Here is a 57,671-nt window from a genome sequence, read left to right as displayed (position 1 = left end):
GGCCAGCCCGGCGGCCGACGGCACCTTGAGCACCGCCAGGTCGCTGCCGGGTTCGCGACCCACCACGTCGGCGGCGTACCGGCGACCGTCCGGCATCTCCACGGTCACCGCGCCCCCACCCCCCTTGGCCAGGATGTGGTCGTTGGTGACGATGTGCTGCTCGTTGTCGATGGCGAAGCCGGAGCCGGTCGCCGACCGCCCGGCGGCACCCCCGCCGACCAGCACGGACACCACCCCCGGCACGGTCTTCTGGGCGGCGGTGACCAGCTCAGCCGGCACCGGGGCGGCGGAGGCCGCCGTCGACCCGGCCCCGTCCTGACCGGCCACCCAGCCACCGGCCGCCGCGCCGGAGACGGTGGAGAGGGCGACCACCGCGGCGGCGGTCCACAACCGGCCCCGCCACCGTCGTCGGGACGGGTCCTCCCCCGGCCCCGGCACGTCCCACCGGTGCCGGCCGTCCGGTCCCAGGTCGGGTGAGAGGAACCAGGGGCCCCGGGGCTCCCCCAGACCGGTCTGTACTGCCATACGTCCGCTCCTCACTGTGCGCTGCGACGGACAGGGGCCACGCCGTCCCCACCTCAGGGGAGGCGGGAGAACCAGCGCATCGATCCGGCCGCCGCCCCCATGGCGAAGACCAGCCCGAGCCCGATGAACCGGGCGGAGATGTCCTGACGTTCCTTGCGGTAGCCGACCGAGGAGCCGATGTCCTCGTAGACGTCGCGCAGTTCGGCGCTGCTGCCCGCCTCGTGGAAGCCGCCCCCGGTCTCGTCAGCGACCGCCCGGAGGGTCTGCCCGTCGACCGGCACCTGGATCGGCCGGCCACCCCGGTCGACGAACCCGCCCGGGGTGCCGAACGAGATGGTGTGCACCGGCACCTTCGCCGCGACGGCCGCCGAGGCCGCCTCCATCGGGTCCGCGCCGGAGGTGTTCGCCCCGTCGGAGAGCAGGATGACCCGGGCCGGCGGCGGTTGCTTGGCCGCCTTCTCGTCGAGGCTCTTGACCGCGCCGAGGGAGGCGCTGATCGCCTCGCCGATGGCGGTGCCCTGGACCCCGGTGATCCCCTCGGCGAGCCGGTCGATCCCGTCGTGCAGGGCACCCCGGTCGGTGCTCGGCGGCACCAGCACCGCCGCGCTGCCGGCGAACGCGACCAGCCCCACGTTGAACTCGTCCGGCAGCCCGTCGACGAACGTCCGGGCGGCCTCCTTGGCGGCGGTCAGCCGGTCCGGTTCCACGTCGGTGGCGAGCATCGAGGTGGAGACGTCCACGGCGACCATCACGGTGGCCCGTTCCCGGGGCACCCGCACCTCGGCGGTGGGCCGGGCGAAGCCCACCACCAGCAGCGCCAGCATGGCCAGGAACAGGCCGGCGGGCACGTGCCGCCGCCACGCCGGTCGCTGCGGGGCGACCCGGTCGAGCAGCCGCAGGTTGGTGAAGCGGACCGCGTACCGGCTGCGTCGGCGCTGGGCCAGCAGGTAGCCGGCGGCCAGCGCGGCCACCCCGAGCAGCAGCAGCAGCCGCAGCGGTGACTGCCAGTTCACGCGACACCGCCCCGGGTGGCGGCGGCCGCCGTGGCCAGCCGGCGCTGGGCGTACACGTGCCGCACGATGTCGGCGGTCCAGTCCCGGTCGGTCCGCAACGCCAGGTGCCCGGCCCCGCTGCGGCGCAGCACCCGGGCCACCTGGGCGCGTTGCGCGGCGGCGGCGCTGGCGTACCGGCGGCGCAGCGCCGGATCCCCGGTCCACACCTCACGGCACCGGCCGCTCTCCGGGTCGACCAGGGTGACCAGGCCGACGTCGGGCAGTTCCAGCTCACGCGGGTCGGTGATCTCGACCGCGAGCACCTGGTGCCGGGCGGCGAGCCGGCGCAGCGCCGGCTCCCAGGGGGGCGGGGCGTCGTGCCCGTCGGGAAGCCCGTCGAGGAAGTCGGAGACCACCACCACCAGCCCCCGCCGCACGGCGACCCGGGGCACCGCCGTAAAGGCCCCCGCCAGGTCGGGGCCGGTCGGTGCGGCACCGGCGTCCGCCCGGGGGGCGTGCAGCAGCGCGCGGAGCAGCCGCAGCAGATGGGTACGCCCGGAGCGGGCCGGGAACCGGCGCAGCCCGTCGGTGCCGAGCACCAGTGCGCCGAGCCGGTTGCCGGTCCCGGCGGTGAGGAAGCCGACCGCGGCGACGGCGGCCACCGAGAGTTCCCGTTTGTCCAGCTCGGCGGTGCCGTACTCCATGCTGGGGCTGGCGTCGACCAGCAGCCAGGTGGTCAGCTCGCGGTCGGCGTCGACCTCGCGGACGTGCGGGACGGTGGTCCGGGCGGTCACCGCCCAGTCCATCCGGCGTACCTCGTCCTCGCCGGGGCGGTACTCGCGGCTGCCGGCGAGTTCGCTGCCGGGGCCGGGCAGCAGGCCGCGCAGCTGGCCCTGGAGCAGCCCGTCGAGCCGGCGGGTGACGGTGAGTTCGAGCCGGCGCAGCCGCTGTGCGGGGGCGAGGTCGGCCAGTGTCGGGTCGGCCGGCACGGAAGTCTGCACGGAGGTGCTCGGCGGTCTCACGCCGCCCCCAGGACGGGCGCGTACTCGGGGTGGCCGGTGGCGAGCACCGGCGGCGGCACCGCCTGGACCAGCCGGTGCACCACCGCCTCGGCGGACACCCCGTCGGCCACCGCGTCGAAGGAGAGCACCAGCCGGTGGGCGAGCACGTCGACCGCGAGTTCGCGGACGTCCTCGGGGAGCACGTACTCGCGGCCCCGCAGCAGCGCCTGGGCACGGGCGGCGGCGACCAGGCCGAGGGTGGCCCGGGGGCTGGCCCCGTACGCCAGCAGCGGGGCGACCTCCGGCAGCCCGAAGCGGGCGGGGTCGCGGGTGGCCAGGATCAGCCGGACCACGTACTCGGCGAGCGCGTGGTGCACGAAGACGTGGGCGGCCCGGCGCTGGTAGTCGCGCAGCCGGACCGGGTCGAGAACCCGGCGCGGGCGGGGCCGGTCGCTGCTCATCCGGTAGAGGATGGCCAGCTCGTCGGCGTCGCCCGGGTAGTCGACGACGACCTTCATGAGGAAGCGATCGCGTTGTGCCTCGGGGAGCTGGTACACCCCCTCGGACTCGATCGGGTTCTGGGTGGCCAGCACCAGGAAGGGCTCCGGCACCGGCCAGCTCCGCCCGCCGATGGTGACCTGCCGCTCGGCCATCGCCTCCAGCAGCGCCGACTGGACCTTGGCCGGGGCCCGGTTGATCTCGTCGGCGAGCACCAGGTTGGCCATGATCGGGCCGAGTTCGACGTCGAAGCTCTCGGTCGAGGCGCGGTAGATCCGGGTGCCGACGATGTCGGAGGGCACCAGGTCGGGGGTGAACTGGATCCGGGTGAAGGTGCCGCCGACGACGGTGGCCAGGGTCTGCGCGGCCAGTGTCTTGGCGACGCCGGGCACCCCTTCCAGGAGGCAGTGCCCGTCGGCGATCAGTGCGGTGAGCAGTCGTTCGACCAGCCGGTCCTGCCCGACGATCACGCGTCTGACCTCGAAGAGGGTCTGTTCCAACTCCGCGCCCGCCGCATCGGCTTCGACCGCGCTGGGCAGGCTGGCCAGGGTGTCCGAGATGTCCGTCACGGTGCTTGCTTCCCGGGGCGGTGGGCAGGCAAACGTCGGAAATTCCGCCCCTGGCAGGTCCTTTACCCACCGGACCGGGACGACCCGCCCGTTCGGGCGGCAACCTCGTTCCGGCCGGTCACCCCTCCCGGTCCATCGACCCCGGTCGGGGTGCGGAGCGGCGGCCCGGGGCCACTGCCATCGACCGCGGCCCGGGGCCACCGCCGCCGGGGAGCGGCTCGGGGCCACCGCCGCCGACGACGGGCCGGCCGCCGGGGGAGGTCACCGGCGGCGCCGGAGGCTCCACGACGGACGGTGCCGACCCCCGGGCTGGGGGCCGGCACCGTCGACGCGGCCGGGCGTCAGTTGGCGACGAACAGGTGGAACGGCTTGCTCGATACCGAGCCGCCGGAGCTGTACGTCTGGATGAAGACGCCGTTCGGGGTCTGGTTGCGCGGGGCGACCGAGATCTCGCCGGCCGGCGGCACGTTGAACTGGTCGTTCGTGCCGATGGTGGCCTGGAACGCCTTCCCGACCACGCTGTAGTCGAGCAGCACCTGGTACTGCCCGGTGCCGTACCTGGTCGACGACACGACGTTCGCCGAGTGCTGGAGCAGGGTGCCGTCGCTGGCGACGACCGCCCAGGCGACCGAGCCCGAGGCCGGCGGGGCGAGCGCGGCCTTCAGCGCCGCACGGGCCTGCTTGGCTTCGGCTGCCGTCACCGGCGGCTGACCGGTGGCACCGGCCAGCCGGGCACCCGGCTGAGCCACCTCGGCCGGGGCCTTGGTCGCCGGTTGTGCGGCGGCGATCCCGCCGCCGGCCAGGGTGAGCGCCAGGACGCCGAGCGTCACCGCCGCCGCCTTACGCCTGAAGAATGTGGCCATGACAGGTCTCCCTTTTGTGACCGTGGCGATACGGCCGACCCGCCGTTCGGTGGGCCGGATGGTTACTGCGGGCAAGCCGGAAAAGGCGGGAGCAGATAGCCCCGCCGGGGCCGAATGGTCTGTCAACCAACCCCACATACCCGGCCTGAGCAGGGATTACTACGCTCCGTTGTGGCGCCTCAACCACGAGGAACGTAACACCGCCAAAAGGGGACCGTCAATAGTTGATCATTGCGTTTCGCTATCCGGAAAACGATTCTGGAAATTGCGAAAGGTGAAGGCCCAACCATTCATGAATGGCCGTTGGAGACGGCCGCCTGGTCGAGACCGTAGGTGAGGGCGTCGACCAACGCGTGCCAGGACGCCTCGACCACGTTGGGGTGCACCCCCACGGTGGTCCAGTCCCGGCCGGTGCCGTCGGCGGTCTCCACCAGCACCCGGGTCACCGCGCCGGTGCCGTGGGTGCCCTCCAGGATGCGTACCTTGTAGTCGGCCAGCTCGAAGTGCCGCAGCTCCGGATAGTGCTTGGACATCCCGACCCGCAGTGCCTCGTCGAGGGCGTTGACCGGGCCGTTGCCCTCGGCGGTGGCGATCACCCGCTCACCGCGTACCCGGATCTTCACGGTGGCCTCGGAGACCACCGCGCCGTCCTCCCGGTGCTCGACCAGCACCCGGTACGACTCCAGCGCGAACGGCCGCGCCGGGGCGGCGTCCGGCAGCTCGGAGCGGACCAGCAGCTCGAACGAGGCGTCGGCGGCCTCGAACGACCAGCCGCCCGCCTCCAGCTCCTTGACCCGGGCGGTCACCTTCGACACGGCGTCCGGATGGCCGGCCAGGTCAAGACCCAGCTCGCGGCTCTTCAGCTCGATGCTGGCCCGGCCGGCCATCTCGGTCACCAGGATCCGCATGTCGTTGCCCACCACCGACGGGTCCACGTGGTTGTAGAGCAACGGGTCGACCTTGATCGCACTCGCGTGCAGCCCCGCCTTGTGGGCGAAGGCGGCGGCCCCGGCGTACGCCTGGTGGGTGTCGGGGGCAATGTTGGCGATCTCGGCGATGGCGTGCGAGACCCGCACCATCTGTTCCAGGCAGCCGTCGGGTAGGACGGGCAGCCCGAGCTTGAGCTGGAGGTTGGCCACGACGGCGAAGAGGTCGGCGTTGCCGGGGCGCTCGCCGTACCCGTTGGCGGTGCCCTGCACGTGCCGGACCCCGGCCTCGACGGCCGCGATCGTGTTGGCCACCGCGCAGGCGGTGTCGTTCTGGGCGTGCATGCCGAACGACTCCGGGGCGATCCCGGTCCGCGCGGTCAGGTCGGTGATCGCGGCGGTCACCCGGGACGGCAACATGCCGCCGTTGGTGTCGCAGAGCACGAACCGCTCGGCCCCCGCCGCGAGCGCGGTCTCGACCACCGAGGCGGTGTACGCCGGGTCGTGCCGGTACCCGTCGAAGAAGTGCTCGCCGTCGACGAAGACCCGTCGTCCCTCGGCGACCAGGTGGGCGACGGTGTCCCGGACCATCGCCAGGTTCTCCGCGCCGGTGGTGCGCAGCGCGCGTTCGACGTGCCGGATGTCGGCCTTGGCGACCAGGGCGACGGCCGGGGTCTGCGCGTCGAGCAGCGCGCGGACCTGCGGGTCGTCGGCGACGGCCACCCCGGCCTTGCGGGTCGCGCCGAAGGCGACCAGCAGGGCGTGCCGTAGGGGCAGCTCGGTGCGGGCCCGGCGGAAGAACTCGGTGTCCTTCGGTACGGCACCCGGCCACCCGCCCTCGATGAAGCCGACACCGAACTCGTCGAGCAGCCGGGCCACCGCGAGCTTGTCGACCACCGAGTAGCTGAGCCCCTCGCGCTGGGCGCCGTCGCGCAGCGTGGTGTCGTAGACCTGGAACGTCATCGAGAGTCCCTTCATCGGATCTTGGGGGAGCAACAAAAAGACCCCCCGCGGATGCGGGAGGTCTGCGCGCTCGGCGGAGGGGTTGGCCGGCGCGCTAGCTGCCAATAATGCGGGCGGAGCTGGTCACGGTCGCCACTCTGCCACCCCGTCCCGGTTTTGGGAGGCATAATCCACATGTCGGGACGGGTGTGCACGGCGGCACAGCCGGGTACCCGGGTGCGGACAGCAGGCACTTTCCCCGCCAGCGACAGCGACGACGACAGCCGAGGCAGGAGCTCCCATGGACCGGCTCGACCCGCACTCCGCCCACGGCAGCACCGACCCGATCGTCGACGACGGGCAGGGAGCGATCGCCGGCGGCGCCCCCGGCGGGGCGTTCAACCCGTGGAGCTACCGCGACGAGGCCGGGGTCGCCGACGTCGACCTGGTCGGCTACCGGGTCGAGGCGACCGACGGCGGCATCGGCAGGATCGACGGGGCGAGCCACGAGGTGGGCGGCAGCTACCTGGTCGTGGACACCGGCCCCTGGATCTTCGGCAGGAAGGTGATGCTCCCCGCCGGCACCGTCGCCCAGGTCGACCACGACGACCGCAGGGTCCACGTCGACCGCACCAGGGACCAGATCAGGGCCGCTCCCGAGTACGACGAGACCAGCCACGGCGACCCGGACTACCGGGACAGACTGGGCGGCTACTACGACGACACCTACGGCAACCTGCCCCCCGGCACCGCCCGGTAGCCGCGCGCGGAGGGTACCGGATCGGGCGCGGAGGCCACCCGGATCGGGCGCGGAGGCCACCCGGATCGGGTTAACGGACGGTACCCGGGTCGGGCCGCGGAGAGCACCGTCGGTGGGGGCGCGGACACGCCCCGCCGACCGTTACCGTGTCCGGATGAACCCCATCGAGGACAGCCGCCGCATCCCGTTCTCCGCGATGTTCAACTTCCGCGACGTCGGCGGCTACCCCGGCCGGGACGGTCGTGTCGTCCGTTGGGGCCGGCTCTACCGGTCGGACTCTCCGCACCGGATCGACGGCACCGACCGGGAGGCCTTCGCCGCCCTCGGCATCCGCACCGTGATCGACCTGCGTCGCCCGTCCGAGGTGGACCGGGACGGCCGGGTGCCCGACCTGGACGGGCTGGCCTACCGGCACATCCACCCCGAGCACGCCGAGTGGGGGCTACGGGCGCACGAGCCGGACACCAGCCTGGCCCGCTACCTCGCCGACCGGTACGCCGACCTCGCCGAGACCGGCACCGCCGGGTTGGCCGAGGCGGTCGGCCTGATCGCCGACAGCGCCAACGCGCCGGTCCTGGTGCACTGCGTCGCGGGCAAGGACCGCACCGGCATCGTCTGCGCGCTGACCCTGGCGGTGCTCGGCGTCGACGACGACCGGATCGCCGAGGACTACGCGCTGAGCACCGAGGCGTCCGAACGGTTCAGCGCCTGGTTGGCGGAGGCGATGCCGGACGCTCAGAAGCCGCCCGCGCCGTTCCTGGGCTCTCCCGCCGAGGCGATGGCGCTCTTCCTCGACGAACTCCGCCAGCGGCACGGGTCGATCGAGGACTACCTGCGGCACGCCGGGGTCACCGACGCCCAGCTCGCCGCCCTCCGCGACCACCTGCTGGAGCAGGACGCCCCAGCGGAGTAGCCACCGACCGCGCCCCGGGACGTCGACGGTTCCGGGGCGGCGGCGTGCATGGACAGTGACGGTGCATGGACAGTGACGGCCCCGGCATGCCGGCGGTGCAGGTCAGAGGATGCGGCGCACCCAGCCCTGCGGGTCGGGGGCCTCGCCGCGCTGGATCGCCACCAGCCGCTCCCGCAGCGCGGTGGTGGAGCGTCCCGCCTCGCCACCGCCGATCACGAACTCGCCCCCGGGGAAGCGCACCCGGCCGATCGGGGTGATCACCGCGGCGGTGCCGCAGGCGAAGACCTCGCGCAGCCGGCCGCTCTCCGCGTCGGCCTGCCACTCGGCGAAGCTGATCGGGCGCTCCACCACCTGGTGCCCGGCGGCGGTGGCGAGGGAGAGCAGTGCGTCCCGGGTGATGCCGGGCAGGATCGTGCCGTTCAGCGGCGGCGTGACCACGGTGCCGTCGTCGTAGACGAAGAACACGTTCATGCCGCCCAGTTCCTCGACGTAGCGACGCTCCACCGCGTCCAGGAAGACCACCTGGTCGCAGTCGGCCTCGATCGCCTCCGCCTGCGCGGAGAGCGACGCGGCGTAGTTGCCGCCGCACTTGGCCGCGCCGGTCCCGCCGGGGGCGGCCCGGGTGTAGTCCGGGGAGACCCAGACCGTGACCGGCTTGACGCCGCCGGCGAAGTACGCGCCGGCCGGCGAGGCGATGACGCAGTAGAGGTACTCCTTGGCGGGGCGGACCCCGAGGAAGACCTCGCTGGCGAACATGAAGGGCCGCAGGTAGAGGCTGGCGTCGGCGGCCTCGGGGATCCACTCCCGGTCGATCTCGACCAGCCGGTGCAGCGACTCGACGAACAGCTCCGCCGGCAGCTCCGGCATGGCCATCCGCCGGGCGGACTCGACGAACCGGGCCGCGTTCGCCTCCGGGCGGAACATGGTGACCGACCCGTCGGCCGTCCGGTACGCCTTCAGCCCCTCGAAGATCTCCTGCGCGTAGTGCAGGACGGCACTGGCCGGGTCCATCGGGATCGGCGCCCGGGCCTCGACCCGGGGGTCGTACCAGCCCTTGCCGTCGGCGTACCGGATCGTCACCATGTGGTCGGTGAAGACCTGGCCGAACCCGGGGTTGGCCAGCAGGGCGGCCCGCTCGACGGCGGATACCGGCGCGCTATTCGGACGGATCTCGAAATCGAGCATGTCACCACCGCTCATCGCGCTGACCTCCCTGCGATTGGACGGCGCGCGGGGACCGCGCACCGAGCTGATGCCAGAAACCTACCCGAACGGTCGTTCAGCGGGTAGCTCCGCCCGGGTGGGATCAGGCCACCGCCTGGGCGGCGAGCCGGTCCCCCACCTCGTCGGTGCGCAACGGCACACCCGGCGTCCGGGCGGCCAGCTCCGCGGCGACCGCGCCGGTCACCCGGGCGGCGGCGTCCGCGTGGCCGAGCTGGTCGAGCAGGAGCGCGGCGGAGAGCACGGCGGCCACCGGGTCGGCGACCCCCTTGCCGGCGATGTCCGGCGCCGAGCCGTGCACCGGCTCGAACATCGACGGGTACGCCCCGGTGGGGTTGATGCAGCCGCTGGCCGCGAGGCCGATCCCGCCGGTCACCGCGGCGGCGATGTCGGTGAGGATGTCACCGAAGAGGTTGTCGGTCACCACCACGTCGTACCGCTGGGGCTGGGTGACCAGGAACATGGCCGCGGCGTCGACGTGCTGGTACTCGGTGTCGACGTCGGGGTGCTCGGCGGCGACGGCGGCGAACGTCCGCGCCCACAGCGACCCGGCGTGGGTCAGCACGTTGGTCTTGTGGACCAGGGTGACCTTGCGGCGTTCCCGCCGACCGGCGCGGGCGAACGCGTCCCGGACGACCCGCTCCACCCCGTGCCGGGTGTTCAGGCTCTCCTCGGTGGCCACCTCGGCCGGGGTGTCCCGGTGCAGGCTGCCCCCGGCCCCGGCGTAGAGGCCCTCGGTGCCCTCCCGGACGACGACCAGGTCGACCTCGCCCGGCTTCACGGTGGCCAGCGGCCCGGCCACCCCGGGCCAGAGCCGGGACGGACGCAGGTTGACGTACTGGTCGAAGGCGAAGCGGAGCTTCAGCAGCAGGCCGCGCTCCAGCACGCCGGGCGGCACGGTCGGGTCGCCGACCGCGCCGAGCAGGATGGCGTCGTGACCGGCCAGCTCGGTCAGTACGGAGTCGGGCAGCACCTCGCCGGTACGGTGGTACCGCGCCGCGCCCAGGTCGTACTCCGTCGCCTCGACGCCGGGCAGCACGGCGTCGAGGACCTTGAGGGCCTGCGCGACCACCTCGGGTCCGATCCCGTCCCCGGCCACCACCGCGATCCTCGCCACCCGCACTCCTCACCTCGTCCGTTGCCGAGAACGGTACGTCGCCGTCCCGGCTCCCGGTACGGGCCTTCCATGATCTGGGAAGCACAAACGCTCAGCAGGCTCCCAGGCAGCATTCATGGTGCGGTCATCTCCACTGCCTAGGGTCCTCCTCATCGACGGGCCGCAGGGCCCGCGACGGACCGGCCGCGATGCCGCGGCACCGTCGTGAAGGAGCAGGATGATGCGGACCGAGCAGCAGCAGGGGCCAGGCCGACTGGACGCGCAACCGCGCACCCGCTGGGTGGACCAGGCGACGTTCTCCCGGCGTCGACCCGACCTGCGCCTGGGCGCCCGCAGCCACCGCGTCGACCGGCCCGGTGACGCGCCCGGCGGCCGGATCGCCGTGCAGCACCGCGTCCGGACCGGCACCGCCGAGTACTCCCTCCTGCTCAACGCCCCGGAGGAGCTGGGCCGCCGGGCGGTCGGCGACGCGCTGCGCGACGCCGTCGCCGAGCTGCGGGCCATCGACCTCACCTACGGACCGAACCGGCCGGAGAGCCTGGTGTCCCGGCTGCGGCGCGGGGAGATCAGCCCCGAGTCGTACCCGCCGCTGACCGACCTGGTCGACCGGTGCGCGGCCATGCGGGCCGCCACCGACGGCTGGTTCGACGCCTGGGCCGTCCCCGGCGGATTCGACCCCGGCGGCCTGCTCAACGGCTGGGCGGTGGAGCGGGCCGCGACCCGGTTGCGCGCCGCCGGCATCACCGACTACGCGGTGCTCTCCGGCGCCGACCTGACGGTACGGGGACACGCCGCGCACGGCGGCCCCTGGCGGGTGGCCGTGCACCACCCGACCGACGGTCGACGCGCCCCGCTGGTGCTGGAGATGACGGCCGGCGCGGTGGGCACCTCCGGGGTGAGCGGCCGGCAGGGGCACGTGGTCGACCCGCACAGCGGGGAACCGGCCGGGCAGCTGGTCGCCGCGACCGTCGTCGGCCCGGACCTGGCCGTGGCCGACGCCTACGCGACCGCGTTGTACGCGGCCGGGCCGGTGGGGCTGTCGTGGTTCCGCGCCGACTCGGCATATCAGGCTCTCTTCGCCCACCGGCGCCGCTGAGCGGTGCCGCGGCGCGTCGGCCGACCTGTGGAGGGGGTCCACGGGGTGGCGCGGTCGACGGGCCGGCGATCGGCCCCCACGGTCTCGGCAACGACCGTGGGGGCCGGTCAACGACGAGTGCGCGTGGCTCGCGCATTCGAGGGGTGCGGACCGGCCGATCGGACGGTCGACCTCGTCACCCGAAGACGGGCCGCTGCCTCGATGTTTCCGGTGACCGCACCGGTACGGTAGCGAATCGACGCAACTCGACGCAAGAGGCTCCACAGCGGACGGTATCCACCGGACACTCCCGACCACCCGCGGTCAGCACGGCGGGGCAGTGTCGCCCGGGTGAACGCGTGATGGCACGCTGTCCGCCGTGAGTTTCGATCTGAGCGTGTGGGCCCTCCACGACGGGGCCACGCCGGACGACGTCCGGTCGGCGGTGCAACGGTGCCGCGAGGGGCAGCACGGCGACCGGTATCCGGATCCCCGGGTGGTCGGCTTCTACCGCGCCCTCACCGCCTCCTATCCCGACCGGCCCGCCCACCAGGGCACACCCTGGGAGGTCTCGCCGCTGCACGCCGCCGCCGACCACGTGGCCCTGAACCTCGTCCCGACCTGCCCGGACCAGGTGCTGCTGGACATCGAGCGGCTGGCCGGCGAGTACGACCTCATGCTCTTCGACCCGCAGGACGGCTCGGTCTACCCGCCGCCGTCCCGGGCCACCCGCTGACCCCGACCCGTACGGGTCGCCCGATGTCCCCTGCCGCCCGCTGGCCCCGGCGCGTCCGGGTCGTCGGCTGACCCCGACGTCCCCCGGCCGCCGTGGACGACGGAAGGACCCGACCGGGCCGGTCGGGTCCTTCCGTAAGCGGTGCGGTGGGGCTACTCGTCGCGCAGGTCCGCCGCGCTGGCGGCGGTCGCCCCGATCGAGTCGGCCGCCGAGGTGAGCAGGTCCGCGCCGAGCGCCTGGTCGACGGTGAGGGTCATCAGCGTCTCGCCGCCGGCCTCCCGACGGGCCACCTGCATGGCGGCGATGTTGATGCCGGCCTCGCCGAGCAGCGTGCCGACGGTGCCGACCACACCAGGCCGGTCGGCGTAGCGCAGGAAGAGCAGGATGCCCTCCGCGCCGATCTCCACGTCGAACCCGTCCACCTCGGTGAGCTTGAGGACGTCCCGGGCGCCGGTGTGGGCGACCGTGCCGGAGACGCTGACCGTGCGGCCGTCGGGCAGCGCGCCCCGCACCGTGACCAGGTTCGGGTGGTCGGCCGTCTCGGCCTGGGTGACCAGGGCCACCTCGACGCCCCGCTCCGCGGCCAGGTGCGGCGCGTTGACATAGGTCACCTGCTCCTCGACCACCGAGCTGAACAGCCCCTTGGTGGCGGCGAGCTTGAGCACCGACACGTCGTGGTTGACGATCTCGCCGCGTACCTCGACGGTGACGCTGGCGGCCACCCCGCCGGCCACCGCGGTGAACGCCCGGCCCAGCTTCTCGGCCAGCGGCAGCAGCGGCCGGACGTCCTCGGCGACGACGCCGCCGGCCTGCACGTTCACCGCGTCCGGCACGAACTCGCCCTGCAACGCCAGCTTGACGCTCTTGGCCACGGCCAGGCCGGCCTTGTCCTGCGCCTCGTGGGTGGAGGCGCCCAGGTGCGGGGTGGCCACCACGTTGTCGAAGGCGAACAGCGGCGAGGAGGTGCACGGCTCCTTGGCGTACACGTCGACACCGGCGCCGGCGACCCGGCCCTCGGCGATCGCGTCGGCCAGCGCCTGCTCGTCGACCAGGCCACCGCGGGCGGCGTTGACGATCCGGACGCCCGGCTTGACGATCGCCAGCTCCTTCTCGCCGATCAGGCCGACCGTCTCCGGGGTCTTCGGCAGGTGGATGGAGATGAAGTCGGCCTCCCGCAGCAGCTCCTCCAGCCCCACCAGGCGGACGCCGAGCTGGGCGGCGCGGGCCGGCTGGATGTAGGGGTCGTACGCGATCAGCCGGGTGCCGAAGGCGGCGATGCGCTGCGCGAACAGCACGCCGATCCGGCCGAGGCCGACCACCCCGACGGTCTTGCCCTGCAACTCGACGCCGGTGTACTTGGACCGCTTCCACTCGCCGGCCTTGAGCGCGGCGCTGGCGCTGGCGGTGTTCCGCGCGACGGCGAGCAGCAGCGCGACGGCCTGCTCGGCGGCGGAGACGATGTTGGAGGTGGGGGCGTTGACGACCATGACGCCCCGTGCGGTCGCGGCCGGGACCTCGACGTTGTCCAGCCCGACGCCGGCCCGGGCGACCACCTTCAGGCGCGGCGCGGCGGAGATCGCCTCGGCGTCGATCTGCGTGGCACTGCGCACGATGACCGCGTCGGCCTCCGCCAGCGCGGAGAGCAGGGCGGGACGGTCGGTGCCGTCGACGTGGCGCACGTCGAAGTCGTGCGCGAGCACCTCGATGGCGGCGGGAGCGAGTTCTTCGGCGATCAGTACGACAGGATTCATCGGTCCTCGTAGACGTCGTCTTAGGTCGGCCGGGGCGACCGGGCGCCGCGATGCGCCCTGCGCCGATCCGTGCCATGGCCGTCAGGTGCCGGTCACGCACCCCACCAAGGATGGTAGGGGCCGCCCCGGTCGGCACGCCCCGGAGTACGGGGTGAGCGCCCTCACACAGCGTTGTCGCACGCCGGTCATCCGCCGTTCATCCGGCCCGTCGACGCGCGGCGCGGGCCGACCGGGGCCGGTGAGGCATCGATCACCCCGTCCCGCCAGGTGAACCAGGCCCTGCGCACGGCGCACCCACGCAGCACGTGCGCCCATCGCGGACCCGGCCGGCATGGGGTACATGCGGCCGCGCAGTATGTGCTGCCATACGGAGCCTTACGGCCCTACAGCACGTGCGACATGCGTTATGCGGCCACGCGGAACCTTGCGGCCACGGACACGTGCGGTGTGCTGCGACGACCGCTCACCCCTGGTTACGCAGAGAGCGGTATGCCTGACAGGCATATTTATGCCTGTCAGGCATACCGCTCTCTCCCGGGATAATGGTCAGCCGCGACACGCGCCCGACGAAGGCGACGACCAGAGCAGCCCGCCGACCGCCCAGCGAGCGGCAGGCTCAACGCACCGCGCACCCCAACCGCGCAGCCTCAACGCGCCAAGGGCTCAGCAGGCGGATGCCCAGCGGGGCGCGAGCACCGCGGGGTGGCCAGCGAGCGAGCACCGGACGGATGCCCAGCGGGCCGAGCGCCCAGCCAGGGGCTCGGCCCGCCGGGTGCCTACCGGGTGCCTACCGGGAGTCGGCGCGGCGGGTGGATCAGGCCGTCTCGGTGAGCGGGCGGTCCACCCAGCTCATCATGGAGCGCAGCTTCTGGCCGGTCTCCTCGATCGGGTGCGCGGCGCCCTCGGCCCGCCACTTGGCGAAGTTCGGCCGACCGGCGTCGTCCTCGGCCACCCACTCGCGGGCGAACTCGCCGGACTGGATCTCACCGAGGATCTTGCGCATCTCCTCCTTGACCCGGGAGTCGACCACGCGCGGGCCCCGGGACAGGTCGCCGTACTCGGCGGTGTCGGAGATGCTGTACCGCATCCGGGCGATGCCGCCCTCGTACATCAGGTCGACGATGAGCTTCAGCTCGTGCAGGCACTCGAAGTAGGCCACCTCGGGGGCGTAGCCCGCCTCGGTGAGCACCTCGAAACCGGTCTGCACCAGGGCCGCCGCGCCGCCGCAGAGGACCGCCTGCTCGCCGAAGAGGTCGGTCTCGGTCTCCTCGGTGAAGGTGGTCCTGATCGCGCCGGCGCGGGTGCCGCCGATGCCCTTGGCGTACGCCAGGGCGAGCGGGAAGGCGTTGCCGCTGGCGTCCTGCTCGACGGCGACCAGGCAGGGCACGCCCTTGCCGTCAACGTACTGGCGGCGGACCAGGTGACCGGGGCCCTTCGGGGCGACCATCGCCACGTCCACGTCGGCCGGCGGGGTGATCAGGCCGTACCGGATGTTGAAGCCGTGACCGAAGAAGATCGCCTTGCCCGGGGCGAGGTTGGGCGCGATCGACTCGGCGTAGATGGTCCGCTGGGCGGTGTCCGGCGCCAGGATCATGATCACGTCCGCCTCGGCCGACGCCTCGGCCGGGGTGAGCACCCGCAGGCCCTGCTCCTCGGCCTTCGGGCGGCTCTTGGAGCCCGCCGGCAGGCCGATCACCACGTCGACACCGGAGTCGCGCAGCGACAACGCGTGGGCGTGGCCCTGGCTGCCGTACCCGATCACGGCGACCTTGCGGCCCTGGATCAGGCCCAGGTCGGCGTCGTCGTCGTAGTACACCTCAACGCTCATTGACTTCCCTTTCGTACGGCGGTCTCGTCGGACCGTCGTGGACTGTGTGCGGTGGCGGGGGGCGGCGCGGTCAGGCGGCGCGCAGCGCGGGGCCGGCGGTGATCGAGCGCGAACCCCGACCGATCGCCACCGTGCCCGACTGGACCATCTCCTTGATCCCGAACGGCTCCAGGTCGCGCAGCAGCGCGTCGAGCTTGTCGGGGGTGCCGGTGGCCTCGATGGTGAGGGTGTCCGGCGCGACGTCGACCACCCGGGCCCGGAACAGGGCGACCGTCTCCAGCACCTGCGCCCGGGCGGTACGGTCCGCCCGGACCTTGACCAGCAGCAGCTCCCGGGCCACCGAGACCTGCGGATCCAACTCAACGATCTTGAGTACGTTGACCAGCTTGTTGAGCTGCTTGGTGACCTGCTCCAGCGGGGACGAGTCGGCGTTGACCACGATGGTGATCCGCGAGACGTCGGGGTTCTCGGTCTCGCCGACGGCCAGGCTGTCGATGTTGAACCCGCGCCGGGAGAACAGGCCGGAGACCCGGGCCAGGACACCCGGCTTGTTCTCCACCAGCACGGACAGGGTGTGCAGGGTCATGCCACCGTCTCGCTTCGCTCGGTCGGTCCGTGCCACCGCACGGTCCCGGGGAATCGGGCACTCATGTCAGATGTCGTCCTCGTCGAACGTCGGGCGGACGCCCCGGGCGAACATGATCTCGTCGTTGCTGGTGCCGGCGGCGACCATCGGCCAGACCATCGCGTCCTTGCCGACCACGAAGTCGATCACCACGGGAGCGTCGGTGATCGCCATCGCCGCCTCGATCGTCTTGTCGACGTCGGCGGCGTTCTCGCAGCGTAGGCCGATGCAGCCGAGCGCCTCGGCCAGCTTGACGAAATCCGGGATGCGGTGCTTGTGGGTGCCCAGCTCGGTGTTGGAGTAGCGCCCCTCGTAGAACAGGGTCTGCCACTGCCGGACCATGCCCAGGTTGCCGTTGTTGATCAGGGCGATCTTGACCGGGATGCCCTCCAACGCGCAGGTGGCCAGCTCCTGGTTGGTCATCTGGAAACAACCGTCGCCGTCCACCGCCCAGACCACCGCGTCCGGCCGGCCGACCTTCGCGCCCATCGCCGCCGGGACGGCGTACCCCATGGTGCCGAGGCCGCCGGAGTTGAGCCAGGTGCCCGGCTTCTCGTACGAGATGAACTGGCTCGCCCACATCTGGTGCTGGCCGACCCCCGCCACGTAGATCGCCTCCGGGCCGGCGATCTCGCCCAGCCGCTTGATCACGTACTGCGGGGAGAGGGTGCCGTCGGCGGGCTCGTCGTAGCCCAGCGGGTACCGCTCGCGCAGGTCGTCGAGCTGGGTCCACCAGTCGGTCAGGTCGGCCCGGCGGCCGGCCTTCTGCTCGGTCGTCACCGCCGCGATCAGCTCGTCGATGACGTGCCGGGCGTCACCCACGATCGGGACGTCGACGTGCCGGTTCTTGCCGATCTCGGCCGGGTCGATGTCGGCGTGCACCACCGTCGCGTCCGGGGCGAACGAGTCCAGCTTGCCGGTCACCCGGTCGTCGAACCGGGCACCCAGCGCCACGATCAGGTCGGCCTTCTGCAGCCCGTAGACGGCGGCCACGGTGCCGTGCATGCCGGGCATGCCCAGGTGCTGGCGGTGCGAGTCGGGGAACGCCCCCAGCGCCATCAGGGTGGTCACCACCGGGATGCCGGTCAGCTCGGCCAGCCGGAGCAGCGGCTCGGACGCACCGGCCTTGAGCACCCCGCCACCGACGTAGAGCACCGGCCGACGGGCGCCGCCCATCAGCCGGGCCGCCTCCCGGATCTGCTTGCCGTGCGGGTGCAGGGTCGGCCGGTAGCCGGGCAGGTCCAGGGTGGGCGGCCAGGAGAAGGTGGTCGCCGCCTGGAGGACGTCCTTGGGGATGTCCACCAGCACCGGCCCGGGACGCCCGGTCGCGGCCAGGTGGAAGGCCTCGGCGAGCACCTGCGGGATCTCCTCGGCCGTCTGCACCAGGAAGTTGTGCTTGGTGATCGGCAGGGTGATGCCCTGGATGTCCGCCTCCTGGAAGGCGTCCGTGCCGATCATCGGGCGGGACACCTGACCGGTGATCGCGACGATCGGCACCGAGTCCATGTACGCGTCGGCGATCGGGGTGACCAGGTTCGTCGCGCCCGGCCCGGAGGTGGCGATGCAGACGCCGACCCGGCCGGTGGCCTGCGCGTACCCGGTGGCGGCGTGACCCGCGCCCTGCTCGTGCCGGACCAGGATGTGCCGCACCGAGGAGTCGTAGAGCGGGTCGTACGCGGGCAGGATCGCCCCGCCGGGAATCCCGAAGACGACGTCGACGCCGAGCGCCTCGAGGGACCGCACCAACGAACCGGCACCGGAGACCGGGACCGGCCCGGACGGCCGTACGGCCGGGGTGGCCGCGGCGGCGGTGCCGCGCGGCGGGGTGGTGGGGTCGGCGTCGCCGGTCGGCTCGGTGACCGTGCGGGCCCGCCGGGCGGAGTGGGCGAGGGTCTCTGGCGTGGGTCTCGTCATGGCGGTTCAGGCCTTCGGCTGGAGTTGGGTGGAGCTGCTACGACAGGTGCGACAGGGGCGCGTGCCGCGCCCCGGGGTTCCGACGGCAACAAAAACGGCCCTCGTGCAGATGCACGGGGCCAGCGCACTCTCGACAGCGGGAGAGTGCGCTCAGGTAAGTACTCGCAGCGACCGGTTCGACGACATGGGCCAAGCCTGACGCATCTCACGCGATGAGTCAACTGATCCCACATGTTGGTTCACGAACGGGGGACGCCATCCCCGGCGGGTGCCTCGTCAACCGGTCCGGCCTGCGCGGACTCACCCTGCGGGGGGCGTGGGGCGGGCACCGGCGGCGACGCGGGCGGATGGGACCGCAGCCGGGGCAGCAACGGCGACGGGGCCGGTCGGGGCGGCACGGGCGGCGGGGCCGGCGGGGCCGACGCCGGACGGGCACCCGGCGAGGTGGCCGCCTCCAGCATCGCCTCCAGGTGCTCGGCCGGCACCCCCCAGCCGAAGAGCGCGCCCTGCCCGAACCGGCACCCGGCGGCCACCACCGCGGCCAGCTCCGTCGGGGTGGTGACCCCCTCGGCGATCACCTCCAGGCCGAGCTGGTGGCCCAGCCGCATGACGATGTCGACCATCGGGGCGAAGGCCGGGCCGTCCCGGCCCACCGGACGGACCGGCTCGTGCTCGGCGACCAGGCTGTGGTCGATCTTGAGGATGTCGATCGGCAGCCGGCGGAGCTGCCCCAGCGACGAGTACCCCGCGCCGAAGTCGTCCAGCGCGATCCGGACACCGGTCAGCCGTAGCGCGGTCAACCGGCGGATCAGCTCGTCCAGGTCGGTGGCGACGGCGTGCTCGGTCACCTCCAGCACCAGCCGCTGCGGCGGCACGTGGTGGGCGCGCAGCGCCTCGGCCACCTGCACCACGTACTCCGGGGCGTGCAGCTCGTGCGGCGAGACGTTGACCGACACCCAGACGTCGTGGCCGTCGGCGAGCCAGCGGGACAGCTGCCAGCACGCCTGGTGCAGCACCCAGGCCCCCAACTTGGCGATCATCCCGCACTCCTCGGCCAGCGGGATGAACTCGTCCGGGCGGACGTTGCCCAGCTCGGGGTGGTGCCAACGGAGCAGCGCCTCGGCGCCCACCGGCCGCACCGAGGGCAGCGAGGCCACCGGCTGGAACGCCAGCCGCAGCTCGTCGCGTTCGATCGCGCCGCGCAGCTCGTGCTCCAGCCGGGTACGCCGGGTCAGCAACCGGTCGTAGCTGCCGTCGTAGCGCTCGACCCGGTTCTTGCCGCGCTGCTTGGCGTAGCGCAGCGCCAGGTCGGCGTGGCGCAGCAGGCCGACCACGTCCGGGTCGCCGCCCTGCCCGGCCACCCCGATGCTGACCGACAGGAAGACCGCGCCACCGGCCTGGTCGTACGGCCGGCCGAGCACCCCCAGCAGCCGCTCCGCCACCGCGTCCGCCTCCGCCGGCCGCCCCCGCATCAGCACCGCGAACTCGTCGCCACCCAGCCGGGCAGCCAGGTCGCCGGGGCGCAGGTTGCCCCGCAGCCGCCGGCCCACCTCGGCCAGCACCATGTCGCCGACGTCGTGGCCACGCATGTCGTTGACGTTCTTGAAGCCGTCCAGGTCGAGCCCGAGCAGCACGCAGTCGGCCCCCTCGCTGGCACAGCGCTGCATCTCGCGCAGCAGGCCGCGCCGGTTGGCCAGGGCGGTCAGCGGATCGGTGTGCGCCAACTCCCGGAAGTGCGCCTCCCGTTCGGCCAGCCGGCCGGCGTACCGGCGGACGTCGTTGAGGGTGAGGTACTGCCGGGTGACCAGCGCGAACCCCTCCAGGCTGCCGGCGACGATGCCCAGCGCGTCGAACCGGCCGCCCTGCACGAGGTGGTACATCGCCGAGGCGGCCATCGCGAACATCGGGATGAAGGCGTACTCCCCGTCCCGGCGGATCAGGTCGATGTCGACCTGGCCGGGGGCGTCCACCCGGTGCACCGCGAGCGCCCCGGCGAGCAGGCCCACGGCGAGCAGCGCCATCCCGGTCACCGCCATCCCCGAGCCGCCCTGGCAGACCCCGGCGGCCACCACGAGACCACCGGTGGCGGTCGCGGTGATGCCGGTGCCGAGCACGGCCAGCCGGATCCGGGGGCCGTCGGCGCGGGCCACCACCATCCCGGTGAGCCCGGCGGTGAGCGCCGCGGTCACCGAGGCGAGCAGGATCGCCGGGCAGGCGCTCGGCGTGCCCGGCCCGAGCAGCCGGGTCGGCTCCGAGAGGAGCACCCAGCCGACGAACCAGATCGAGGTGGCCACGATCAGCCCGTCGAGCAGCAGCCGGGCGGCGGCGGCCCGGGCCGCCATCGCGCCGGGCAGCCGGAGCAGCCCGGCGCAGAACGCCAGCCCGGTCAGCGCGGTGCCGACGGCGATCACCGACGCCCAGCCCATGTGCCGCCCGCGCTGGTGCGCCCCGTGCTCGGTCGCCCCGAGCAGCGCGACGGCACCGGCGCCCAGGGTGACCAGGGCGATCGCGGCGGCCAGCGCGAACAGCAGGTGCGCCTGGCGGTGCGGCCCGCCCCGCCGCCGGGCCGAGTCGGCCAGCAGCGCGGTGGCGGCGGCGGCGAGCAGGCCGCTCAACACCGCCACGGCGACCATGCCCGGGGGTAAACGCACGACCCCAACTGTGCCGGATCGGCACCCGCCACGGGGTACCGGGTGTGCAACTGTTGGGACACGGGCGCGCGCGGTGGTTGCCGCCGGACGGACGGTGCAAGACTGGTACCCATGCCTGAGCTGCGGTCGAGGACCTCCACCCACGGTCGGACGATGGCCGGCGCCCGGGCCCTCTGGCGGGCCACCGGGATGACCGACGACGACTTCGGCAAGCCGATCGTCGCCATCGCGAACAGTTTCACCCAGTTCGTCCCCGGTCACGTCCACCTCAAGGACATGGGTGGCCTGGTCGCGGACGCGGTGGCCGAGGCCGGCGGGGTGGGGCGCGAGTTCAACACCATCGCCGTGGACGACGGCATCGCCATGGGCCACGGCGGGATGCTCTACTCGCTGCCCAGCCGGGAGCTGATCGCCGACGCGGTGGAGTACATGGTCAACGCGCACTGCGCGGACGCCCTGGTCTGCATCTCCAACTGCGACAAGATCACCCCCGGGATGCTGCTGGCCGCGTTGCGGCTCAACATCCCGACCGTCTTCGTCTCCGGCGGCCCGATGGAGGCCGGCAAGACGGTGGCCGTCGAGGGCGTGGTGCACTCCAAGATCGACCTGATCGACGCGATGATCGCCTCCTCCAACGAGGCGGTCACCGACGACCAGCTCGGCGAGATCGAGCGCTCCGCCTGCCCGACCTGCGGCTCCTGCTCCGGCATGTTCACCGCCAACTCGATGAACTGCCTCACCGAGGCGATCGGCCTGGCCCTGCCCGGCAACGGCTCGACGCTGGCCACCCACGCCGCGCGCCGGTCGCTCTTCGTCGAGGCCGGCCGCACCGTCGTGGACATCGCCAAGCGCTGGTACGACGCCGACGACGCCTCCGTGCTGCCCCGTGCCGTCGCCAACCGCAAGGCGTTCGACAACGCGGTCGCCCTCGACGTGGCGATGGGCGGATCGACCAACACGATCCTGCACCTGCTCGCCGCCGCCCGCGAGGCCGAACTCGACTTCACCGTCGCCGACATCGACGCCGTCTCCCGCCGGGTGCCCTGCCTGGCCAAGGTCGCCCCGAACTCGCCGAACTACCACATGGAGGACGTGCACCGGGCCGGCGGCATCCCCGCCATCCTCGGCGAGCTGGACCGCGCCGGCCTGCTGCACCGCGACGTGCACGCGGTGCACTCCCCCTCGCTGGCCCAGTGGCTCACCGACTGGGACGTCCGGGGCGGCTCACCCACCCCGGCGGCGGTCGAGCTGTTCCACGCCGCGCCGGGCGGGGTGCGTACCGTCGAGCCCTTCTCCACCACCAACCGCTGGTCGACCCTGGACACCGACGCCGCGCAGGGCTGCGTGCGGGACCGGGAGCACGCCTACAGCGCGGACGGCGGGCTGGCCATCCTGCACGGCAACATCGCGCCGGACGGCTGCGTGGTCAAGACCGCCGGGGTGCCCGAGGAGTGCCTGACCTTCCGCGGCCCGGCCAAGGTCTACGAGTCCCAGGACGACGCGGTCTCAGCGATCCTCGCCAAGGAGATCGTCGCCGGGGACGTGGTGGTGATCCGCTACGAGGGCCCCAGGGGCGGCCCCGGCATGCAGGAGATGCTCTACCCCACCTCGTTCCTCAAGGGGCGCGGGCTGGGCCGGTCCTGCGCGCTGCTCACCGACGGCCGGTTCTCCGGCGGCACCTCCGGGCTGTCCATCGGGCACGCCTCCCCCGAGGCGGCCTCCGGTGGCCTGATCGCGCTGGTCGAGCCCGGCGACGAGATCGTCATCGACATCCCGGCCCGGTCCATCGAGCTGAACGTGCCCGAGGACGTGCTGACGGCCCGCCGGGTGGCGCAGGAGAAGCGGGAGCGGCCCTACACCCCGCTCGACCGGCAGCGCCCGGTGTCCGCGGCCCTGCGCGCGTACGCCTCGATGGCCACCTCGGCCAGCGACGGCGCGTACCGTCGCGTCCCGGAGTAGGAGGAGGCCCCGGCGGGCCGGTGGCACGCTCAGCGCTCGACAGCACACACCGTCAGGTCGAACACCGGCTCCTCGATCAGTTTGAGCAGGGGCCGGGACGCCGCGTGTTCCGGGTTGACGTGCCGACCGAGCACCACGACACCTACCGTCGAGGCGCCGGCGGTCTTGAGCGTGTGTGCGAGCGACTGCGCCCGAGAGCCGGTCGTCCAGGTGTCGTCGAGGACCAGGGGTCGAGCGGAACCTGCGGGGCCAGGAAGCCGGACAGTGAACCAGTCGCGCTGGAACCGTCGGGCATCGGGGCCGTAGCGGGGATTCGGTACGGCGGCGAGCCAGGGCAACCCCAGCCGGTCGCCGACCATCTGTTGCAGGGGGTGCGGACCGGGCCGCCCCCGGGTGCTGGGCACGGCGACGACGTGGGTCGGTGCACCGCCCATACCACCGGCCACGCAGTCGAGGTGGTTCCTCAGGAACAGCAGTAGCAGCGCCAGCAGATTCCACCTCGCCTGCGCTGACGCCGGAGTGGACTTGTACGACCGCAGATGGTGATGATGCTGGCCGTTGCGCGGAGAGTACGAGATCGGCACCACCACGTCGGCGAGCAACCCGCCGGACTCCGTGTGCTGCTCCTGACACGGATAGCAGTACGCATAGCCGGCGCTGCGAACTCCTCGGCAGATCGGGCAGACCAGTTCCCCGGCGGCCAGCGGGTTGCGCAGGAAGTTCCGCTGGGTCTCGACATAGCCCCGGACCCTGGCCCAGGGGTCAGAGGTTGGCGAACTCAGGAAAACCCTCCAACTCAGGGGCGGTCGGCACCTGGTCGAGGATGGCATCCACCGCCTCTATCAACTCCATCGTGCCGCGTGCGACGTGGACCCCGGGGCGGTCGGCGAACGAGCGCGCCCAGTCGTGCCGCATGACCTGCTCGGTGAGCACCACCGGACGGCCGTGCTGGAGCGCCAGCCGCGCCTGGATGCGGGCTCCGCTGCGTTCGCCGGCTTCCACGACGACGGTCGCGGCGGCGTAACCGCTCATCACGGCGTTACGCATCGGGAAGCTCTGCTTCGTCGGGGCGGCGTCCGGCCAGAACTGGCTGATCACCAGTCCCACCCCGGCGATGTGCTCCTGGAGCGCCTGGTTGCCGGCGGGATAGTGGCGACGGATGCCGGTGCCGATGACCGCGACCGTGCGCCCACCGGCCGCGAGCGCCGCCTCGTGCGCCGCGGTGTCGATCCCCTTCGCCAGGCCGCTGACCACGGTGACGTCCCGCCTGACCAACGAGGTCGCCACCGACCCGGCTACCTCCAGGCCACGGTTACTGGCTTCCCGGCTGCCGACCACCGCGATCGCACGGGGATCGGGCCGCAGGGATCCCCGCGCGAACAGCACCGGCGGCATCTCCCGGATGTCGCGGAGCTGGGACGGGTAGTCCTCGTCGAAGAAGGCACGGACGGTGATGCCCTCGGTCTGCCAGGCCAGCAGGTCTCCAGCCGCCGCCTCGATGAGCGAGTCGACCGAGCGGGTGTCGGGAAACAGGGTGTCCGCCCCGCCGACCACCCGCGCGAGCACGCCGAGCGCGGTACCGGTTTCCTGGACCTCGTGGGTGACATCAGACCAGCTCAGGTCGGACTGGCGTAGCAGCGCCACCAGCGCCGCCCGTTCCACCGTCGCCCGGTCCATGGGCCTGATCCTAGGTGTCGGCGCGGGTCCGGTGGCCTGCTGGCCACCCGGCGGCGCGGCGGCGACCTCGTCGGCTCCGGATCTTTCCCCCACACGTCGAACATATGTTCCCCGACACGTCACGTCAATCAGGGCTCACGCAGGTCGTCGCCTTCACGACCAGACCGGAGCGGGCTGCGCCGTGGCGATGGGCGGAGCTGCCGGCTCGGGCGAGGCCGATCCACCGGCCGCAGTCCACTACCGGACAGAAGTGTCCTCTTGGCCCAAAGCGGTGATGTCGACCTCTCCGTCTGACGACCGCAGCCGGCCGGGAGGATCGACTGCCCTCCGACCAGGCAGCTTCTTCGGTTCGTTCGCGTCCACAGTCGCGCCGGTTTCTCCCCTGTTCGCCGAGTAACTTCTCGTACCACCGCCTTCACGAGGAGTCATCGCATGTCCGAGGAGACCTGGCTCGCCGCCCGCCTGATCCCCACCTCAGGCATCAACGGCGCAGCGGAGCAGGAACGCCGGGCGACGTCCGCCCTGCTGGCGGTGATGAGCGCGGTACGGGAATTCGGGCGGGTCCTGACCCAGTCCCTCGGTGCGCCGGCCGGCACGGTGCAGACCTTCATCGAGGTGCCCTTCAAACTCGGCACCCAGCAGTTCTTCCCCGACGGCCTGATCCGGGTCACCCGGGGGCAGCGCCAGTGGACCGCGCTGGTCGAGGTGAAGACCGGCAGCAACGCCCTGAAGACCGAGCAGTTGGAGGCGTACCTCGACATCGCCCGGGAGCAGGGCTTCGACGCCCTCGTCACGATCTCCAACGAGATCGCGCCCGTCCCGGGCCAGCATCCCACCGCCGTCGACCGCCGCAAGCTGCGCAAGGTCGCCCTGTACCACCTGCCCTGGACCGAGATCCTGACCCAGGCGGTACTCCAGAAGGAGTACCGCGGCGTGGCCGACCCGGACCAGGCATGGGTCCTCGGCGAGCTGATCAGGTATCTGGAGCACCCCCGCTCCGGCGCGCTGGAGTTCAGCGACATGGGACCGGCCTGGGTGCCGGTGCGCGACGGGGTCTCCGCCGGGACCATACGGGCGAACGACAGCGGCGCGGCGGAGGTGGCCGGCCGCTTCGACGCGCTGATCCGCTACGCCTGCCTGCGGCTCGGCCGGCAGCTGGGCACCGAGGTCACCCCCGCGCTGAGTCGCCGGGATCTCGCCGACCCGGCCGCTCGCAGCCAGTCGCTGGTGAACCAGCTCGTCACCACCGGGAGCCTGACGGGCAGCATCAGGATTCCCGGGGCGGTCGGAGCACTTCAGGTCACGGCCGACCTGCGGGCCGGGCAGATCGTCTGTCATGTCGACGTGGACGCTCCCCGCTCCGGTCGCCCGACGACGAGGGTGAACTGGCTGGTCCGGCAACTGAAGGATGCACCGGACACCGTGCGGATCGAGGCGTTCGCCATGCATGCCCGGGGCGGCGGTGCGACCGATCTCCTGCGCCGGGTACGCGAGGAGCCCACCACGCTGATCGCCGATCCGTCCCGCGAGCTGCGTGCCTTCCGGGTCGCCCAGAGCACCCCGGCGGGCACCAAACGCGGCACCGGCCGGGGCGCGTTCATCGACTCCGTGCTGCACGCGATCGACGACTTCTACGAGCAGATCATCCAGAACCTGAAGCCGTGGATGCCCGCACCGCCCCGGCTGCGTACGCCCGACGACGTCGCGCCGGTGCAGCCGGTGGCAGCCAGTCTCGTCTCGACCGCCATCTCGTCCCAGGACAGCCCGGACCTCGACCCACCGTCCGGGGCGTCGGCACGCCATGAGCCCGTCGGCCGGTCAGAGCAGTGAGGCCGGCTTGACCGGCTCCATGTCGGCGATGTAGCGGTATCCCCGGGTGGGGACAGCGCTACATCGGCCCCGAAGAGTCGATCAACCGCCAGCCGGCGCACGCCGGCTGTCGTCAGGTGGTGACGGTGCCGTGCAGCAGCTCCCGGGCGTGGGCGATGGCGGCCGGGGTGTCGGCGAAGACCAGTCCGTCGCGGCGTAGCTCGTCGGCCACCCCGAGGGTGGCGAGCACCTGGTCGTGGTCGGGGGTGATGCCGGAGATCAGCACGGTGATCCCCCGGCCCCGCAGTCGTCGGACCGCGTCGCCGAGCACGTGCGCGCCGGTGGCGTCCAGCGCCGACACCCGCGACATCCGCAGAATGACCACCCGGACGTCGGCCACCTCGGACAGCTCCAGCAGGAAGGTGTGCGCGGCGGCGAAGAACAGCGGCCCGTCCAGCCGGTACGCCACGATGTGCTCGGCCAGCAGGGCGTGCTCCTCATCGCTGTGCTCGCCCTGATCGAGCGGGACCTGTTCGAGCCGGGCGCTGCGGGCCACCGCGCGCAGCGCGATCACCACCGCCACGGCCACCCCGACGGCGACGGCGGTGACCAGGTCCCACGCCACCGTGACGACGAAGGTGAGCACCAGCACCAGCGCGTCGCCCCGGGTGGCGCGGGCGAGCGCCCACAGCGCGCCGGCCTCGACCATCCGGACCGTGGTGGCGAGTAGCACCCCGGCCAGCGCGGCGAGCGGGATCCGGCCGACCAGCGGGGCGGCGACGAGGACGATCGCGGCGAGCGCCACCGCGTGGGTGAGGGCGGCCAGCTTCGAGGCCGCCCCGGCGCGGACGTTGACCGCCGTACGGGCGATCGCGGCGGTGGCCGGGATGCCGCCGAACAGCGGCGCGGCCAGGTTGGCCAGGCCCTGACCGAACAGCTCCCGGTCCGGGTCGTGCCGTTGCCCGATGGTCATCCCGTCGGCGACGGTCGCCGACAGCAGGCTCTCCAGCGCGGCGAGCGCGGCCACCGCCAGCGCCGACGGCAGCAGCACCCCGACCGCGCCGGGGTCGAGGAAGCCCAGCGTCGGCCTGGGAAGCCCCTGCGGCAGCGCCCCGATCCGGACCAGGTCGACCGGGGCGGTCTCCGCGAGCACCGTCGCGGCGGCCACCCCGAGCAGCGAGAACGGCAGGCCGGGTCGCCAGCGTGCGCCGAGCAGCATCAGCGCCGCCACCCCGAGCGCGACCGCCAGCGCCACTGGCCGGGGGTGTACGGCGAACCGGGCGACGGCGTCGGCGGCGACGGCCCACACCCGGTCGCCGTGCGCGTCGGTCACGCCGAGCGCGGCGGGCAGCTGTTGCAGGGCGATGACCACGGCGATGCCGGCGGTGAAGCCCTCGATCACGGGGGTGGGCAGGTAGCGGACGTACCGGCCGAGGCGGGCCAGGGCGAGGGCGATCAGCAGCAGCCCGGCCAGCGCGCCGACCATCAGCACCCCGGTCGGGCCGAACTGCTGCACCACCGGCACCAGGACCACGGTCATCGCCCCGGTGGGGCCGGAGACCTGGAGGTGGGAGCCGCCGAAGACGGCCGCCACCGCCCCGGCGACGACAGCGGTGACCAGCCCGGCCTGGGCACCCAGCCCGGAGGTGACGCCGAAGGCGAGGGCGAGCGGCAGGGCCACCACCGCCACGGTCAGCCCGGCGGTCAGGTCCCGCCGGGGTGCGCGGCGTACCGCCTGCCAGTCGGCCCGGTCAGGCAGCAGGCCGAGGACCCGGTCGGCGACGGCGGTGGCACTCACCGGCCGGACCGGGGCGGTGAGCTGCGGAGTTCGTCGAGGAGGGCGTCGCGGTCGGTGAGGACGGTGCCGAGGATGCGGCGGCCGGCGGCCAGCAGGTCGGCCACGTCGGGGGTGCTCAGCGAGTACATGACCAGCGGGCCGTCCCGGTAGGAGGTGACCAGGCCGGCCCGGCGCAGCACGGCGAGCTGTTGGGAGAGGTTGGACGGCTCGACCTCAATGACGGCGAGCAGGTCGCGGACCGGCTTCGGCCCGTCCTGGAGCAGTTCGAGCACCCGGATCCGCACCGGGTGCCCGAGGGTGCGGAACAGCTCCGCCTTGGCCTGGTACAGCGGGACCGACACGCGTTGACCTTCTCCCGGTCGAAGTCATGAAGACTTTAGCACTTGCAAAAGTCTTCAATTCACCTGTCGCGTGGTTCGTGACTTCCGCTTCGGCACCGGGTCGCGTGGCGTACCCCCGGCGGACCCGCCGTGGTTCAGGCCGGCAGGAAGCGGACCGCGTCGGCGACGACGTACCCGTCGGTGCCCTCGGTACGGATGAGCACGCTGCCCGCCGTACCCGCCGGGAACTGGAAGGTGCCCAGCGGCACCCACTGCCCGCCCGACGTGCGCTGGTCGACCAGCCGGGTGGTCACCCCACCGCCGTGCACCACGTCGACCGGGACGTTGCCGGCCCGGTTCGGGTCGGCCGTCCAGCGCAGCTGGACGGCCCAGCTCCCGGCCGTCGGCAGGGACGGGGTGAAGCGCATCCGGTTGACGCCCTTGCCGGTGTTGCCGTCGTGCTCGTAGTCCGGCCCCCAATAGCCGCCGATGGCGGTGCTGGCCACCCAGACGCCGGCCCGGGTGACCCTGGCCGACCGGTTGTCCACCACGATCTCGCCCTCGGCGGTGGGCGGCCAGCTCAGGATCTGCCCGTCCCGACGTAGCCGGGCCTGGAGGGCGGCGACGTCGACCTGCTGCACCGGCACCCCGGCGTCGACCGCCAGCACCGCCGCCGTCGCCGCGGACTGGGCGAGGATCATGAAGACCGGTTCCATCCGGATCGAGCCGTAGGCGATGTGACTGGCCGACAGGCAGACCGGGACGAGGAGGTTGGCGCACTGCCCGGCGGTGGGCACGATCGACCGGTAGCTGACCGGGTACGGGCCGGACACCCCGACCTGCACGTCGCCCTCGTTCCTCACCAGCCCGTCCACCACCACCCGCTGGCAGTTGTGCGAGTCCATCGTGTAGCTGGCCAGACCGACCGCGTCGGCGACCCGGACCGCGCCCCGGCAGTCCCGCTCGGTCATCACGTACGCCGACACCATCCGGCGGGCCTCGCGGACGTAGAGCTGCGGCGGCCACCCGCCGGTGGCGGTGAACTCGTCGGCGGCCAGACCCCAGCGGGCCACCCCCGCCCGGACCGGCTCCGGCAGCCGGGGGTCGTTGGCCAGGAACCACATCAGCCCCTGCTGGTACGTCAGGTGGTCGGCGACCATGCTGTCCCGCTGTGCCCAGGTCGCCGTCGGGTAGGCGTGGCTCGCGCCGATGAAGTCGGTGGAGAACGCCCCGGTGTTGTTCGAGTCGGTCTTGCCGCCGCCGACGCTCTGGGTGGTGAAGAACGGCCCGGTGTAGCCGGCCCGCACGTACCGCAGCAGCAGTTCGTAGTCGGCCGGGTCGTAGCCGGCCGGCTGCGGGAACGGGATCCGGCCGGCGGCCTGGGTCAGGCACATCCGGAAGTTGTACGCCTGGATCCGGTCGTCACCGGTGCCGTTCGGCGCGACCGGGCCGGCGGAGATGCCGGGGAGCAGCCCGCTGGCCGGGTCGCCCGGCACCACGTACGGGTCGACCGGCAGGGTGAACTGGTGCGCCCCGCGTAGCTGTACCCCGTTGACCGTCTCGCCGTACCTGGTGTTGGCCTCGCGCCCGACCGTGTACGACACCCCGGCGGCGGCCATCAGGTCACCCTCGTAGGTCGCGTCGACGAACATCGGGCCGGTGAAGAATTGCCCGTTGTCGGTGACCAGGCCGGTGATCCGGTCACCACTGCGCTGCACAGCGGTCAGCCGCGCGTTCAGGTAGACCGGGATGCCGTGCTCGGTGAGCAGGTCCGCGCAGACCCCGGCGGCCACGTGCGGCTCGAACACCAGCCGCATCGGCGAGTCGGGGGCGACCGGGACGCCCTGGTACCGGGCGTACACCCGGCGGTAGAACTCCGCGGCGATACCGCCGATGGCGGCGCTGGTGCCGCTGTCGGTGTAGCCGAGCCCACCGGTGGTGAGCCCGCCGACGTGGTCACCCGGTTCGACGATCACGGCGGTCCGCCCCAGCCGGCGCGTCTGCACGGCGGCCACGATGCCGGCCGCGGTCGCGCCGTAGACCACCAGGTCGGCGGTGACCGTGCCGGCGGCCAGGGCGGGCAGCCCGGGAGTGGTGCCGGCGACGACGAGGGTGGCCCCGCCGAGGCGGAACAGGTGCCGGCGGCTGAAGGTGGACGACATCACGGCTGCCCTTCGCAGACGAGGGAAGGAGCGCGCCGCCGCACCCGGAATGCATCGACCCTTGCGGATCGAATCGGGGCTGTCAAGGGGCGACCGGCGCCCTCCTCCCCCGCACCGGACGGGAGGAGGACGCCGGCCCGCCGGTCAGCCCGCCACCGGGGCCGCGCCGTCCGGGCGGTCCGCGGCCGGGACCAGGCCGCCCGGTCGGTCCGCCGCCGGGGCCGCGCCGTCGACCAGGTCGTTGACGCAGCGCAGCACCGGCCGGGCGGTCAGCGCCGCCGGATCCAGCGGCGCACCGCAGGTCACCGTGAAGGTGGCCGACTCCCCCGGCAGCAGGGTGACCAGTGCCGCGTCGACCTCGGCCGTCGGGTCCAGCCGGTCCGGGAAGAGGGTCAGGTCGCGCAGCACGGTCCGCGCGGTGACCCGGACCCGGTGACCCCCGTCGACCTGCTGGACCGTCGCCTCGTAGCGGGCCGCCGGCCAGTGCGCGTCCCGGTCCTCGGCGAAGAACCACAGCGCCCGCTCGGCGGTGTCCCCGGCCTCGGCGACCAGCAGCTCCCGGCGTTCCTCGCCGGCCGCCGCCAGGTCCGTCGGCAGTAGCAGCGTCACCGCCGCGTACGCCGGCACGTCGAGCTGGTACCCGGTCGTCGCCCTCGGCTCGCCGGCCAGGGTGCACCGGGTCACCGTGACCGGGGACCGCCACGGGGTGCCGGTCTCGTTCACCGCGACCAGGGCCAGCCCGCCGTCGCGGGGCTGCACGGTGAGCAGCCGGTCGGCGTACGCCCGGCGCAGCGCGTACCACAGGGGCTTGCGGCGGCCGTCACCGTCGACGGCCGACCAGGAGGTGACCGGCCAGCAGTCGTTGAGCTGCCAGACGATGGTGCCGGAGCAGACCTCCCGGTGGGAGCGGAAGTGTTCCACCCCCAGTTGGATGGCCCGCGCCTGGTTGAGCTGGGTCAGGTAGTGCCAGTCGTCGAAGTCGACCGGGGCGGGCAGGTGCGCGTCGAGCCCGCGTTGCAGCTTGGCGTCCCCGTCGGCCGCCTTCTGGTGGTGGGCCATCCCCGGCGAGTCGTGGGCGAGGGGCTCGTCGGAGAGCGCCCGGCGCAGCGTCGCGTACGCCGGGGGCGCCTGGTAGCCGAACTCGGCGACGAACCGGGGGACGTACTCGCGGTACCTCGTGTAGTCGTCGGTGTTCCAGACGTCCCAGATGTGTGTGGTGCCGTGTGCCGGGTCGTTGGGGTGGATCGCCTCCACCCCCGACCACGGGCTGCCCGGCCAGTACGGGCGGGTCGGGTCCAGCTCGCCGACCACCCGGGGCAGCAGGTCGAGATAGAAGCCCCGCCCCCAGCTGCGCCCGGCCAGCGGCTCCCGCCAGCCCCAGTCGTGCCAGCCCCAGATGTTCTCGTTGTTGCCGGTCCAGAGCACCAGCGACGGGTGCCCGGCCAGCCGGGTCACCTGCTCCCGGGCCTCCGCCTCGACCTCGGTGCCGAACGGCTCCTCCTCCGGGTAGGCCGCGCAGGCGAAGAGGAAGTCCTGCTGCACCAGCAGGCCGCGCTCGTCGGCGAGGGAGTAGAAGTCGGCCGACTCGTACCGGCCGCCGCCCCAGACGCGCAGCAGGTTGACGTTGGCGTCGGCGCCCTGGGTGAACCGGTGGGCCAGCCGGTCGCGGGTGATCCGGGTGGGGAACGCGTCGTCGGGAATCCAGTTGGCCCCCCGCACCAGCACCGGCACGTCGTTGACGTGCAGGGTGAACGGGGTGCCGTGGGCGTCGGGGGTGGTGTCCAGGCGGACCGAGCGGAAGCCGATCCGCTGCGACCAGGTGTCCACCGGGGTGCCGTCGGGCGTCGACAGGTGCACCGTCAGCGGGTGCAGCGGCTGTGCGCCGTACCCCCGGGGCCACCACAGCTCGGGGTCGGCGACGGTGAGGGTCAGCGCGGCCGTGCGCTGCCCGGCCGCGACGGCCGTCTCGCCGGTCACCCCGGCGACCTCGGCGCGGACGGTCAGCGGCAGGTCGGCCACCCGTTCGACCTCGACGTGCAGCTCCACCCGCCCGTGGCCGTCGACGACCGTCACCAGTGGACGGACGACACCGAGCCGGGCGGTGGACCAGGCGTGCAGCCCGATCTCCTGCCAGATCCCGGCGGTCACCAGCGTCGGCCCCCAGTCCCAGCCGAAGTTGCAGGCCATCTTGCGGATGAACGCGAACGGCTCCGGGTAGGCGTTGGGCCGGTCGCCGAGCCGGTCCCGCTGCTCCTCGGCGTAGCGGTACGCCGCGTCGAACCGGACGGCGAGGGTGTTCTCCCCCGGCCGCAGCGCCGACCGCACGTCGAACCGGTACGACCGGTGCATGTTGGCGGTCCGGCCGACCTCGACGCCGTTGAGGGTGATCGTGGCGACCGTGTCCAGCCCGGCGCAGACCAGGTCGATCCGCTCGTCGTCGCCGGGTGCGTACCCGAAGGTGGTCGCGTACTCCCAGTCGGTGCGGCCGATCCAGGCCAGCGCCGTCTCGTTGGCGTCGAGGAAGGGATCGTCGATCAGGCCGGCGGCGAGCAGATCGGTGTGCACGCAGCCGGGCACGGTCGCCGGCACCGCCCGACCGGCCACCGTGTCGGGCACCTGCGGCCCAGCCACCGCCCGCAGCCGCCAACCCTCGTGCAACGCCTGCCGAGTCACGACCCCACCGCGCCTTCGCTGCTCCGGACAGCCCCAACACATCGAGGGATGTCAACTGAACCGGATAAGTGAAGCCACCGTACGGGCCACCCCCAACCCTGTCAACGGTGTTCCCCACCGGCGGTCACCGGACCTCGGACAGGGGCGCGGAGGGCCTGTCTGAGCAGCGTCGCCGGGCAGCCCGACCCGCCACCGCACCACCGCGGAGGCGGCGGCCGGCCACTCTGCTTAACCGGACAAGTGGATCGGCCACCGCTACCGGCTGGATTCCACCACGGCCGGCGGCACCGGTCACGCCCGGCACCGGTAGCGTGGGCACCGCCGGCCGATCCCGGCCCCGCGTACCGCCTGCCCAGGCCGCGAGAAGTGGAGGAACCCGCCGGTGAAGCGGCCGACCATCGCCGACGTCGCCCGACGCGCCGGAGTGTCCAAGGGCGCGGTGTCGTACGCGCTCAACGGGCAGCCGGGCGTCTCGGAGGCCACCCGGCAGCGCATCCTGGCCATCGCCGCCGAGATCGGCTTCAGCCCGAGCAGCGCCGCCCGCGCGCTCTCCGGCGCCACCGCCGACGCCGTCGGCCTGGCCCTGTGCCGCCCGGCCCGGATCCTCGGCATCGAACCGTTCTTCATGGAGCTGATCAGCGGCGTCGAGGCCGAACTCTCCGCCCGGTCCTACGCGCTGACCCTCCAGGTGGTCGCCGACCAGGAGGCGGAGATCGCGGTCTACCGGCGCTGGTGGGCCGAGCGGCGGGTCGACGGCGTCCTCGTCTGCGACCTGCGCACCGACGACATCCGGGTACCCGCCCTGGAGGAGCTCCAGCTACCCGCCGTGGTGATCGGCGGACCGGGGCACACCGGCACGTTGGCCAGCGTCTGGTCCGATGACGCGGCGGCGCTGGCCGAGACGGTGGAATACCTGGTCGCGCTCGGTCACCGCAAGATCGCCCGGGTCGGCGGGCTGCCCGCGCTGCGGCACACGGAGATCCGCACCGACGCCTTCGCCGAGGTCTGCGGCCGGCTCGGGCTCACCGAGGCGGCGACCGTGTGGTCCGACTACACCGGGGAGGAGGGTGCCCGCGCCACCCGGCGGCTGCTCAGCTCGGCCCAGCGCCCCACCGCCCTGATCTACGACAACGACGTGATGGCCATCGCCGGGCTCTCCGTGGCCCAGGAGATGGGGCTCGGCGTCCCCACCGACCTGTCCATCGTGGCCTGGGACGACTCCCCACTGTGCCAGCTCGTGCACCCACCGCTGACCGCGCTCAGCCGGGACATCCCCGCCTACGGCGCGAACGCGGCCCGCCAGCTGCTCGCCGTCATCGCCGGTGAGCCGGTCGGCGGCCTCCAGGACGAGACGCCACACCTGACCCCGCGCGGCAGCACCGCACCGCCCCGACCGAGATGAACCGGTTCAGTGGACCGGCCGGCGGCGGCCCGCTCAACGGAGTTCGGCGGCCCGCTCAACGGAACGCCGACGGGAACTCCGCGAAGTACGCCTCGACCCGTTCGGCGGTCGCCGGACGCGCCAGCGCGAAACCCTGGCCGTACCGGCAGCCCGCCCGCGTTGCCCGGTCGACGTCCGGCTCGGACTCCAGCTCCGCCATCACCACCGTCACCCCCAGCCGCTCCCCCAGGCCCACCACCACGTCGATCAGCGGACGCGTCCCCTCGTCCGGCCCGACCGGCTGCGGCTGCACCTTCAACAGGTCGATCGGCAGCCGACGCAGCCGGGTCAGCGAGGCGTGCTCGGCCCGGAAGCTGTCCAGCGCGGTGCGTACCCCCATCGCCCGCAGCCCGGCCAGCCGGGCCACCACCATCGACAGGTCCGCGCCCAGCCCCGGTTCGGCGATCTCCAGCACCAGCCGTTCCGCCGGGACGCCGTGCCCGGCCAGCACCGTCGCCACCCGGGGCACCAGATCCGGCGCCAGCAGCTCGGCCAGCGTCAGGTTGACCGCCAGCCACAGTTCCCGGCCGCCGTACGACCAGTCGGCGAGCTGCCGGCAGGCCCGGTCCAACACCCACCGGCCCAGCTCACCCAGCAGGCCCAGATCCTCGGCGACCGGCAGCAACTCGGCCGGCAACACGGTGCCCAGCACCGGGCTGCGCCACCGCAGCAACGCCTCGATGCCGGCCGGCCGCCGGTCGGCCAGCGCCAACACCGGCTGGTAGACCAGGTCCAGCTCTCCCCGGGCCGCCGCGCCGGGCAGCTCCCGTTCCAGGTCCATCCGGCGGACCAGCTGCTCCTCCAGGCAGGCGTCGTACCACTCGACCCGGTTCCGGCCGAGCTGGACGGCCCGGCGGCGGGCCAGGTCGGCCTGGCGCAGCACGTCCTGCGGGTCGCCTCCGGTCAGCTCGGCCAGGCCCACCGCGACCCGGAGCCGGGCCATCCCCGTCGGCACCGGCCACGGCTCGGTCAACGCGGCCAGCAGCCGCTCACCCAGCGCGTACGCCGGCACCGAGGCGGCGTCGGTGACCACCGCGAACTCCGTGCCGGACAACCGGCAGACCAGATCGCGCGGGCCGACCACGTCACGCAGCCGACGGGCGGTGGTGACCGTCAGGGTGCCGCCGTCCACCCCCGGCCCGGGGGCGTCCTGCGCCGGCGGGCAACCGTGCACGTCGACCAGGAGCAGCGCGCCGGGCGGGCCGGCCCGCTCGCCGAGCACCCGGAGCAGCTCCTGCCGGTCGGCCAGGCCGGTGAGCGGGTCGGCGGCGGCCACCCGACGCAGTTCCCGCTCCAGCCGACGGCGGTCCCCGACGTCCCGGACGTGCAGCACCACCGCGGCCACCTCCGGCACGTCGCGCTGGTCGCTGACCGTCGACTCGATCTCCCGCCAGGCACCGTCACCGGCGCGCATCCTGGCCACCAGCAACGGCGGGCCGTCGTCCTGCGGCGGCGCGGCCAGCCGGGTCAGCACACCGGGAGCGTCGTCCGGGTGCAGCAGGTCGGCCAGCGCGAGCCCGCACACCTCGCTCCGGCGCAGCCCGAACCAGCGCTCGCCGGCCGCCGACAGCCAGTGCACCCGCAACCGGTCGTCGAGCACCAGGATCAGGTCGCGGCCACCCGAGACCAACGTCCGGAAGTACGCCTCCCGGGCGGCCAGCCGACCCGCCCACCGCCGGTCGTCGGTCGCGGAGATCAGCTCCCGGCCCACCAGCGGCGGGATCACCGCCAGCCCCAGCAGGACGGCGGTCGCGCTGAAGCCCCCGACGACCGCCAGGTGACCGGCCGCCGCCACGGTGGCCACCGCCGCCGGGGCGGTCACCCGGGGCCAGGCCGGCGGCGGACCGGCCGGGCCGGGCGGATCCCCCGCCGCGACCCGGGTCATCCCGGCGGCGGTCAGCAGCGCCCCGCCGACCAGCACCGGCACGAGGGTCAGCAGCGTCACCGCCGGAGCCCGGTAGGCCTCCAGCGCCACCAGACCGGCCAGCCCCAGCAGCACGGTCGCCGCCCCGGCCCGGCAGCGGGCCGCCCCGGGACGACGACGCCGGTCGGCCAACGCGCTCACCAGCAACCCGGCCAGCCCGGTCGCGCCGAGGACGGTCACCACCCGGACCACCGGCGGCACCGGGCCGGACGGCACCAGCACCCAGCCGGCGAAGAGCAGCGCGGTGCCCAGGCCGAGCACGTCCACCCCACGCCGCAACCGGGCGCGGGGCGTCGACCGGGAGTGGCCGGGCAGCAGGAGAAGGCCGGCGGCGAACGTCGCGGTGGCCGCGCCGAGCCCGGCCACCGCGACCCCGACCCGCCAGCCCGCCGGCACCAGTGGTGGCACCGCGACGGTCAGCGCGGCCACCGTCACCGCGGCGACGAGCAGGGCGGCGGCGCGGCGGCAGAGCCGGCTGCGCCGGTCCCGGCCGTCGACGGCGGCCAGCCGGAGCAGCCGGCCGACGACCGGGGCGCAACCGCCGACGCCGGCCAGCGCGACGGCCGCCGGCGGTGGGAGGAGACCGGTCAGGCCCACGCTGACCAGCAGCGCGGCCAGCACCGAGGACACGACCGGTACGGAGAGTGGACGACGGAGGAGGGGAGCGTCGGTCACGGCGGTCACCTTCGTGAGGGGGACACGGGCCGGTGCAAGGGGGGTTACCGGTCCAACGAACGGCCATCGCACCGGTTACGCGCCCCGACCGTGACCCGCGTCACCCACCCGCCCGGCCCTCTCGGCGCCGGGAACGGCGCCGACGGCCCGGCCGGGGCTGCCGGGGACCGGGGTGGAATCATCGGGGGGTGAGCCGCGCCGACACCCTCCGTTTCCGGCACCACCAGGCCGTCCTGGTCGCGGCCGTGATCGCCACCATCGGCGCGCTGCCCCTGGCCGCCGCCCGGGCCTACCTGCTGCCGGTGCTGCTCGTCCCGCTGGTCGTCGCGGCCTGGGCCTGGCGCTCGGGCACCGACGCCGACCGGCGCGAGCTGCGGTTGCGGGCACTGGTCGGAAGTCGACGGGTGCCCTGGGAGCAGGTCGTCGAGTTGACCGCCGACCCGCGCGGCCGGGCCGTCGTCCGGCTCGCCGACGGGCAGCAGCTCCCCCTGCCCGCCGTCCGGGGCGTGGACCTGCCCCGCCTGGTCTCGATCACCGGGCAGGCCCTGCCCGACCCCCGCTGAACCGACCCCCACCACCCGTCGCCCCTCGGCCCGGACGGCCTGCGTACCCCGGCCACCGCCCCGCCGGGTGGTCCTGCGCCGGTCCGCCCCGGGCGGTGTCAGTAGCCGTCCTCCACCCGGTTGACCAGCGGCGTACCGGCGGCGAACCGGCGTACCTGCTCCCCCACCAGCCGGTACGCCCGGGGCAGCAGCCCCTTGACCGAGCCGGCGACGTGCGGGGTGAGCAGCACGTTGGGCAGCTCCCAGAGCGGATGGTCGGCCGGCAGCGGCTCCGGATCGGTCACGTCCAGCGCCGCCCGCAGCCGACCGGAGGTCAGCTCGGCGACCAGGGCCGCGGTGTCCGCCACCGGACCCCGTGCGGCGTTGACCAGCAGTGCCCCGTCCGGCATGGCGGCCAGGAAGTCCGCGTCCACCAGGCCACGGGTGGCGTCGGTGAGCGGCACCAGCAGCACCACCACGTCGGCTCCCGGCAGCAACCGCGGCAACTCGGCCACCGCGTGCACCCCCTGGTCCGGCCGGGCGGTGCGGGCCACCAGGGTGAAGGTGACGTCGAACGGGGCCAGCCGGCTCCGTACCGCCGCGCCGATCGAGCCGGCCCCCACGATGAGCACCCGTTTACCGGTCAGTTCGTCGGTCGGCGCGACCCGGTCGTACGCCCACTCCCGCCGGGCCTGGGCGCGGGCCAGCGCCGGGAAGCCGCGCAGCTGGGCGAGGATCGCGGCGACCACCCACTCGGCGGTGCCGGCGTCGTGCACCCCCCGGGCGTCGCACAGGGCCACCCCGGCGGGCACCCGCCCGGCCCAGGCGTCCGCCCCGGCCGAGAGGAGCTGGACCACCGCCAGGTCGGGCAGCCGGTCCAGCATCGTCAGGGTCTCCGCGCCGGCCAGGAACGGCGGCACCCAGAACCGGACGTCCGCCGGGTCGCCGGGCGGGTCCGCCGGATCGGTCCACGGCTGTACGGTGACACCGCACGGCACCGGCCCGAGCAGCTCGACACCGGCGGGATGGGGGATCCATACCTTCACGCGTGCCGACGATAGCCCTCCGACGGCGGGCGGTTCCGAGGGGTCGGCCGACCGACGCCGCACCGGGCGATGTCGCCCACGTCCGCAGGCGACCGTCGGGCGGCAGGGGTATAACCGAGGGTCGGGACGTCGTACGGCGTCCCCCATCACGGCAGACAGGTGGTCGATGACCGAACGCACCGAACGGCCGGCCGTCGACATCCCCGCGCTGGCCGAACCGGGCCGGCTGCGGTCGCTGACCGACACCGGTCTGGACGCCGCGCCGGACGAGGCGTTCGACCGGTTCGCCCGGCTGGTCAGCGACCTGCTCGACGTGCCGGTGGCGCTGGTCTCCCTGGTCAGCGAGACCCGACAGTTCTTCCCCGGCGCGGTCGGGTTGCCCGACCCGTGGGCCGGCCTCCGGCAGACCCCGCTGAGCCACTCGTTCTGTCAGCACGTGATCGACACCGAGATCCCGCTGGTGCTGCCGGACGCCCGGCTCTACCCCCGGGTACGGGACAACCTGGCCGTGCCGGAGCTGGGCGTCGTCGCGTACGCCGGGATGCCGCTGACCGACCTGGACGGCCGGGTGCTCGGCTCGCTGTGCGCGATCGACAGCAGACCCCGCGCCTGGACGAAGGCCCAGCTGCACACCCTGGCCGACCTGGCCGCGGCCTGCTCCTCGGAGCTGCGGCTGCGGATCGCCCTGGACGCGGCCGAGTCGGCCCGCCGGCTGGCCGAGCAGGCGCACGAGCGGCTCAACCTGCTCGCCTCGCTGAGCGAGACCCTGGCCGACACGCTCGACGTGGAGACGGCCGTGGCGCGGCTGGCCGACGCGGTGGTGCCGCTGCTGGCCGACTGGGCCATGGTGACCCTGGTCGACCAGGGCGGCACCCCCCGGTGGGTCACCGCCGTGCACCGCGACCCGGCCCGTGCCGCCGAGGTGACCCGGTTCGGCGCGGTGGCGCTCGACCGGCTCGGTCCCGCCTCGATCACCCGCACGGTGCTGCGGACCGGCCAGCCGGTGCTACGCGGGGTCGCCGACCTGGCCGACGTCCGACAGGCCAGCGATGCCCCGGAGCTGGTCGCCCTCGCCGAACGGCTGGGCTTCGCCTCGCACCTGACCGTGCCGGTGCCGACCCCCGGCCGGGGCGCGGTGATGGGCGTGGTGACCCTGGTCAACGGGCCGGACCGGCGGGCCTTCGACGACGACGACCTGGGTACCGCGCTGGAGATCGGTCGTCGGGCCGGGCAGGCCGTCGGCAACGGCTGGATCTACGGCGAACAGCGGCACGTCGCCGAGGTGCTGCAACACAGCATGCTCCCGCAGCTGCCGCAGATCCCGTGGGTGGAGCTGGTGGCCCGCTACCAGCCGGCCGCCGACCGGGTGGAGGTGGGCGGCGACTGGTACGACGCCTTCGTCCAGCCCGACGGTGACCTGATCGCGGCGATCGGGGACGTCGCCGGCCACGACATCGAGGCCGCCGCGACGATGGGGCAGCTCCGCAACCTGGTACGCGGCAACGCCTACGGGCGCGGTGACCCGGTGGACGAGCTGATGCGGCGGCTGGACGCCACCATCTCCGGGCTGCGCATCCCGACCGCCGCCACGGCGGTGCTGGTCCGGCTCCGGCCCACCCCGGACGGGGTGGCGGTCACCTGGTGCAACGCCGGCCATCCCGCACCGCTACTGGTCACCGCCGGTGGCGACGTACGACTGCTCGACGGCCGGCGGGAGCCGCTGCTGGGGTTGACCCGTCCGATCCCGCGGACCGGGGCGGAGGTGCTGCTCGGCCCCGGGGACACCCTGCTGCTCTACACCGACGGGCTGGTGGAGCGGCGGGACCAGCCAATCGACGAGGGCATGGGTCAGTTGTGCGAACGGGTCGCCGCCGCCGGTGCCCGGCCGACCGCCGAGCTGTGCGACCTGCTGCTCGGCACCGGACAGCGACGCGAGGACGACGTGGCGCTGCTGGCCGTCCGGGCCAGGTGAGCGCCCGGCCGACCGGCGACCGCGGACGGTGGCCGGGCGGGGCAGCCCCCAACGGTGGCCGGGCGGGGCAGCCGTCGGCGGGGGCCGGGAAGGGGCGGATCCGCGGGCTAGGCTGGGCCGGGTGACCGCCCGTCTCCCGTACCCCCGCACCGCCCGGGTCCGCGCGGCCCTGGCGACCTCCGGCGTCGCGCTGCTGCTCACCGGGTGCAGTCTCGGCCCGCCGGAGCCCGACCCGGCCGGTGAGCCCCCCAACCTGCCGACCCCGTCGGTGTCGGCGACCGCCCCCGAACAGCAGGTGGTGGCCACGGTGCTGGCCAAGGGGCTACGGGTGCCGTGGGGGATCGCCTTCCTGCCGGACGGGGCCGCCCTGGTCACCGAACGGGACTCCGGCCGGATCCTCCAGGTCGGGCCGGCGTCGGGGCCGCAGGGGTTGGCGGTGACCCCGGTGCAGACCGTGCCGGAGGTGGCCGCGTCCGGCGAGGCCGGGCTGCTCGGCATCGCCGTCTCGCCGGGGTACGCGCAGGACCGGTCGGTCTTCGTCTACTACACCACCGCGCAGGACAACCGGGTGGCCCGGTTGACGCTGGGCGGCACCCCCACGCCGATCCTCACCGGCATCCCCAAAGCCGGCAACCACAACGGCGGTGGGCTCGCCTTCGGCCCGGACGGGCAGCTCTACGTCAGCACCGGCGACGCCGGTGACCGGGCCGCCGCCCAGGACCGGGCCAACCTGGCCGGCAAGATCCTGCGGATCACCCCGGACGGCAAGCCGGCGGCCGGCAACCCGTTCCCGGGCTCACCGGTCTGGTCGCTGGGGCACCGCAACGTGCAGGGCCTGGCCTGGGACGCCGGTAAGCGGATGTACGCCACCGAGTTCGGACAGAACACCTGGGACGAGATCAACCGGATCGACCGGGGCGCGAACTACGGCTGGCCGACGGTGGAGGGGCAGGCCGGGGACGGCCGGTTCGTCGACCCGATCACCCAGTGGGGCACCGGGGAGGCGTCCTGCTCGGGGCTGGCGGCGACGGGTCGGCTGCTGGCCGCCGCCTGCCTGCGCGGGGAGCGGCTCTGGCTGGTGGAGCTGACCGACGGCGGCACCGTGCTCGGTGCGCCCCGGGAACTGCTGACCGGGAAGTACGGCCGGTTGCGGGCGGTCGTCGCCGCCCCGGACGGTTCCCTCTGGGTCTCCACCTCCAACCACGACGGGCGGGGCGAGCCGGTGCCGGAGGACGACCGGCTGCTGCGGCTGGTCTTCGCCGACGGCGGTGCCGGTCGGAGCTGACGACAAGCCGACGGCGGTGCGGGCCGGAGCTGACGACACGCCGGCAGGCCGGACAGCCGGGCAGGTACCGGGCGGATCGGCCGTCCGTCGGCCGGGTTTGCCAAGATCCTTCACTGGGCAGGTCACAATCTCAGCATGGACGGTCAGGAGAACGAGCAGCGCGGGACCGGGGGCGGCGACGCCCCCACCCGGCGTGAGCGGCGCGGACGCACCTGGTGGCCGGCCGGTCGGTCGGGGCAGGCCCGGCGGGTCGGCGTGGTACTGGCGGTGCTGTTGGTCGCCCTGACCGGAACGGTCATCGGGGTGTTCGCCGCCGGCCGGGTCAGCACCGACATCGGCCCGTTCCGCGCCGACCTGACCCTGGCCCCGGCCGTGCGTGGCGGCACCACCGTCGACATCCCCCCGCTGGGCGCGCTCCAGCTCGACAGTCACCGGGGGCCGACCCACCTGACGGTCGGCCTGGGCGCGCTGGACCAGCGCAAGACCGAGGCGTTGATCGACGACCCGGCGAGCATCAGCCGGGCCAGCCAGTCGGCGGTGACGGACGTCCGCAACGGGGTGCTCCGGCTCGGGCTGCGCACCCTCGGCGGGGCGGTGCTGGCCACCCTGCTGCTGGCCGCGTTGGTCTTCCGGGACACCCGGCGTACCGCGTGGGCCGGCGGGCTCGCCCTGGTGGTCACCGCCGGCAGTCTCGGTCTCGCGGCGGGCACCCTGCGACCGCAGGCCATCGAGGAGCCCCGGTACGAGGGCCTGCTGGTCAACGCCCCGGCGATCGTCGGTGACGCGCGCCGGATCGCCAACGACTACAGCCGCTACGCCGAGCAGCTGCAACGGCTGGTGGGCAACGTCAGCCAGCTCTACACCACGGTGTCGGCGCTGCCGGTGTACGAACCGGCGCCGGGCACCACCCGGGTGCTGCACGTGTCCGACATGCACCTCAACCCGACCGGCTGGCAGTTGATCCGTACCGTGGTGGAGCAGTTCGGCATCGATGTGGTGATCGACACCGGCGACCTGACCGACTGGGGCAGCGAACCCGAGGCGTCCTACGTCGGCTCGATCGGCCTGCTCAAGAAGCCGTACGTCTACATCCGGGGCAACCACGACTCGCCCCGAACGGCGGCGGCGGTGGCCCGCCAGCCGAACGCGGTCGTGCTCAACAACTCGACCACCACCGTCGCCGGGCTGACCATCGCCGGCATCGGCGACCCCCGGTTCACCCCGGACAAGGAGACCTCACCCGCCGGCAGCGGGCTCACCGCCCAGGTCGCCGACCAGGTCATCGGGGCCGGTGAGACGCTCGCCACCACGGTCCGCAGCTCGCCCCGACCGGTGAACATCGCGCTGGTACACGACCCGGCCTCGGCCGGACCGCTCTCCGGCACCTGCCCGCTGGTGCTGGCCGGGCACACCCACGCCCGCCAGATGTCGAAGCTGCCGCAGGTGGCCGGCCAGCAGACCACCCAGCTCATGGTGGAGGGCTCCACCGGCGGTGCCGGACTGCGTGGCCTGGAGGGCGAGAAACCCACCCCGCTGTCGATGTCGGTGCTCTACTTCGACCAGCAGAAACTGCTCCAGGCGTACGACGACATCACCGTCGGGGGCACCGGCCAGGCCCAGGTGAACCTGGAACGCCACGTCATCCAGGAACCGGCGAAGGGCGCCGACGTCCCGGTGACCCCGACCCCGACCCGAGGCGCATCGGAGTCCCCGGCCCCCTCCGGTACCGCTCCGACTCCCACCTCGCCGACCCCCAGCCCGACCAGCTGACCCTCTCCCCCGGCAGGTAGCCGACCCACAACCGACGCCATGCCGGCAGGCTGGACGGCGGCAGGCGTCCGACGGACGTCAGCGGGCGGACGGGCAGGCAGGCAGGCGGACGGGCGACGGCGCACAGCCAACGTCAGCCACGCGACCAGCGCACAACCGATGTCAGGGCAGGAAGAAGGGCTGGGCCGCCGCCGCGCCGCCCACCCGCCACCGATGCTGCCGACGCACAACCGGCGGCGACGGCTGCAGGCCGACCGCCGAGCCTCCGGCACACGAATGCCCCATGCCACCGCCACCCTCCATCAATGTCACGGAAGGTTACTTCCAGGCCGCCCCCACCTATCCGCACCCCGAGACTTTGCTCTGCCGCCCTCACAGCGACAGTGACCTTTAGTAATCGTGCCGGCAATCACGCCGCCTGCATTCAATTCACATTTCCCTGCTCAGGGGCTTGTCGCCTCCACGGCAGCAGAGCAAAGGATGGAGAGCATGGTGTGGGGACTACCAGATCGAACACTGAGAGTGACCTGAGGCGGCATCAGCCAGAGAAGTAACGGAGAGTAGTGGGATCGGCAACATGCTTCGCTGAGGGGCGGCAAGCGTCCGTCCCAGCCAGCACCGGACAGGTCCGCGCCGATGCCGCGCAGGTGACCAAGGTGGTTCAGGCCGGGGAGGGGGTTCCGATGGGGCGGGCGGCGGGGGCGGTGGCTGGCACCGGGCCAAGCGGAGCGGGCAGACGCGAGGGCACGGAGGGGGTGGAGCACGGCAAACGCGAGGCCACGAGAAGGGTGGAGGCACGGGAGACGCGAAGCCACGAGAAGGGTGGAGGCACGGGAAAGGTGAGGGCAGGGGTCAGCGTAGGGACAGGGCGGCCAGCGCGGCGTTGACGATGCTGCCGGGGAGGAGATCGTGCAGCTCGTACAGTTCGCGGACGCTGCCGGACTGGCCGAACTCGTCCACCCCGAGGGGCACCGCCGGCACCCCCAGCGCCGAGCCGAGCCAGGCCATCGCGTGCGAGGCGGCGTCGTGCACGGTCACCAGCGGGGCACGGTCGCCGAAGGCCGCCCGCAACGCCCCCGGGGCGCTCGGCACGGTCGCCGTGCGGACGCCCTGGCGCAGGGTGCGCTGCCAGGCCCGGTACAGCCGGTCCAGGCTGGTCACGTCGACCACGTGCGCGGCGATGCCCTCCTCGGCCAGCTCGGCGGCGGCGGCCAGCGTCTCCGGCAGCACCGCCCCCGAGGCGGCCAGGGTGACCACCGGCGCGTCGGCCAGGTGCGGATACGCCTGGTGCGCGTCCACCAGCCGGTACGCCCCGGCGACCACCTGCCGGCGCAGTACCGCGTCGCCGAGCCGGGTCCGGGCCGCCTCGAACGGCGTCTGGTCCAGCGGGCGGGTGCTCAACCGGAAGTAGTACGCCCCGTCCTCGGCCGGCGCGGCGGTCGCGGCCGGAGCCGTACCCTGCGCGATCTGGCCGAACGCGTCGCAGAGCAGCCAGTCCAGGCTGGTGGCGTACGCCGGTTCGCAGAGGGTGACGCCGGGCAGTTCCAGGCCGACGGAGGCGGTGATGGTGGACTGGTGGGCACCGCCCTCCGGGGCCAGGGTGATCCCCGACGGGGTGCCGGCCACCACGAACCGGGAGCCCGAGTAGGTGCCGTAGAGGAACGCGTCCAGGCCGCGCAGCACGAACGGGTCGTACACCGTGCCCACCGGCAGCAGCGGCTGCCCGGACAGGTCCCACGCCAGGCCGAGCTGCCCCAGCAGCAGGAACAGGTTCATCTCGGAGATGCCCAGCTCGATGTGCTGCCCGGTGGGGCTCTCCGTCCAGCGCAGCATCCGGTCCTCCGACCAGGACCGCCGTTCGGTCGGGGCGAAGACCCCGGTCCGGTTGAGGAACCCCGCGAGGTTGGTGGAGGTGGCCACGTCCGGCGCGGTGCTGACCAGGTAGGGCGCCACCTGCGGGTTTCGGGCCAGCTCCACCAGGACCCGGCCGAAGGCCTCCTGGGTGGAGATCGGCCGCTGCGTGCGTACCCCGGTGGCCTCCGGCACGGTGACCCCCAGCGAGCGTCGGCGCGGCGCGCGGGCCAGCGCCTCACGGCGGGCGCCGGCCCGGATGCCGGCCGGGCTCGCCGGGTCCAGCCGGTCCCACTCGGTCGCGGTGGTCAGGCCGTGCGCCGCCCGCAGCACGTCGATCTGCGCGGGGGACAGCAGCGCCGAATGGTTGCGCGGATTGCCGGCGATCGGCAACCCCCACCCCTTCACGGTGTACGCGAAGACGACGCTGGGCCGGTCGGTCACCGCGTCGCACTGGGCGTACGCGTCGAGCATCGCCTCCAGGTCGTGCCCGCCCAGGTCGGTGACGAGCGGAGCCAACTCCTCGTCGGTCAGGTCGGCGACGAACGCGGCGATCCCGGCCGGCGCACCGTCCAGGAACCGCTCCCGCAGCGCCGGCCCGGTCAGCCCGAACAGCGACTGGTACTGCTCGTTGGGCATCCGGTCTATCCAGTCCCGTAGCGCCGCCCCACCCGGCCGGGCGTACGCCTGGGCGAGCCGGCGGCCGTACTTGACCTCCACCACGTGCCAGCCGGCGGCCTCGAACTGCCCCCGCCACTGGTCGATCCGGATGCCGGGGACCACCCGGTCCAGCGACTGCCGGTTGAAGTCGACCAGCCACATCACGTTGCCCAGGCCGGTGGTGGCCGGATCGGCGACCGCCTCCCAGATGTTGCCCTCGTCCAGCTCGGCGTCGCCGATCAACGCGACGAACCGGGAGTGCGGGCGGGCGCCGAAGTGGGCGTCCACGTAGCGTCGGGTCACCGCGGCGAACAGCGGGGCCGCCGCGCCCAGCCCGACCGAACCGGTGGAGAAGTCCACCGCGTCCGGGTCCTTGGTCCGCGACGGGTACGACTGCAACCCGCCCCGCGCCCGCAACCGCGTCAGGTACGACCGGTCCAGGTTGCCCAGCAGGTACTGGATCGCGTGGAACACCGGGGAGGCGTGCGGCTTGACCGCCACCCGGTCCTCGGCGTCCAGGTGGGCGAACCAGAGCGCGGTCATCGCGGTGACCAGGGAGGCGCTGGAGGCCTGGTGGCCACCGACCTTCACCCCGTCGCCGGTGTCCCGGTCGTGGTTGGCCGCGTCCACGATCCGGGTGGCGAGCCACAGCACCCGTCGCTGGATCTCGTCGAGGACGTCGAGGTCGTGCTCGTTCACGGTCACTCCATCCGGGCGTCGCCGTTGACGCCCTCCGGTGGTGGGGTGCCGCGCGGGTCGCGCGCGTACCCCGGGGAAAGGGTGAGGGCCACCGCCGGGTCACGGCGGCGGCCCTCGCCGGTCGTGGGCGGAACCCCCGGCTCCGGCCCGCGTGGGTCAGCCCTGGACGCCGAGGCGCTCCAGGATGAGGTCCCGCAGGGTCTTGGCGTCGGCCTGACCCCGGGTCGCCTTCATCACCGCGCCGACCAGCGCGCCGGCCGCCGCCACCTTGCCGCTACGGATCTTGTCGGCGATGGCCGGGTTGGCGGCGATCGCCTCGTCCACGGCGGCGGTGAGCGCCCCGGTGTCGGAGACGACCTCCAGGCCCCGCCTGGTCATGATCTCGGTCGGCGAACCCTCGCCGTCAACCACGCCCTCCAGCACCGTCCGGGCCAGCTTGTCGTTGAGCTTGCCGGCGTCCACCAGGCCCTGCAGCTCGGCGACCTGCGCCGGGGTGGCCCCGATGTCGGCCAGCTCCACGCCGGTCTCGTTGGCCCGGCGGGACAGCTCGCCCAGCCACCACTTGCGGGCCGCCGCCGGGGTGGTGCCGGCTGCCACCGTCGCCTCGATCAGCTCGACCGCACCGGCGTTGAGCACCGACTGCATGTCGAGGTCGGACAGGCCCCACTGCTCCTGAAGCCGGCGGCGGTGCAGCCGGGGCAGCTCCGGCAGGGCCGCCTTCAGCTCGGCCACCCAGGCGGTGTCCGGGGCGAGCGGCACCAGGTCCGGCTCCGGGAAGTACCGGTAGTCGGTGGCGGTCTCCTTGGACCGGCCCGGCGTGGTGTCCCCGGTGTCCTCGTGGAAGTGCCGGGTCTCCTGGGTGATCCGGCCGCCCGCGTCGAGCACCGACGCCTGGCGCAGGATCTCCGAGCGGACCGCCCGCTCCACCGACCGCAGCGAGTTGACGTTCTTGGTCTCGGTGCGGGTGCCCCACTCCTCGCCCGGCAGGTTGAGGGAGGTGTTGACGTCGCAGCGCAGCGACCCCTCCTCCATCCGGACGTCGGAGACGCCCAGCGAGCGCAGCACGTCCCGCAGCTCGGTCACGTACGCCTTGGCCACCTCGGGGGCGAGCGCGCCGGTGCCGGGGACCGGCTTGGTGACGATCTCCACCAGCGGGATGCCGGCCCGGTTGTAGTCGACCAGCGACTCGGTGGCGCCGTGGATCCGGCCGGTGGCCCCGCCGACGTGCAGCGTCTTGCCGGTGTCCTCCTCCAGGTGCACCCGCTCGATGCCGATCCGCACCAGCTCGCCGTCCACCTCGACGTCCAGGTAGCCGTCGGAGCACAGCGGCTCGTCGTACTGGCTGATCTGGAAGTCCTTCGGCATGTCCGGGTAGAAGTAGTTCTTCCGGGCGAACCGGCACCATGCGGCGATGGAGCAGTTCAGCGCCAGGCCGATCCGGATGGTCGCCTCGATGGCCGCGGAGTTGGCCACCGGCAGCGAGCCGGGCAGGCCGAGGCAGACCGGGCAGACCCGGGTGTTCGGCTCGCCGCCGAAGTCGGTCGGGCAACCGCAGAACATCTTGGTGTTCGTGCCCAGCTCGACGTGGGTCTCCAGGCCGATCACCGGCTCGTAGCGCGCAACGACCTCGTCGTACGCGGGCAGTGTCGTGGTCATGAGACGCTCCAGGCGCGATCCGGACAGAACCTGTCCAGCCTAATGGGGTTACCAGGCCGTCTCGCCCCCGGGTTTCCCTCTCCGATGCGGGCAGTCAGACTCGCCGGTAGCCCAGTCGCGTCAGCGCGTCCAGCGTGTCGGACCACCACTGCCGGTAGGCCGGAACATCATCGAGTCTGGCCAGGGAGACCAGCTCACCCAGTTGGCCGAAATGATCGGTGGTGGTACGGCTGACCCGGCCCATGATGTCGTTAAGCGTCTTCTTGGGATCGGCAACACGCTCCACGCGTCTCGGCTGCGCGGGCAAGCCCATCTCCGCATCCGTCCATCGGACGCCGAGCGCGCTGCGCAGCGCGTCGCCGTCGGTCAACAGCCAGGCCTCCGTCTCGCGGACCGGCACCACGGCGACCAGTTGCTCTGCCCGGTCCCCCCACAGGTGCCGAAGCGGGCGCAGCCATTCGGCGGCGACCCGGTCTGCGTTGGCACCCTGGTCGTGGTGGAAGAAGATGAGTGAGAAGCTGGCGGGATTCTGCTCGACGAGCCTGATCACGTCCGCCGTCGAGCATGGGCCCTTGCGGTCACGCAGGGGCTGCACGTCGGCGACCTCGACGGCGTCCTCGAACTCCGACTGGCAGATGTCAGTCAGCGCCCGGGCAAGCAGCCTCGGGAGAAACTGGTCGTCGGTGACGCCCTCGGACACCAACGCAGAGGTGAGATACCGCATCAGGTGTCCAATTCCGCCATCACCTCGAACTCGGCGATCTCCCGTGGGCTCACCACGCTGCCGACATCCAGCGCATCATCGATCGTGAGTTGTTGCGCCCCAGCGATCGACCGCCAACGGCTGACCCGGCTACGCGCCTTGCCGCGCTGGACCCGGCTCACCACGTCCATAAATACCGCGTCGGACCGGACACGTTCCTGCGCGGGTTCCAGCGCCCGCAGGATCGCCGGCGAGTGACTACTCAGCACCAACTGGGTCAGCGCCGCGCCCTCGGGCCCGGATATCAATGCCCGCTCTACCAGACTCCTGAGATATCTGACGAACTGCGCAAGACGCTGCGGGAAGATGCCGTTCTCCGGCTCCTCGAAGCAGATGAGGCCCGCACCGCGCGGATCGTAGAGCGCCGCCAGCAACGCGATCGCCCGGAGGGTACCGTCCGAGGCGACTCTAGCCGAAAACGGCGCCTCCTCACGGGTCACCACCTCCACCTGGCGTTGTCGACGCGCGTCGTCCTCGGTCAACTGCACACGGACAACCCCGGGAATGACGGCTGCCAGGTCGGCCGAGAGATCGTTCAGAGCGCCCTCGGGCCGGTCCGGACTACCCGTCTCGTCCGCCAGCCGCCGCAGGGTGTTGGCTAGATGTCCACCGTTGGCGGACAGGCTGTCCGGATCGTCGTAGGAATCCGGGGCTCGCAGCGCGCTCGGGTCGAGGTGCAGTAGACGCCATGACTGCATCTCCCGCTTGAGTGCATAGAGCAGCGGGAAGTCGGTGGCGGTCGTCAGGCTGGACAGCACCGTCGCCGTGGCCGCCGTGGCCGGAAGCCTGCGCTTCCGGCCCTGATTGCCCTGCTGCCTGATGCTGAAGACCAAGCGTCCCTGTTCGTCCTGCTCGGTTTCCAACGGATCAGCTCCGGTGCGGTAGGCAACCAACCGCTTACGCTGCTCTGCGGTGAACCGATCCATCCAGGTGTCGCCCACACGCCGGATACGCCGCACCGACTCACTGACAACGTAGGGACGCAGCGTCCCGCTGCTACCCGTCGACCGAAGTTCGATGGTCAGCTCGTACCGGAGTCTCGAATGGTTGACCTCAGCGGTGTCGCCGAACGCGTCGATGACCGAACGACCCAGGAGCACCTCGACCGCGAAGGACATGACCTCTGCCGACGTTCCGTTCGTGTGTTTGTGGAAGAGATCGGCAACGTCACCCCGCATATGCTGGGCAGCTTCCAGGACAGGATCACCGGCCAACCGGCTCAGGAACTGGATGGCGTCGAAGAGGTTCGACTTGCCCGCTGCGTTCCGTCCGATGATCACGAGAAAGGGCGGGATATCCAACGAAAACTCGCGGAACGACTTGAAGCCGTCGATCTCGATTCGCGTCAGCATCCCGCCCGCCTCACAGTGCCGGTGGGGTGAACGTGCCGACCACGGACTCCAGCGCGGCGGCGACCCGGTACATCCGGTCGTCGGCCATCGTCGGGGCCATCACCTGCAGCCCGACCGGCAGCCCCTCGGACAGCCCGCACGGCACCGAGATGCCCGGCCCGCCGTACAGGTTCGTCGGGATGGTGAACAGGTCCGCCAGGTACATCTGGTACGGGTCGGCGGTGCGCGCCCCGATCGGGAACGCCACGAACGGCGTGGTGGGCGAGATCAGCGCGTCGACCTGCTCGAACGCCGCGGTGAAGTCCCGGGTGATCAGGGTACGGACCTTCTGCGCCTGCCCGTAGTAGGCGTCGTAGTAGCCCGAGGAGAGCGCGTAGGTGCCGACCATGATCCGCCGCTTGACCTCGGCGCCGAAGCCGGCCTCCCGGGTCAGCGACATGACCTCCTCCAGCGACCGGTTCCCGTCGTCGCCGACCCGCAGGCCGAACCGCACCCCGTCGAACCGGGCCAGGTTGGAGGAGCACTCGCTCGGCGCGATCAGGTAGTACGCCGGCAGCGCGTACCGGAAGTGCGGGCAGGACACCTCGACGATCTCCGCGCCCAGCTTGGCCAGGGTGTCGACCGACTCGCGGAACGCGGCCATCACGCCCGGCTCCGCGCCCTCGCCGGTGAACTCCTTGACGATGCCGAGCTTCACCCCGGTCAGGTCGCCGCTCGCACCGAGCTTCGCGGCGGCCACCACGTCCGGCACCGGCTGCGGGATGGAGGTGGAGTCACGCGGGTCGTGCCCGCCGATGACCTGGTGCAGCAGCGCCGCGTCGAGCACGGTCCGGGCGCACGGGCCGGGGGTGTCCAGCGAGGAGGAGAACGCGACCAGGCCGTACCGGGAGGTGCCGCCGTAGGTGGGCTTCGCGCCGACGGTGCCGGTGACCGCGCCGGGCTGCCGGATCGAGCCACCGGTGTCGGAGCCGATGGCCAGCGGCGCCTCGTACGCGGCCAGCGCGGCGGCGCTGCCGCCGCCGGAGCCGCCGGGGATCCTGGCCAGGTCCCACGGGTTGTGGGTCGGGCCGTAGGCGGAGTATTCGGTGGAGGAGCCCATCGCGAACTCGTCCATGTTGGTCTTGCCGAGCATCACCGTGCCGGCCGCCTGCAGCCGCTGCACGATCGTCGCGTCGTACGGCGGACGCCAGCCTTCGAGGATCTTCGAGCCGACGGTGGTCGGCACGCCCTTCGTGGTGAGCACGTCCTTCACCGCCACCGGCACCCCGGCCAGCGGCCCGAGCTGCTCACCGGCGGCCCGGCGCTCGTCGACGGCGCGGGCGGCGGTCAGCGCCCCCTCGCTGTCGACGTGCAGGAACGCGTGCACCCGGTCGTCGACGGCGGCGATCCGGTCCAGGTGCGCCCGGGTCACCTCGACCGCGGAGGTCTCCCCGGCGGCCACCAGCCCGGCCAGCTCGGTCGCGGTCATTCTGGTCAGGTCGGTCATGCCGTCGCCTCGCTCCGCTCACCGGCGCCCCGGACACCCGGCGCACTGGGCTCGATGGTTCGCCTGTCACACCCGCTCACGACGCCACGTCCTCGTCCAGGATCCGCGGGACGCGGAACCGCTGCTCGGCGACGTCGGGGGCACCCGACAGCGCCTCCTGCGGGGTCAACCCGGGCACCACCACGTCCTCGCGGAGCACGTTGGTCAGCGGAACCGAGTGCGAGGTCGGCGGGATGTCCGCCGCCGTGACCTCGCCGACCTGCGCGACCGACTGGAGGATCACGTCCAGCTGGCCGGCGAAGGTGTCCAGCTCCTCCTCGGTGACGGCGAGCCGCGACAGTCGCGCGAGGTGCGCGACCTCCTCGCGGGAGATGGCGGCCATCGGTGCCCCCTTCGTGACTGTGCTGCTGCGTCTGGGTGTGCCGGCCGCGCCGTCGGCGGGATGACGCGCGGTGACCGGAGCGAGTCTATTGTCCTGCGCGCACGCCGACGTCTCCGACTCCCCCTCCCGCCCGCGCGGCCCGCCCCGCACCGGCCACCGGGTCCGCCGCCGTCCGCCCGCGCGGCCCGCCCCCGGCCGTCGCCGTCGAGCGGCGGGCGGGTCAGCGGGCGTGCCGGCGGGGGATCTCGGCGTCCGGGCTCGGGACCGGGCTCAGCGGGCGGTAACGGGCCAGCCAGGCGGCCAGCTCCTCGGCGGGCATCGGGCGGGCGTAGAACCAGCCCTGCGCGGCGTCGCAACCGGCCGCGTGCAGCAACCGCCAGGTCCGTTCGTCCTCCACCCCCTCGGCCACCACCCGCAGGCCGAGCGCGCCGGCCAGCTCGATCGTCGACCGGACGATCGCGGCGTCGTCGGCGTCGTCGGCCATTCCCAGCACGAACGACCGGTCCACCTTCACCTCGGCCAACGGCAGCCGGCGCAGGTGCTGCAACGACGAGTAGCCGGTGCCGAAGTCGTCCAGCGAGATGGCCACCCCGAGCTGGTGCAGCCGGGTGATGGTGGCGAGCACCCGTCGGGGGTCGGCCATCAGCGCCCCCTCGGTGATCTCCAGTTGCAGCCGCTCGGGGCGTACCCCGCAGTGGGCCAGCCGGTCGGCGATCCGGTCGACGATCTCGTCGGTGTGCAGGTCGCGGACGCTGACGTTGAGCGACGCCCGCAGCGTGATCCCGGCCGCCGACCACTTGGCGAGCTGCTCCACCACGTCGTCGACCACCCGGTGGGTGAGCAGGCGCATCACCGCGCTCTGCTCGGCCACCCGGATCAGCTCCTCCGGGTCGACCATCCCCCGACGCGGGTGCCACCAGCGCAACAGCGCCTCCACCCCGACCACCTCCCCGGTGGCGATGGCGACCTGCGGTTGGTAGTACATGGTGATCTCGCCGGTCTCCCCCGTGCCCCCGGCCGGACCGCCCGTCCCCGCCGGGTCGTCGGCCGCCGACCGGGCCGGCAGCCCGGCCTCCCGCCCGGTCGGCCGGGGTGGCCCGCCCCGCACCGGCCCGACCGGGGAGGACCCGGGGAGCGCCGGGTGGTCGCGGTACCGGCGGACCGGGTCGGCACCGGTGAGGATCCGGTTCAGCAACTCGTCGGGCTGGGCCGGGGCCGGCCGGGGCCGTCGGCGGGGCAACCACCACCGGCCCGCAACCGGGCCGCCGGGATCCGGGTCGGCGTCGGATTCCGGCCCACCGGGATCCCGGTCGGCGTCGCATCCCGGCCCACCGGGATCCCGGTCGGCGTCGCATCCCGGCCCACCGGGATCCCGGTCGGCGTCGCATCCCGGCCCACCGGCCGGGCTCTCCGCCCCCGGCGGGTCGGTGGCCAGCCGGGGCGGCAGCACGGCGCCGTCGCCACCCCGCACCGGCCGCCCGGCTGCCGGCCTCGCTTCCAGTACGCGGCGCAGGTCGGCCAGGAGCCCCAACCGCTCGGCGGAATGGTGGTCGGACTCGGCGGCGTACACGGCCACCGTGTCGTGGCGGTGCTTGGCGTCGTACATGGCGACGTCGGCGTGGCGCATCAGGGTGGCGTAGTCCTCGCCGTGCTCGGGGTAGAGCGCGATGCCGATCGAGCCGCCGACGTCCAGCGGCAGCCCGTCCAACGACACCGGCTCGGTCAGCGCGGCGGCCACCCGACCGGCCAGCTCCCGCGCCCCGTCCACCCCGTCGAACCCGCCGGCCACGATGGCGAACTCGTCACCGCCCAGCCGGGCCAGCAGGTCCCGGTCGCGCACCACCCCGGCGAGCCGGGCGCTCACCTCGACCAGCAGCCGGTCCCCGACCGCATGGCCGAGCGCGTCGTTGACGTTCTTGAACCGGTCCAGATCGATCAGCAGGAGGGCCAGCCGCCCGCCCGGCTCCCCCCGGGCGACCCGCTCGGCGTGCCGGTGCACCTGTTCGGCCACCTCGGCGAGCAGCGCCTTGCGGTTGGGCAGGCCGGTGAGCGGGTCGAGGGCGGCGAGCTGCTCCTGCTCGTCGGAGAGGTAGGCCATCCGGTAGACCGCGAACAGCGGCACCAGCACCAGCGGGATCAGCGCGGCGGTGGCCCGCGCGGCGGTGACCAGGACCGGGGCGAGCAGCAGCAGCGAACCGGTGGAGAGCAGCTCGAACGGCAGCCCCTGCCGGGCCGCGGGCCACCACCGGCCGCCGAACCGCAGTCGCAGCGCGGTGCTGACCAGGCCGTAGTTGACCGCGAACCAGGTGACCGTCGCGCCGGCCGCGGCGAGCACGTCGGTCCACCCCGGCCGGTGGCCGTCGAACAGGCCGCCCGGCCCGAGCCGGAGCACCAGGTACGCGGCGGCGAGCGCGCAGGTGTACTGGGCCGCGTTGAAGGCGGTCCGCCAGGGGGCGTGACCCAGCCGTACGCCGGAGACGACGACCGCGACGGTCTGCACGAGCACCGCCGGCCCGAGCCCCCAGCCGAGCAGGATGGCGAACGTGAAGCAGGTGGAGGGGAAGACCGCGGAGGTCTGCCGACGTCCCGAGGGCACGAAGGGGCGGGCGTCGCACCCGACCGCGAGCACCGCCATCGTCCAGAACGCCGCCGACAGCAGGTCCGGTCGACCGACGAGACCGACCAGCGGCAGGACGGAGACCACGACGGCCAGCCCGATCACCCCGGCGACGAGGCCCAGGAACGGCGTCTCCCGCCCGGACGGGAGGCGGTTGCGGGGATCGGCGGGCTCCATCGCACCTCCCGGGCACACCCAGTCAGGGTGTACGCCGGCCGTACACCTGCCACCATGAAACGCCCTGCCGGCCGGTGGACCCGCACGACAGCCACGAATCGGGCGTAGTCGTGACTAAGTTGGTATACGACCCCAAGGCTCGCCTATGGGTGGAGCAGGACACGCCGCGTGCGGCCCCGGGACGTCCGCACCGGGCGGCACGACCGGGGCGGCGGCGCACGACGCCCGGACCGGGCGGCACCGCACGGGCGCACGACGCCCCGGCCGGGTGGCACGGCGCAGGTACGGCACGGGGCTGACGCCCGGGGTCAGCTCTCCTCGACCCGGGCCACCTTCCGGGCGGCCTCCGGGCCGGCGTCCAGCAGCACCCGGAAGCCGTCCTCGTCGAGCACCGGCACCTTCAGCCCGGCCGCCTTGTCCGCCTTGGAACCGGGATTGTCGCCCACCACCACGAAACCGGTCTTCTTGGAGACCGAGCCGGTGACCTTCCCGCCCCGGCTCTGGATCGCCTCGGCCGCCTGGTCCCGGCTGAACCCGGCGAGCGTGCCGGTCACCACGACGGTGACCCCCTCCAACGGGCGCGGCCCCTCGTCGACCGCCTCCTCGGCCATCCGTACCCCCGCCTCGGCCCACTTGCGGACCACGTCGCGGTGCCAGTCGACGGCGAACCACTCCTTGACGCTGGCGGCGATCGTCGGGCCGACACCGTCGACCGAGGACAGCTCCTCCTCGGCCGCCGCCTCGATCGCCTCGATCGAGCGGAAGTGCCGGGCCAGGGCCTGCGCGGCCGTCGGGCCGACGTGCCGGATGGAGAGTGCCACCAGCACCCGCCACAGGTCACGTTCCCGGGCCACGGCGAGGTTGTCGAGCAGCTTGGTCGCGTTGGTGCCGAGGCTGCCGTCCTTGTTGACGAAGAACGGGGAGCGGGCGAGCCGTTCCGCGTCGAGGGAGAACAGGTCGCCCTCGTCGGTGATGATCTCGGCGTCGAGCAGCGCGGCGGCGCCCTTGTAGCCGAGCACCTCGATGTCGAACCCGCCCCGCCCGGCGAGGTGGAAGACCCGTTCCCGCAACTGCGCGGGACAGCTGCGGGTGTTGGGGCAGCGGATGTCGACGTCGCTCTCCTTGGCCGGGGCGAGCGGCGTGCCACAGGACGGGCAGGTGGTCGGCATGACGAACGGACGGGCGTCGGCGGGACGCAGCGCGACCACCGGGCCGAGCACCTCGGGGATCACGTCGCCGGCCTTGCGCAGCACCACCGTGTCCCCGATCAGCACCCCCTTGCGCTCGACCTCGCGGGCGTTGTGCAGGGTGGCCTGGGCGACCGTCGAGCCGGCCACGTGCACCGGCTCCAGCACCGCGTACGGGGTGATCCGACCGGTCCGCCCGACGCCGACCTCGATGTCGAGCAGCCGGGTGTTGACCTCCTCCGGCGGATACTTGAAGGCGATCGCCCACCGGGGCGCCCGGCTGGTCGAGCCGAGCCGGCCCTGGATGGGGACCGGGTCGACCTTCACCACCACCCCGTCGATCTCGTGCTCGACGTCGTGCCGGTGCTCGGCGTAGTGGGCGACGTACTCCGCCACCCCGGCGAGGTCCGGCACCACCCGCCAACGGTCGCTGGTCGGCAGCCCCCACGCCTTCAGCGCCGCGTACGACTCGGACTGGGTGGCCGGACGAAAGCCGGTACGGGCGCCGGTGCCGTGCACCACCAGCCGCAACGGCCGGGACGCGGTGATCCGGGGGTCCTTCTGGCGCAGGCTGCCGGCGGCGGCGTTGCGCGGATTGGCGAACGGTGCCCGGCCCTGCTCGACCAGGGTGGCGTTGAGGTCGGCGAAGCCGGCGACCGGGAAGTAGATCTCGCCGCGTACCTCCAGCAGCTCCGGCACGTCGGGGAACTCGTCGGACGGGGTGAGCCGGGCCGGCACGCCGCGGATGCTGCGGACGTTGGCGGTGACGTCCTCGCCGGTGCGCCCGTCGCCCCGGGTGGCCGCCCGCACCAGCCGGCCCTTCTCGTAGGTCAGGTTGATGGCCAGGCCGTCGACCTTCAGCTCGCACAGGTAGGGCACCG

At 73.4% G+C, this 57,671-nt stretch carries 40 protein-coding genes (2 of these 40 only partly in view); 11 read left to right on the top strand and 29 right to left on the bottom strand.

The window, feature by feature from the left end; translation table 11 throughout:
- The 6 genes from O7625_RS14290 to cimA all read right to left on the bottom strand — a co-directional run.
- Positions 1–525, bottom strand: partial view of a trypsin-like peptidase domain-containing protein gene (locus tag O7625_RS14290; RefSeq protein WP_067311022.1) — the 5' portion only. Its footprint begins 339 nt before the window's first position; 525 of the gene's 864 nt are visible here — the first part of the coding sequence; it begins with the start codon at positions 523–525; the stop codon falls past the left edge of the window.
- A gap of 53 nt (positions 526–578) precedes the next feature.
- Entirely contained in the window at positions 579–1,538 is a 960-nt protein-coding gene (locus O7625_RS14285; protein ID WP_282346442.1) for a VWA domain-containing protein, read from the bottom strand.
- Positions 1,535–2,506 (bottom strand): DUF58 domain-containing protein, encoded by a 972-nt coding sequence (locus O7625_RS14280; protein WP_282346945.1) that lies wholly within the window; start codon positions 2,504–2,506, stop codon positions 1,535–1,537. The genes O7625_RS14285 and O7625_RS14280 overlap by 4 nt, the downstream gene beginning before the upstream one ends.
- A gap of 29 nt (positions 2,507–2,535) precedes the next feature.
- Positions 2,536–3,585 (bottom strand): AAA family ATPase, encoded by a 1,050-nt coding sequence (locus O7625_RS14275; RefSeq protein WP_067311016.1) that lies wholly within the window; start codon positions 3,583–3,585, stop codon positions 2,536–2,538.
- Between the two features lie 341 nt (positions 3,586–3,926).
- The gene (locus tag O7625_RS14270) at positions 3,927–4,448 is read right to left on the bottom strand and encodes a hypothetical protein (protein WP_067311012.1); all 522 of its coding nucleotides are present in this window, start codon (positions 4,446–4,448) and stop codon (positions 3,927–3,929) included.
- Positions 4,449–4,738: 290 nt separating this feature from the next.
- On the bottom strand, positions 4,739–6,337 hold the full coding sequence (gene cimA / locus O7625_RS14265) for a citramalate synthase (protein ID WP_282346437.1): 1,599 nt from the start codon (positions 6,335–6,337) through the stop codon (positions 4,739–4,741).
- A 280-nt stretch (positions 6,338–6,617) separates the two neighbouring features.
- Here cimA and O7625_RS14260 point away from each other — a divergent pair, with 280 nt between their 5' ends.
- Positions 6,618–7,076: a PRC-barrel domain containing protein gene (locus O7625_RS14260; RefSeq protein WP_282346436.1), complete on the top strand. Its 459-nt coding sequence runs from the start codon at positions 6,618–6,620 to the stop codon at positions 7,074–7,076.
- A gap of 154 nt (positions 7,077–7,230) precedes the next feature.
- The gene (locus tag O7625_RS14255) at positions 7,231–7,989 is read left to right on the top strand and encodes a tyrosine-protein phosphatase (protein WP_282346435.1); all 759 of its coding nucleotides are present in this window, start codon (positions 7,231–7,233) and stop codon (positions 7,987–7,989) included.
- A gap of 102 nt (positions 7,990–8,091) precedes the next feature.
- Here the strand turns inward: O7625_RS14255 and O7625_RS14250 are convergent, their stop codons facing one another.
- Together O7625_RS14250 and O7625_RS14245 are read right to left on the bottom strand one after the other, a co-directional pair.
- Positions 8,092–9,189 carry a branched-chain amino acid aminotransferase gene (locus tag O7625_RS14250; RefSeq protein WP_067310997.1) on the bottom strand — a complete coding sequence of 366 codons (1,098 nt, stop codon included), beginning with the start codon at positions 9,187–9,189 and terminating at the stop codon, positions 8,092–8,094.
- A 106-nt stretch (positions 9,190–9,295) separates the two neighbouring features.
- Positions 9,296–10,327, bottom strand: coding sequence for a 3-isopropylmalate dehydrogenase (locus tag O7625_RS14245; RefSeq protein WP_282346434.1), 1,032 nt, complete (start codon positions 10,325–10,327; stop codon positions 9,296–9,298).
- A gap of 220 nt (positions 10,328–10,547) precedes the next feature.
- On the opposite strand from O7625_RS14245, the gene O7625_RS14240 reads away from it, so the two are divergent.
- On the top strand, positions 10,548–11,423 hold the full coding sequence (locus O7625_RS14240) for an FAD:protein FMN transferase (RefSeq protein WP_282346944.1): 876 nt from the start codon (positions 10,548–10,550) through the stop codon (positions 11,421–11,423).
- A 358-nt stretch (positions 11,424–11,781) separates the two neighbouring features.
- Positions 11,782–12,138, top strand: a complete 357-nt coding sequence (locus O7625_RS14235; protein WP_282346433.1) for a hypothetical protein — start codon at positions 11,782–11,784, stop codon at positions 12,136–12,138.
- 152 nt (positions 12,139–12,290) lie between these two features.
- Here O7625_RS14235 and serA read toward each other — a convergent pair whose 3' ends face one another.
- The 5 genes from serA to O7625_RS14210 form a co-directional block, all read right to left on the bottom strand.
- Positions 12,291–13,889: a phosphoglycerate dehydrogenase gene (serA, locus tag O7625_RS14230; RefSeq protein ID WP_282346432.1), complete on the bottom strand. Its 1,599-nt coding sequence runs from the start codon at positions 13,887–13,889 to the stop codon at positions 12,291–12,293.
- Between the two features lie 814 nt (positions 13,890–14,703).
- Positions 14,704–15,717 carry a ketol-acid reductoisomerase gene (gene ilvC / locus O7625_RS14225; RefSeq protein ID WP_067307040.1) on the bottom strand — a complete coding sequence of 338 codons (1,014 nt, stop codon included), beginning with the start codon at positions 15,715–15,717 and terminating at the stop codon, positions 14,704–14,706.
- A gap of 70 nt (positions 15,718–15,787) precedes the next feature.
- Complete coding sequence (ilvN, locus tag O7625_RS14220) at positions 15,788–16,303, bottom strand: acetolactate synthase small subunit (RefSeq protein ID WP_282346430.1); 516 nt, start codon at positions 16,301–16,303, stop codon at positions 15,788–15,790.
- Between the two features lie 66 nt (positions 16,304–16,369).
- A complete protein-coding gene (locus tag O7625_RS14215; protein WP_089004012.1) occupies positions 16,370–18,256 on the bottom strand; it encodes an acetolactate synthase large subunit in 1,887 nt (628 codons plus the stop codon).
- Positions 18,257–18,495: 239 nt separating this feature from the next.
- Positions 18,496–20,907, bottom strand: a complete 2,412-nt coding sequence (locus O7625_RS14210) for a bifunctional diguanylate cyclase/phosphodiesterase (RefSeq protein ID WP_282346426.1) — start codon at positions 20,905–20,907, stop codon at positions 18,496–18,498.
- A 111-nt stretch (positions 20,908–21,018) separates the two neighbouring features.
- Between O7625_RS14210 and ilvD the strand changes: the two genes are divergently transcribed.
- Positions 21,019–22,866 (top strand): dihydroxy-acid dehydratase, encoded by a 1,848-nt coding sequence (gene ilvD / locus O7625_RS14205; RefSeq protein WP_282346424.1) that lies wholly within the window; start codon positions 21,019–21,021, stop codon positions 22,864–22,866.
- Between the two features lie 29 nt (positions 22,867–22,895).
- Here the strand turns inward: ilvD and O7625_RS14200 are convergent, their stop codons facing one another.
- Positions 22,896–23,468: a phosphoribosyltransferase gene (locus tag O7625_RS14200; protein WP_282346422.1), complete on the bottom strand. Its 573-nt coding sequence runs from the start codon at positions 23,466–23,468 to the stop codon at positions 22,896–22,898.
- 160 nt (positions 23,469–23,628) lie between these two features.
- Positions 23,629–24,543 (bottom strand): DNA-processing protein DprA, encoded by a 915-nt coding sequence (locus tag O7625_RS14195; protein WP_282346420.1) that lies wholly within the window; start codon positions 24,541–24,543, stop codon positions 23,629–23,631.
- Positions 24,544–24,975: 432 nt separating this feature from the next.
- Here O7625_RS14195 and O7625_RS14190 point away from each other — a divergent pair, with 432 nt between their 5' ends.
- Positions 24,976–26,373, top strand: coding sequence for a stress response protein (locus tag O7625_RS14190; RefSeq protein WP_282346418.1), 1,398 nt, complete (start codon positions 24,976–24,978; stop codon positions 26,371–26,373).
- A 112-nt stretch (positions 26,374–26,485) separates the two neighbouring features.
- On the opposite strand, the gene O7625_RS14185 is transcribed toward O7625_RS14190, so the two are convergent.
- From O7625_RS14185 to O7625_RS14170, 4 genes are all read right to left on the bottom strand, one after another.
- Positions 26,486–28,150 carry a SulP family inorganic anion transporter gene (locus O7625_RS14185; protein WP_282346416.1) on the bottom strand — a complete coding sequence of 555 codons (1,665 nt, stop codon included), beginning with the start codon at positions 28,148–28,150 and terminating at the stop codon, positions 26,486–26,488.
- The gene (locus O7625_RS14180; protein WP_282346414.1) at positions 28,147–28,491 is read right to left on the bottom strand and encodes a metalloregulator ArsR/SmtB family transcription factor; all 345 of its coding nucleotides are present in this window, start codon (positions 28,489–28,491) and stop codon (positions 28,147–28,149) included. The genes O7625_RS14185 and O7625_RS14180 overlap by 4 nt, the downstream gene beginning before the upstream one ends.
- Positions 28,492–28,625: 134 nt before the next feature.
- Positions 28,626–30,632: an FAD-dependent oxidoreductase gene (locus O7625_RS14175; RefSeq protein WP_282346412.1), complete on the bottom strand. Its 2,007-nt coding sequence runs from the start codon at positions 30,630–30,632 to the stop codon at positions 28,626–28,628.
- 144 nt (positions 30,633–30,776) lie between these two features.
- A complete protein-coding gene (locus O7625_RS14170; RefSeq protein ID WP_282346410.1) occupies positions 30,777–33,347 on the bottom strand; it encodes a glycoside hydrolase family 2 protein in 2,571 nt (856 codons plus the stop codon).
- A gap of 340 nt (positions 33,348–33,687) precedes the next feature.
- On the opposite strand from O7625_RS14170, the gene O7625_RS14165 reads away from it, so the two are divergent.
- Complete coding sequence (locus O7625_RS14165; protein WP_282346408.1) at positions 33,688–34,707, top strand: LacI family DNA-binding transcriptional regulator; 1,020 nt, start codon at positions 33,688–33,690, stop codon at positions 34,705–34,707.
- 55 nt (positions 34,708–34,762) lie between these two features.
- Here O7625_RS14165 and O7625_RS14160 read toward each other — a convergent pair whose 3' ends face one another.
- Positions 34,763–37,345, bottom strand: coding sequence for a sensor domain-containing phosphodiesterase (locus tag O7625_RS14160; protein ID WP_282346406.1), 2,583 nt, complete (start codon positions 37,343–37,345; stop codon positions 34,763–34,765).
- Between the two features lie 188 nt (positions 37,346–37,533).
- Between O7625_RS14160 and O7625_RS14155 the strand changes: the two genes are divergently transcribed.
- A complete protein-coding gene (locus O7625_RS14155; RefSeq protein WP_282346404.1) occupies positions 37,534–37,908 on the top strand; it encodes a PH domain-containing protein in 375 nt (124 codons plus the stop codon).
- Between the two features lie 98 nt (positions 37,909–38,006).
- On the opposite strand, the gene O7625_RS14150 is transcribed toward O7625_RS14155, so the two are convergent.
- A complete protein-coding gene (locus tag O7625_RS14150) occupies positions 38,007–38,933 on the bottom strand; it encodes a 2-hydroxyacid dehydrogenase (protein ID WP_282346402.1) in 927 nt (308 codons plus the stop codon).
- 166 nt (positions 38,934–39,099) lie between these two features.
- On the opposite strand from O7625_RS14150, the gene O7625_RS14145 reads away from it, so the two are divergent.
- The 3 genes from O7625_RS14145 to O7625_RS14135 all read left to right on the top strand — a co-directional run bounded on the left by O7625_RS14145 (position 39,100) and on the right by O7625_RS14135 (position 43,960).
- On the top strand, positions 39,100–40,905 hold the full coding sequence (locus O7625_RS14145) for a SpoIIE family protein phosphatase (RefSeq protein WP_282346400.1): 1,806 nt from the start codon (positions 39,100–39,102) through the stop codon (positions 40,903–40,905).
- A gap of 121 nt (positions 40,906–41,026) precedes the next feature.
- The gene (locus O7625_RS14140; protein WP_282346398.1) at positions 41,027–42,190 is read left to right on the top strand and encodes a PQQ-dependent sugar dehydrogenase; all 1,164 of its coding nucleotides are present in this window, start codon (positions 41,027–41,029) and stop codon (positions 42,188–42,190) included.
- 135 nt (positions 42,191–42,325) lie between these two features.
- The gene (locus tag O7625_RS14135) at positions 42,326–43,960 is read left to right on the top strand and encodes a metallophosphoesterase (RefSeq protein ID WP_282346396.1); all 1,635 of its coding nucleotides are present in this window, start codon (positions 42,326–42,328) and stop codon (positions 43,958–43,960) included.
- A gap of 852 nt (positions 43,961–44,812) precedes the next feature.
- Here the strand turns inward: O7625_RS14135 and O7625_RS14130 are convergent.
- From O7625_RS14130 to ligA, 8 genes are all read right to left on the bottom strand, one after another.
- On the bottom strand, positions 44,813–47,170 hold the full coding sequence (locus O7625_RS14130; protein WP_282346394.1) for a transketolase C-terminal domain-containing protein: 2,358 nt from the start codon (positions 47,168–47,170) through the stop codon (positions 44,813–44,815).
- A 156-nt stretch (positions 47,171–47,326) separates the two neighbouring features.
- The gene (gatB, locus tag O7625_RS14125; RefSeq protein WP_282346392.1) at positions 47,327–48,826 is read right to left on the bottom strand and encodes an Asp-tRNA(Asn)/Glu-tRNA(Gln) amidotransferase subunit GatB; all 1,500 of its coding nucleotides are present in this window, start codon (positions 48,824–48,826) and stop codon (positions 47,327–47,329) included.
- A 94-nt stretch (positions 48,827–48,920) separates the two neighbouring features.
- Positions 48,921–49,550, bottom strand: coding sequence for a DUF4276 family protein (locus O7625_RS14120; protein WP_282346391.1), 630 nt, complete (start codon positions 49,548–49,550; stop codon positions 48,921–48,923).
- Positions 49,550–50,941: an AAA family ATPase gene (locus tag O7625_RS14115; protein WP_282346390.1), complete on the bottom strand. Its 1,392-nt coding sequence runs from the start codon at positions 50,939–50,941 to the stop codon at positions 49,550–49,552. The genes O7625_RS14120 and O7625_RS14115 overlap by 1 nt, the downstream gene beginning before the upstream one ends.
- A gap of 10 nt (positions 50,942–50,951) precedes the next feature.
- The gene (gene gatA / locus O7625_RS14110) at positions 50,952–52,427 is read right to left on the bottom strand and encodes an Asp-tRNA(Asn)/Glu-tRNA(Gln) amidotransferase subunit GatA (protein WP_282346389.1); all 1,476 of its coding nucleotides are present in this window, start codon (positions 52,425–52,427) and stop codon (positions 50,952–50,954) included.
- Positions 52,428–52,503: 76 nt separating this feature from the next.
- Complete coding sequence (gene gatC, locus O7625_RS14105) at positions 52,504–52,809, bottom strand: Asp-tRNA(Asn)/Glu-tRNA(Gln) amidotransferase subunit GatC (RefSeq protein WP_067307096.1); 306 nt, start codon at positions 52,807–52,809, stop codon at positions 52,504–52,506.
- Positions 52,810–53,029: 220 nt separating this feature from the next.
- Complete coding sequence (locus tag O7625_RS14100; protein ID WP_282346388.1) at positions 53,030–55,603, bottom strand: EAL domain-containing protein; 2,574 nt, start codon at positions 55,601–55,603, stop codon at positions 53,030–53,032.
- 308 nt (positions 55,604–55,911) lie between these two features.
- Positions 55,912–57,671, bottom strand: partial view of an NAD-dependent DNA ligase LigA gene (gene ligA, locus O7625_RS14095; RefSeq protein WP_282346387.1) — the 3' portion only. It continues 379 nt past the right edge of the window; 1,760 of the gene's 2,139 nt are visible here — the last part of the coding sequence; its start codon lies beyond the right edge, outside the window; the stop codon is at positions 55,912–55,914.

This window comes from Micromonospora sp. WMMD714, assembly GCF_029581315.1.
Taxonomy (GTDB): Bacteria; Actinomycetota; Actinomycetes; order Mycobacteriales; family Micromonosporaceae; genus Micromonospora; species Micromonospora rifamycinica.
The sequence above is the reverse complement of the archived record's forward strand: the minus strand, read 5'-3'. Positions and strand labels throughout refer to the sequence as shown.

Coding starts and splice junctions, on each gene's coding strand:
- ilvD (WP_282346424.1), top strand. CDS start 21,019: ATGCCTGAGCTGCGGTCGAGGACCTCCACCCACGGTCGGACGATGGCC.
- O7625_RS14215 (WP_089004012.1), bottom strand. CDS start 18,256: ATGACGAGACCCACGCCAGAGACCCTCGCCCACTCCGCCCGGCGGGCC.
- O7625_RS14195 (WP_282346420.1), bottom strand. CDS start 24,543: ATGGACCGGGCGACGGTGGAACGGGCGGCGCTGGTGGCGCTGCTACGC.
- O7625_RS14240 (WP_282346944.1), top strand. CDS start 10,548: ATGCGGACCGAGCAGCAGCAGGGGCCAGGCCGACTGGACGCGCAACCG.
- gatC (WP_067307096.1), bottom strand. CDS start 52,809: ATGGCCGCCATCTCCCGCGAGGAGGTCGCGCACCTCGCGCGACTGTCG.
- O7625_RS14135 (WP_282346396.1), top strand. CDS start 42,326: ATGGACGGTCAGGAGAACGAGCAGCGCGGGACCGGGGGCGGCGACGCC.
- ilvN (WP_282346430.1), bottom strand. CDS start 16,303: ATGACCCTGCACACCCTGTCCGTGCTGGTGGAGAACAAGCCGGGTGTC.
- gatB (WP_282346392.1), bottom strand. CDS start 48,826: ATGACCACGACACTGCCCGCGTACGACGAGGTCGTTGCGCGCTACGAG.
- ilvC (WP_067307040.1), bottom strand. CDS start 15,717: ATGAGCGTTGAGGTGTACTACGACGACGACGCCGACCTGGGCCTGATC.
- O7625_RS14170 (WP_282346410.1), bottom strand. CDS start 33,347: ATGTGTTGGGGCTGTCCGGAGCAGCGAAGGCGCGGTGGGGTCGTGACT.
- O7625_RS14260 (WP_282346436.1), top strand. CDS start 6,618: ATGGACCGGCTCGACCCGCACTCCGCCCACGGCAGCACCGACCCGATC.
- O7625_RS14255 (WP_282346435.1), top strand. CDS start 7,231: ATGAACCCCATCGAGGACAGCCGCCGCATCCCGTTCTCCGCGATGTTC.
- O7625_RS14175 (WP_282346412.1), bottom strand. CDS start 30,632: ATGTCGTCCACCTTCAGCCGCCGGCACCTGTTCCGCCTCGGCGGGGCC.
- O7625_RS14145 (WP_282346400.1), top strand. CDS start 39,100: ATGACCGAACGCACCGAACGGCCGGCCGTCGACATCCCCGCGCTGGCC.
- O7625_RS14190 (WP_282346418.1), top strand. CDS start 24,976: ATGTCCGAGGAGACCTGGCTCGCCGCCCGCCTGATCCCCACCTCAGGC.
- O7625_RS14115 (WP_282346390.1), bottom strand. CDS start 50,941: ATGCTGACGCGAATCGAGATCGACGGCTTCAAGTCGTTCCGCGAGTTT.
- O7625_RS14120 (WP_282346391.1), bottom strand. CDS start 49,550: ATGCGGTATCTCACCTCTGCGTTGGTGTCCGAGGGCGTCACCGACGAC.
- O7625_RS14270 (WP_067311012.1), bottom strand. CDS start 4,448: ATGGCCACATTCTTCAGGCGTAAGGCGGCGGCGGTGACGCTCGGCGTC.
- serA (WP_282346432.1), bottom strand. CDS start 13,889: ATGAATCCTGTCGTACTGATCGCCGAAGAACTCGCTCCCGCCGCCATC.
- gatA (WP_282346389.1), bottom strand. CDS start 52,427: ATGACCGACCTGACCAGAATGACCGCGACCGAGCTGGCCGGGCTGGTG.
- cimA (WP_282346437.1), bottom strand. CDS start 6,337: ATGACGTTCCAGGTCTACGACACCACGCTGCGCGACGGCGCCCAGCGC.
- O7625_RS14100 (WP_282346388.1), bottom strand. CDS start 55,603: ATGGAGCCCGCCGATCCCCGCAACCGCCTCCCGTCCGGGCGGGAGACG.
- O7625_RS14250 (WP_067310997.1), bottom strand. CDS start 9,189: ATGAGCGGTGGTGACATGCTCGATTTCGAGATCCGTCCGAATAGCGCG.